This is a genomic window from Streptomyces desertarenae (assembly GCF_042681365.1).
GTDB classification, from domain to species: Bacteria; Actinomycetota; Actinomycetes; order Streptomycetales; family Streptomycetaceae; genus Streptomyces; species Streptomyces desertarenae.
Map to the genome: position 1 here is coordinate 115,343 of NZ_JBHUFU010000001.1, position 56,557 is coordinate 171,899.

A 56,557-nucleotide genomic window follows, 5' to 3' on the forward strand; every position below is an offset into this window, starting at 1 on the left:
GGCGCGCGACACCTCCCTGGCCGAGGCCGTCGGCCTGCTCGACCGGCTCGACGAGCACGCCCGCCAACTCGACTGCGAACTGCGGCTGCTGATGGAGCGCGAGCCGGACCGGAGCCGGATCGCCGCCCGGCTGCCGGAGGCGCGCGAGCGCGCCGACCGCATCCGCGCCTCGGCGGACTCGCTGCGCTTCGCCGCGCAGGACCGGGCGCAGCGGTACGGCGAGGAGGAGCTGACCGCCCTCGGCGAGCAGATCGAGATCGAGGCGGGCGCCCTGCGCCACTGGGCGTCGGCGCACGGTCCGGACGCGGCGCCCGGAACCGGCGGCGGCGCGGACGGGGTGCCCGGAGCGTCCGGCGCGCCGCGCGCCGCGGAAGCACCCGGGCCGTCCGGAACCTCCTCCGGGACCTCCGGGACCTCCGGTGGGCGGGCCCCCGAGATCGAGGGCGGCAGGGACCTCCGGCAGGGGTGGCCGCAGGGCCGCGGCACCGGCCTGGGCACCGGGCCGGGACCGGAGTTCGACAAGGGCCGCCCCCAGGGAGCCTCGTGAGCGGCCCGGCCGCCCACCTCGCCCGTTCCGTGAACCGGTCCCGTACCGAGAGCGGCCCCCCGGTGAACGGCGCCCGTGCGAACGGTCGTGCGCCGGCCCGGCGCGCCGTCCCCTGCCACGGGCGGCTCGCGTCGCTCCCGCGCCGAAGGGCCCGGTAATCTCCGCCCCATGTCCCGCCATGTCGCGATCGTCACTGATTCCACGGCCTACCTGCCGCGGACGGCGCTGGAGAGGTACCGCATCACCTCGGTGCCGCTGACCGTGGTGCTCGGTGGCCGGGCGCTGGAGGAGGGCACCGAGATCTCCGGCCGCTCCCTGGCCGAGGCGCTCAGGCGACGGCGGCCGGTGACCACCTCCAGGCCCGCTCCGCAGGTGTTCGCCGACACCTACCGGGCCGTGGCGGAGACGGGGGCGGAGGGCATCGTCTCCCTCCACCTGTCGGCGGAGATCTCCGGCACCTACGACGCGGCCGTGACCGCCGCGCGGGAGGCTCCCGTCCCGGTGCGCGTGGTGGACACCGGCATGGTGGCGATGGCGCTGGGTTTCTGCGCCCTGGCCGCGGCCAGGGCGGCGGAGGCGGGCGGCACGCTGGACGAGACGGTGGCCGCGGCCCGCAGGCGCGCCGAGGGGACGTCGGCGTTCTTCTACGTGGACACCCTGGACCACCTGCGGCGCGGCGGCCGCATCGGGGCCGCCCGGGCGCTGCTGGGCTCCGCGCTGGCGGTCAAGCCCCTGCTGGAACTGGAGGACGGCCGCATCGGCCTGCTGGAGAAGGTCCGCACCGCCTCCCGGGCCATCGCCCGGCTGGAGGAGATCGTGGCGGACCGGGCGGGCACGGCCGCCGTGGACGTCGCCGTGCACCACCTGGCGGCGGCGGACCGGGCCGACCAACTCGCCCAGCGCCTGCGTGAGCGGCTGCCGGGCCTGGCGGAGCTGCACGTCAGCGAAGTGGGGGCGGTGATCGGTGCCCATACGGGGCCGGGGCTGCTGGGCGTGGTGGTGTCACTCGAACAGGTGACGGAGTTGTCCACAACCGACGGGTAATCCACGGATTGGGGCGGCTTTCGGAGAGGACGGGCGTTCCCTCCTACCGTCGACCGGCATGAGCATCCGATCGCATGCCGGGCCGCGCCGGCCCTCCGCCTCCTCTTCCCCCGCCCCCGCCCCCGCCTCCCCTTCCCCTTCCTCCGTCTCCCCGCCTCCCGCCGGCCCGTCCCCGGCCTTCCGCCGGTCCGCTCCTCCGCCCGCCCGGGGCCGGAGGCGAGGGCCGGGCCGCCACCGGGGGCCGGACGGTCCCGGCCACCGCATGCGCGCGCGGTTCCGGGGGCGGGCGCTGCGGCGGGCCGCCGGCGCACGGTCGTCGGCCGAGCGCGCCAAGGCGCTGCTGGAGGGCCCGCCGTCCGGACTCCCCGGCCGCGAGCCGCGCGCTCCCGACGGCGTTCCCGGTGCCTCCGGGGCTGCGGGCGCTCCCCGTCCCGCCCCCTCCCGCTCCGCTCCGGCTCCCGTCCCCGGCGTGCCCCACGCGGGCCCGTCGTCCGCGTCCCCGGGCCCGCCGTCCGCGTCCGCCGGTCCTTCGCCGGGCCCGCCGCCCGCGTCCGCCGGTCCTTCGCCGGCCCCGCTGCCGCGCGCGGAGGCCGTGGCCGCCGCACGCGAGGCGGTGCGGCAGGCGCGGGCCCGCCGCGCGGCGGCGGAGGGGCGGCCGTGTCCACCGGCGCGCACCTCCCCGGAGGGAGCCGCACGGGAGTCCGGCCCCGAACGGGCCGCCCGGGGGACCGGGCCGGTACCCGAGCGGGCACACGGGGCCTTGGGGCCGCGCCTGTCCCGGCGCGAGCGGCTGGCGGAGGCGGTGGGGGAACGGCTGCCGCTGTGGGTGCGGACGCGGTGCGGCGCGAGACCGCGCGCCCTCGCCGCCCTCACCGTCGTCCTGGCGCTGACGATCGGCCTCGCCGCGCACCACTTCTGGAGCGGCCGCCCGCGGACGGTGCAGGCCCCGCCGGTGGAGTCCGCCTCCCGCCAGCGTCCCGCGCCGCTCCCGGCGCACCCCGCGCCGCCCACCGCCGCATCCGTCACCGGTGGGTCGCTGCTGGTGGACGTGGCGGGTGAGGTCCGCAGGCCGGGCGTCCACCGGCTGCCGTCCGGCGCGCGGGTGGCCGACGCCCTGGAGGCGGCGGGCGGAGCGCACCCGGGCACGGACCTCCAGGGCCTGAACCGGGCCCGTCCGGTGGTCGACGGGGAGCAGATCGTCGTCGGCGAGTCCCCCGCGGCGCCCGGCCCCGGCACGGTGCCCGGCCCCGGCACCGGCGGTGCGGCGCATCCCGGCGCACCGGTCAGCCTCAACTCCGCCACGGCCGACCAGCTCGACGCGCTGCCCGGCATCGGTCCCGTCATGGCCCGGCGCATCATCGACTACCGCACCGAGCGCGGCGGCTTCACCTCCGTCGACGAGCTCCGCGAGGTCAACGGCATCGGCGAGCGCCGCTTCGCGGACCTGCGTCCCCTGGTCGGACCGTGAACGCCCCGGCGGGCGCGCGGAGGCCCCCGGGAGCGCCCCGGGCCTCGCTCGCGGCCCGGGGCGCGGGTACGGCGCGGTCGGCGGTCCACGCCGCCTCCGGGCACCGGCTGGGGGCGGCCCACCCGCGTACGGAGGGCCCCGCCGACCTCAGGCTGGTTCCACCCGCCCTGGCCGCCTGGGGTGCCGCGGCACTGGCCCTGGGGCTTCCGGGGCACGCGGCGGTGGCCGGCGCCTCGGCCTGCGCCCTGCTGGCCGTGGTGCTCCTGCTGCCCGCCCGGCTGCGGGGCCGGGGCCGGGCCGGTGTGCGTACGGCGGCCGCGATGGCCCTGGCGTGCGCCGCGGCGGGCGGCGGGGTGGCCGCCGCGCACGCCGCCGACGTGCACCGCGGTCCGCTGCCCGACCTGGCCCGGCGGTACGCCCACGTCACCGCGGAGGTGACCGTCACCGGCGATCCGCGTCCGGTCCGGCCCCGCGTCCGGGGGTCCGACCTGCTGCCGGGCGCGGTCGCGCTGCGGGCCGAGACCGTGCGCGTCACCGCGTCCGACGGCACGGTCACCGAGACCCGCGCCCCGGTTCTCCTGCTGGTGCGCCAGGAACACCGGGGCGCCGCAGGGGCGGCGGCCGGGGGAGGGGAGCGGCCCCCGCCGGCCTGGCTCGGGCTGCTGCCCACCACCCGGCTGGAGGTCAGGGCCCGGCTGGCACCCGCGCGGGAGGACGGGGCGGGCGGCCGGGACGCCGCCGCCGTGCTGCGGGTGCGTGCCGGAGGGCCGCCCGTGGTGACCGGGGCGCCGACCGCCGTCCAGCGCACCGCCGGGGAGCTGCGGTCGGGGCTGCGCGAGGCGAGCGACGGGCTGCCGCCGGACGCGCGGGCGCTGCTGCCCGGTCTGGTGGTCGGCGACACCTCGCGGATCCCGGCCGACCTCGACGCGGCCTTCCGGACGACGGACATGCTCCACCTGCTGGCGGTGAGCGGTGCGAACCTGTCGATCCTGCTGGTGCTGCTCATCGGGCCGCCGGGCACCGCCTCCCGGGCCGAGCGGCGGGGGGCCGCACCGCTGCTGGGCCTGTCCCTGCGCACCACGGCGGTCGTCTGCGCCCTGCTCACCGTAGCCTTCGTGGTGGTCTGCCGCCCGGAGCCGAGCGTGCTGCGGGCCGCGGCCTGCGGGCTGATCACCATCGCGGCGATCGGCACCGGCAGACGCAGGTCGCTGCTGCCGGCGCTGGCCGCCGCCGTTCTGCTGCTCGTCCTCCTCGACCCGTGGCTGGCACGGGACTTCGGCTTCCTGCTCTCGGTCCTCGCCACCGGTTCGCTGCTGACCGTCGCGCCCCGCTGGAGCGGGGCCCTGCGCCGCCGGGGCGTGCCCGGCAGGATCGCCGAGGCCCTGGCCGCGGCGGCCGCGGCGCAGGCGGTGTGCGCGCCCGTGGTCGCCGTCCTGGCCGCGCACGTCAGCCTGGTGGCGGTCCCGTGCAACCTCCTGGCGGAGTTCCTGGTGGCGCCCGCCACCGTCCTCGGCTTCGGGGCCCTGGCGGCGGCACCGCTGTCCATGTCCCTGGCGGAGGCGCTGGCCCGGGCGGCGGGCTGGCCCACCGCAGGCATCGCCGCCGTCGCCCGCGCGGGCGCCTCCCTGCCCGGCGCCGGGCTCGCCTGGCCCGGAAGCTGGACGGGGGCGGTGCTGCTGGCCGCCCTCGTCGGAGCGGTGGCCCTGGCGGCGGGACGGCTGGTGCGGCACCCCTGGTTCTGCGCGGCCTGCGCCGCCGTGCTGCTCCTGGCGGTCCTGCGGCCCGCACCGCTGGTCCGCCCGCTCACCGGCTGGCCGCCGCCGGGCTGGCGGCTGGCGGTCTGCGACGTCGGGCAGGGCGACGCGCTGGCGCTGGCGGCGGGGGAGGGGGCGGCGGTCGTCGTCGACACCGGCCCCGATCCGGAGCCCGTCGACCGCTGCCTGCACGCGCTCGGCGTCACCACCGTCCCCCTGCTGGTGCTCACCCACTTCCACGCCGACCACGTGGCCGGGCTGCCCGGGGTGCTGCGCGGCAGGGCGGTCGGGGCGATCCAGACCACCGCCCTGGGCGAGCCGTCCGGCCGGGCGGCGGCCGTCCGGCGCGAGGCGGCCCGGGCGGGGGTCCCGGTGGTGCGGGCGGAGCCGGGGGAGCGCCGCCGGACGGGCGACCTGTCCTGGGAGGTGCTGTGGCCCCGGGAGCCCCCGCCGCCCGGCCCGCCCTCGCCGTCCGGGGAGGAGGCCAACGACTCCAGCGTCACCCTGCTCGTCCGCTCCGCCGGGCTGACGCTCTTCCTCCCGGGGGACCTGGAGCCCCCGGCCCAGCGGCGCCTGCTGCGGGCCCGCCCGGACCTGCCGCCCGTCGACGTCCTCAAGGTCGCCCACCACGGATCGGCCCACCAGGAGCCGGAGCTGCTGGAGCGGTTGCGCCCACGTGTCGCCCTCGTCTCCTGCGGGGAGGGCAACCCCTACGGCCATCCGGCCCCGAGGACGGTCTCGGAGCTGCGCGCCTCGGGGGCCGCCGTCCTGCGGACCGACATCCACGGCTCGCTGGCCGTCACGGCCGACGGCACGGTGGTGGCGTCGGGATGACCGGGCGGGACGGCCGGCGGTGAGCGGGTGGGGTCCGGCGGGCGCCGCGCGCCGGTCAGCGGGCGAGCGAGGCGGCGTCCCCCATGACGACGACCGGGTTCGACGCCGGGTCCAGCGCGCGCAGCAGCGCCTTCATGTGGGGCTCGGAGAGGGTGACGCAGCCCTTCGTCGGTCCGTCGTGGTCGACGTGGAACCAGATGCCTCCCCCCTTCGCGTCGCCCAGGGGACGGGTCCAGTCCAGCGGGGAGACGCCCGTCTCGCGGTTGTAGTCGATGGCCACCACGTAGTCGAAGGAGCCCGCCAGCGGTTCGCCCTCGAACCCGGTGCCGCCGATGGTGAAGCCGCCGGAGCGGTGGTACGGGAGTTCGGTGCCCGGGTCGGGGAGCAGGCCCCCCGCGTCGGAGAGGGTGAACACCCCGATCGGCGAGCGCAGGTCGCCGAGCCGGTGGTCGTCGGTCCAGCCGCGCAGGGCGTTGTGCGCGGGCCACCGCTCACCGGCCCGCCAGCCGTCGCCGGCCCGTTCGTGGAGCACCGCGGTGGAGTGGGGGGAGGTACGGCCCTCGCCGGTGACCACCACCACCTGGCGGGCGTCGTCCGGCACCCGGGCCCGCGTCCTCGGGCCGAGCCCCGGCAGCTGCCGGGAGGTGCCGGTCCCGGCGGCCGCGGAGGCCTCCGGGGCCCGCCCGCCGGCCAGGGTGTGGGTGGGGGCGGGCCGTTCGGCCGCGGTGTCACCGGAACCGCCGCAGCCGGACAGCGCGCCCAGCAGCGCGGCGGTCACCAGGAGGGCGAGCGGGCGGATGGGCCGGGTGGGCATGGGAGCACCTTTCGGAGCCGGATGGAGCGGGATGGAGCCGGAGGGAGCGGGGTGGGCGGGGCCGGGGAGCGCCGCCCGTTCCCGGAACCCGGGGACGGGCGCCGGGCGGGGCCGCCCCGGGGCGGGTGCACGACGCCGTACCCGCCGCCGGCACCCGTCCGCGCCCTCTCCCCCCACCCGGTCCAACACCGCGGAAGGGGGCCCGGGTTGCACCGTTCCGGGAAAAAGTCCGCACCGGGGCCGCACTTCACCGCTACCGGTGAAGTGTCGTACCGTCACATCCTCTGACACAGCGACTGGTTGCCGGGTGCCGCGCAGGGCAGGTGGCCGTGGGTGCGCAGGACGTTCTGCGCGGTGCCGCCGCCCAGGTAGTCCAGGAACTTGGAGGTCAGGGAGTCGGCGGGCGGCTGGGTGTAGGTGTACGCGTACTCCACCCCCCAGAAGGGGTACGTCCCGCGGCCGCCGGACGGACCGGCCGGCTCCCCCGTGCCGCTCCGCCGCGGAGCCGGACCGATCGCGTCGACGTCCGCCGCGATCCCGTCCAGCCGCAGCAGGGTGACGTTCTCGGCCTCGGTCGCCGCCTGGAGTTCGGCGTATCCGATCGCCCCCGGCACGGCGCCGACCATCTCCAGGACCTGCCGGGTGCTGCCGCGCTCGCAGCGCAGCACCGCGGCGTCGGCGTCGTTCCTCCTCCTGCAGTCGGAGGAGGAGGCAGCCGGCTCGTGGTCGTCGAGCAGCCGTTCGTGGAAGATGCCCCGGGTGCCGGAGCGGTAGTCGCGGCTGACGAGGCTGACCGGCAGGTCCGCGCCGCCGAGCCGGGACCAGTTGTCTATCTCGCCGGTGTACAGGCGCTTCAGGTCGGCCAGGGAGATGTCCTCCACGCCGGTCCGCTCGTTGACCACCACCGCGAACACGGTGGCGGCGACGGGGTGCTCGCGCAGTCCCGGGCGGTCGTCGGGGTCCCGGCCGTCCGACATCGCGATGGCGGCGGGGGCCCCCTCCTTCGACTTGCGGCCCAGGGCGTCGAGTTCGAGGAGTCCCTCGTTGCTGCCCTTGGCCTCCACCGTGATCTTCGCTCCCGGGCAGTCGGCCTCGTAGGCCGTGGAGACCTCCTCCATCACCGGGGCGAAGGCGGTCGAGCCGAGGACGGTGAGGTTGCCGGAGGCGCACTCCAGCGGGGGCGGCGGACCCTCCAGCCGGGTGCCGACGGTGATGCCGCCGATGAGGATGAGGAACGCCGCCAGCCCGAGGTAGAGGTTGCGGGGACCGCCGCGGCGCTGCCGGTTGGGCCTGATCCGGCCCTCGTTGAGGGTCCCCTCCAGGTGGACCTTGCCGCCCACCGGGCCGCCGGTGAGCAGGACCAGCAGTTTGAAGTGGTCCCCGGTGTTCAGCGGCAGGGGCGGGATGCGGACGCGGTTGTCCTCGTACCGCAGGCCGTTGTCGGTGGTCAGGCGCTCCATCAGTCCGCGCGGGCTGGGATCGGTGACCGCGACGCCCAGCACCCGGCGGCCCTCGAACACCGCGCACAGCGGCGCCTCGAAGCTGGCCTGGCCGATGTCCTTGACGCCGTCGTTCTCGATGCGCAGCAGCACCAGCGTCGCATCGGTCAGCTCCCGGTCGTCGCCGAACAGCCCGATCCTGACGCCGGCCTGGCCGGGCCGGGTGTCCGCGCCGATCGCGGTGTCCATCTGCACCCGGTAGCCGACGAGCCGCCGTCCGGGGCGGAGCCGGTCGTAGGCCACGACGGCGATCGTCACGACGATGCCGAGGGCACCGAGGACGGTCTCGGTGGACAACCACTCCACGGGGCATCCTCACTACTGGCGAGCCGGTCGGGACGTGGGGGTGTGGGGAATGTACGCTCGCCGGTCGCCGCGGAAACCACCCTGCCCCAAGGCTTCACCGAGGGTTCATCACCGAGTGAGCCACACCCCGTCGCACATCAGCTCCCGGCCCGCCGGTTCGTCCTCCTCGCGCCAGGCCGTCAGCCTCCCCGGCCGCGCAGCCGGGGGCAGACCCACGCGGGCCGCCCGTGCGGATCCCGGCCCGGCTTCGCGGCGAACGCCGCCTCCCGGGCGGGCAGCTCTCCGGAGGGGACGGCCCCGGCGCGGGCGTCGATCAGGACCACGTCCCGGGTGCGGTCCGGTGCCACCCGTGCCCGCGGCACCGCCCTCAGGTTGCGGACGGCGGGTCGGGAGCCCCGGGTGGACATCGGCGGCGCGCCCCCGTACCAGAGGAACGACAGCGGCACGAGGCACGGGGCGCCGCAGGGGCCCGCGGTGGACACCCGGGCGTCCGTGTCCTCCTCCAGCCGGGCCAGTACGTCGCGCCTGCGCTGCTCGGCGGTGCGCGGGGCGGGAGGGGTGCTCGTCATGCGGCGGAGGCCAACCGGGAGGCGTCCCCGGCGCACCGGGCCGCCGCCGGCCGGCGCCCGGTCCGTACGCCGTGGGACGTCCGGTCCGCAGGCCCCGGGCGGGCTGTTCCGCCCCCGGCCGCGCCCGCCGCCCGGCAAACCGTTTCCCCGTGTGAACGGCGGTGTGCCAGGGTCGGACGGTGGCCGCATCCCGACACGGCCTGCTGCGCCGGCAGTCCGACCTGACCCGGGCGCTGTTCGAGCACCACCCGGAGCGCCTGGAGCCCGAGGACCTCCTCCGGGAGCCCGTGCCCCGCTGCTGGACGGTGCGTCCGGCCGCCGGCGGCGGGTGGGTGCCGGACTGGGCGGAAACCGAGCCCGACCCCGTACCCGTCCCCACGATCGCCTGGCTGAGCCGGCACATCGGCTGGTGGTGGGGCACGGCCGCCGACCACGCGCGGGGGCGGGCGCCGCGGGCGCGGACCGGGGTCGCCTGGCCGGGCGGGGAGGCCGCCGACCGGTGGCTGCGCGAGCTGCGCGCGGACTGGCTGGAGGCGCTGGAGGGGCTCGGCGGGGACGGGCTGGACGCCGCCGCGCCGTTCCCGTGGCCGGACGGTTCGGGGCGCTCGGTCGCCGACATGGCGGCCTGGGGGAACGCCGAACCGATGAGGAACGCCGCCGAGATCGGGCAGCTCCGGCTGCTGCGGGCCGCCGGCCGGGCGTGAGGCGCCGTCCGGCCGGCGGTCTCAGTCCCGCTCCAGCCAGCCGTCGTACTCCCCGGCGAGCGCCTCCAGCGCGGCGGGGTCGTAGGCGCCCGCCGGATCCTCGACCACGACCAGCCACTGGGCGTCCTCGGCGTCGTCCTCGCCCGCCAGCGCCTCCCGGACCGGCCGCGGCTGCTCGGGCAGCCCGAGGCGGTCGGCCGTCTCCTCGGCCACCTCCTCGGCGGCGTCGCGGTCGGGAAGCACCAGGATGTGTCGGATGTGTCGTCCGTCGGTCACCGTCCCATTCTGCGGCAGGCCCCGGACCGGCCGCGGGGGCGGGGCGGGCTGTCGGCGGCTCGTGGGATGCTGGTCCGCGATGGCCGGAAAAACCAGGAAGTCCCCGTCCGACGATCCGCTCGCCCCCGTCACGCTCGCCGTGGGCCAGGAGGATCTGCTGCTCGACCGCGCCGTGCGCGAGGTGGTCGACGCGGCCAGGGCCGCCGACGCCGACACCGACGTGCGCGAGCTCGCCCCCGCCGACCTGCGGCCTGGCACGCTCGCCGAGTTGACCAGCCCCTCGCTGTTCGCCGAGCGGAAGGTCGTGGTCGTGCGGGACGCGCACGACCTGGCGGCGGACACGGTCAAGGACGTCAAGGCCTATCTGGCGTCCCCGGCCGAGGAGATCACCCTGGTGCTGGTGCACGCGGGCGGCGCCAAGGGCAAGGGGCTGCTGGACGCGGCCCGCAAGGCGGGCGCCCGCGAGGTGGCCTGCCCCAAGATGACCAAGCCCGCCGACCGGCAGGCGTTCGTGAGGGCCGAGTTCCGCGCCGCGGGGCGCTCGGCCACTCCCGAGGCGTGCCAGGCCCTGGTGGAGATCCTCGGCAGCGATCTGCGCGAGTTGGCCGGCGCGTGCGGCCAACTCGTCGCCGACGTCGAGGGCACCATCGACGAGGCCGTCGTCGCCCGCTACTACAGCGGCCGGGCCGAGGCGTCCAGCTTCACCATCGCCGACCGGGCGGTGGAGGGCCGGCTGCCCGAGGCCCTGGAGGCGCTGCGCTGGTCGCTGTCCACCGGGGTGGCCCCGGTGCTGGTCACCAGCGCCCTGGCCCAGGGGGTGCGGGGCATCGGCAAGCTGCTGTCGCCTCCGCGCGGGATGCGGCCGGGCGACCTGGCCCGTGAGCTGGGCATGCCGCCGTGGAAGATCGACCGGGTGCGCCAGCAGGCGCGGGGCTGGTCGGCCGACGGGGTGTCGGCCGCGCTGCGCGCCGTGGCGGAGGCCGACGCGGCGGTCAAGGGCGGCGGCGACGACCCGGAGTACGCCCTGGAGAAGGCCGTGATGACCGTGGCCCGGGCGGCCCGCTCCCGCTGAGGCGGGCGGCGCGCCCCCGGGGCGTTCCGGTGGCGGGACGCTCCCGGCCCGCCCGCGTACCGGAACGCGCCCCGCAACGCGGACCGCCCGCCGTGGGGGATCACGGCGGGCGGTCCGCTTCAGGCTCTCGGCCCGGTACTTCTCGGTGCGCCGCACCCGCGTGGCGAACGCAGGCCGCGTGCGGCGCGGTGGTGCCGGTACGGAGCGGTGAGAGGGTCCGCTGCGGTCCGACGCGGCACCGGGGCGGGCCGCCGTTCCGGCGGCCCTCGGGGGTCAGCCCTGGAGAGCGGAGACCTTCTGGGCCAGCGCCGACTTCTTGTTGGCGGCCTGGTTCTTGTGGATCACGCCCTTGCTGACGGCCTTGTCCAGCTTGCGGTTGGCGGCGCGCACGGCCTCGGTGGCCTTCTCGACGTCACCGGCGGCGATCGCCTCACGGGTGCGGCGGATCGCGGTCTTCAGCTCGGACTTGACCGCCTTGTTGCGCTGGCGGGCCTTCTCGTTGGTCTTGATCCGCTTGATCTGGGACTTGATGTTCGCCACGAAAGAGCCTTCTCGAATGGGTTGGAGTGTGATTCCGTGCCCGGTGTCCCCTCCTCGGTCCCCGCCGAGCGGCGGGCCGCCCGCAAGAGGGCATGAGGCACAGTCGGTCAGGTTACCAGCAGGCTTGACGGCCTCCCAAACCGGACCGGAACCGCCGCTCGTGGGACGATGGTGGGGACGTATCGAACCCGAGCCATGACCCGACAGGACCCTGCGTGCCCGCGACCCCTTCGAACGTGCCGGAGCCGAGCCGTACCGACCCGGCGCTGATCCGCAACTTCTGCATCATCGCGCACATCGACCACGGCAAGTCGACGCTCGCCGACCGGATGCTCCAGCTCACCGGAGTCGTCGAGCAGCGCCAGATGCGCGCCCAGTACCTCGACCGCATGGACATCGAGCGCGAGCGCGGCATCACGATCAAGTCCCAGGCGGTCCGCCTGCCGTGGGCGCCCACCCAGGGCGAGGACGAGGGCAGGACCCACATCCTGAACATGATCGACACCCCGGGGCACGTCGACTTCACCTACGAGGTCTCCCGCTCGCTGGCCGCGTGCGAGGGGTGCATCCTCCTGGTCGACGCCGCCCAGGGCATCGAGGCCCAGACGCTGGCCAACCTCTACCTGGCGATGGAGAACGACCTCACGATCATCCCCGTCCTCAACAAGATCGACCTTCCGGCCGCCCAGCCGGAGAAGTTCGCCGCCGAGCTGGCGCACCTCATCGGCTGCGACCCCTCGGAGGTGCTGAAGGTCTCCGCCAAGACCGGCGAGGGCGTCGAGGCGCTGCTGGACGAGGTCGTCCGGCAGGTCCCGGCCCCGGTCGGGGACGCGGACGCCCCCGCCCGCGCGATGATCTTCGACTCGGTCTACGACGCCTACCGCGGCGTGGTGACGTACGTGAAGGTCGTCGACGGCCGGCTCTCCAAGCGCGAGCGCATCAGGATGATGTCCACCGGTGCCGCGCACGAGCTGCTGGAGATCGGCACCAACAGCCCGGAGATGCTGCCCGCCGACGGCCTGTCCGTCGGCGAGGTGGGCTACCTGATCACCGGTGTGAAGGACGTCCGCCAGTCCAAGGTCGGCGACACCATCACCCAGTTCTCCAAGGGCGCCACCGAGCCGCTGGGCGGTTACAAGGACCCCAAGCCGATGGTGTTCTCGGGCCTGTACCCGCTGGACGGCTCGGACTACCCCGAGCTGCGCGACGCCCTGGACAAGCTCCAGCTCAACGACGCCGCGCTGGTCTACGAGCCGGAGACGTCCGCCGCCCTCGGCTTCGGCTTCCGGGTCGGTTTCCTGGGCCTGCTCCACCTGGAGGTGATCCGCGAGCGGCTGGAGCGCGAGTTCGGCCTCGACCTGATCGCCACCGCGCCCAACGTGGTCTACCGGGTGGACATGGAGGACGGCACCGAGCACGTCGTCACCAACCCCAGCGAGTACCCGACCGGCAAGGTGGCCCAGGTGCACGAGCCGGTGGTCCGCGCCACGGTGCTGACGCCCAACGACTTCGTCGGGGCCGTCATGGAGCTGTGCCAGACGCGGCGCGGCAACCTGCTGGGGATGGACTACCTCTCCGAGGACCGCGTCGAGCTGCGCTACACCCTTCCGCTGGCGGAGATCGTCTTCGACTTCTTCGACGCGCTGAAGTCCAAGACCCGCGGTTACGCCTCGCTCGACTACGAGCCCACCGGCGAGCAGACCGCCGACCTGGTCAAGGTCGACATCCTGCTGCACGGCGACAAGGTGGACGCCTTCTCCGCGATCGTCCACAAGGACAAGGCGTACGCCTACGGGGTCAGGATGGCCTCGAAGCTGCGCGAGCTCATCCCCCGGCAGCAGTTCGAGGTGCCCATCCAGGCCGCCATCGGCTCGCGCGTCATCGCCCGCGAGACCGTCCGCGCCATCCGCAAGGACGTGCTCGCCAAGTGCTACGGCGGTGACATCTCCCGGAAGCGGAAGCTGCTGGAGAAGCAGAAGGAGGGGAAGAAGCGCATGAAGATGGTGGGCCGCGTGGAGGTCCCGCAGGAGGCCTTCATCGCCGCGCTCTCCTCCGACTCCGACGGCGGCGGCGACGCCAAGGGCAAGAAGTAGCGGGAGGCGGGCCCGGCCGCCGGGCCGGCCTTTTCGAGGGCGCCCGTCCCCATCCGGGGGCGGGCGCCCTCACCCGTACGGGCCCGCCGCGGTGCGCCGTCCCCGCCGCGCCGCGCGGCCGGCCGGGCGGGAAGGAGCCGCGTGCGGTATGTATCGCGGAGGTCACGGCTTCGGGGAAGCGGTGCGCAAGCCCTTTCACGCCGAAGCCTTCCGGCCTACCCTGATCACCCGCTCGGTTGTTACCCGTGAGTCACCCAGTACGCACAGACCGGTACGCACAGGTACGCACGGACACTGCGGCGCCGGCCGCACCCGCCACCCACCACCCGTCAGGCACGGACACGCACAGAGACAGAAAGGGCCGGCACCCCTTTCCCCACCCCCCGCACTCCCGGTAGACCGAGCCATGGAGCCACCCCCTGCACCGTCGCGGGCCCCGGAGGATGTTGTGAGCGACCACCAGTCCATGATCGAGAACCGTCCGCCCTCGGTGGCGAACCTCTTCCTGGAGCGCATCGAGGCCACCCCGGACGGCGAGGCGTACCGCTACCCCGTGCCCTCCGCCTCCGGCGAGGGGCCCGACGAGTGGCGCTCCTACACCTGGGGAGAGGCCGCGCGGCGGGTCTTCTCGATCGCGGCGGGCCTGATGGACCTGGGAGTGAGGCCCGAGGAGCGGGTCGCCATCGCCTCCGGCACCCGGGTCGACTGGATCCTGTGCGACCTGGGCGTGCTGTGCGCCGGAGCGGCCACCACGACCGTGTACCCCAGCACCAACGCCGAGGAGACCGCCTACATACTCGCCGACTCCGGGAGCCGGGTGCTGATCGCCGAGGACGCCGGGCAGCTCGCCAAGGCGCGCGAGCGCCGGGCCGAGCTGCCGGAGCTCTCCCACGTCGTCGTCGTCGAGGCGGGGGACGCGGTGGCCGCCGAGGGCGACCCGGAGGGCTGGGTGCTCTCCCTGGACGAGCTGCGCGAGCGGGGCGAGGCGTACCTGGAGCGGCACCCCGAGGCCGTCAAGGAGACCGTCGGCGCCCTGCGCTCCGACCAGCTCGCCACCCTGATCTACACCTCCGGCACCACCGGCCGCCCCAAGGGCGTACGGCTGCCGCACGACGCCTGGTCGTACATGGCCAAGGCCATCGCCGCCTCCGGCCTGGTGACGGCCGACGACGTGCAGTACCTGTGGCTGCCGCTGGCGCACGTCTTCGGCAAGGTGCTCACCGCGGGCCAGATCGAGGTCGGCCACGTCACCGCCGTGGACGGCCGGGTCGACAAGATCATCGAGAACCTCCCGGCGGTGCGCCCCACCTACATGGCCGCCGTGCCCCGGATCTTCGAGAAGGTCTACAACGGGGTCGCCGCCAAGGCGCGGGCCGGCGGCGGCGCCAAGTACAGGATCTTCACGTGGGCCTCCGAGGTCGCGCGGGAGTACGCCAGGACCACCCAGGACACCTTCCGCCGCACCGGAACGGCCTCCGCGCCCGCCGGGCTGCGGATCAAGCACGCGGTCGCCGACAAGCTCGTCTACGCCAAGCTGCGCCAGGCCTTCGGCGGCAGGCTCCGCGCCTGCGTCTCCGGCTCGGCCGCCCTCGCCCCGGAGATCGGCTACTTCTTCTCCGGCGCCGGCATCCACATCCTGGAGGGCTACGGCCTCACCGAGTCCAGCGCCGCCAGCTTCGTCAACCCCGGCGAGGCCTACCGCACCGGCACCGTCGGCAAGCCGCTGCCCGGCACCGAGGTGCGCATCGCCGAGGACGGCGAGATCCTGCTGCGCGGCCCCGGCATCATGCAGGGCTACCACAACCTGCCCGAGAAGACCGCCGAGGTCCTGGAGGACGACGGCTGGTTCCACACCGGCGACATCGGCGAGCTGTCGGACGACGGCTACCTGCGGATCACCGACCGCAAGAAGGACCTGATCAAGACGTCCGGCGGCAAGTACATCGCCCCGGCGGAGGTCGAGGGGCGGTTCAAGGCGATCTGCCCGTACGTCTCCAACATCCTGGTGCACGGCGCCGACCGGAACTTCTGCACCGCGCTCATCGCGCTCGACGAGCCGTCCATCATGGGCTGGGCGGCCGAGCACGGCCTGGGCGGCCGGAGCTACACGGAGGTCGTCTCCTCCGACGAGGTGCACGAGCTGGTCGACGGGTACGTCCGGCGCCTCAACGCCGACCTCCAGCGCTGGCAGACGGTCAAGAAGTTCCGCATCCTGCCGCGCGACCTGGACGTCGAGCACGGCGACCTCACCCCGAGCCTGAAGCTGAAGCGGCCCGTGGTGGAGCGCGAGTTCGGCCACCTCATCGAGGAGATGTACGCCGGCACCCGCGAGGGCTGAGGAGGCACGGGGCGGCCCGGCGGAGCCGGCCGCCCCGCCCCCGGCCGGGCGGTCAGTCCACCAGGTCGCGGACCACCGCGTCCGCCAGCAGCCGGCCTCGCAGGGTGAGCGCCGCACGCCCCCGCCCGTACGCCTCCGGGCGCAGCAGCCCGTCGGCCAGCGCCCGCTCGGCCGCCCGCGCTCCCGCCGGGGCGAGGACGTCCAGGGGCACGCCGTCCTCCAGGCGCAGCTCCAGCAGGATCCGCTCCACCCGGCGGTCCTCGGCGCCCAGCACCTCGCGGCCCGCCCCCGGCGAGCGTCCCTCGGTGAGGGCCTGGGCGTACGCGCCGGGGTGCTTCACGTTCCACCAGCGCACCCCGCCGACGTGGCTGTGCGCGCCGGGGCCCGCGCCCCACCAGTCGGCGCCGGTCCAGTACAGCTCGTTGTGGCGGCAGCGGGCCGCCTTCGACGTCGCCCAGTTGGACACCTCGTACCAGCCGAAACCGGCCGCCGACAGCACCTCCTCGGCGATCAGGTAGCGGTCGGCGTGCACGTCGTCGTCCGTCATCGGCACCTCGCCGCGCCGGATGCGGGCGGCCAGCCGCGTGCCGTCCTCCACGATCAGCGCGTACGCCGAGACGTGGTCGGGCCCGGCACCGACCGCGGCCTCCAGCGAGGCGCGCCAGTCGTCGTCGCTCTCGCCCGGGGTGCCGTAGATCAGGTCCAGGTTGACGTGCTCGAACCCCGCGGCGCGGGCCTCGGCCACGCATGCCTCGGGGCGGCCGGGCGTGTGGGTGCGGTCCAGGACGGCCAGCACGTGCCGGCGGGCGCTCTGCATGCCGAAGGAGATCCGGTTGAAGCCCGCCTCCCGCAGCCGGGCCAGGTACGCCGGGTCGACGGAGTCGGGGTTGGCCTCGACGGTGACCTCCGCCCCGTCCGCCAGGCCGAACTCCTCGCGGATCGCGGCCAGCATCCGCCCCAGGTCGCCGGCGGGGAGCAGGGTCGGGGTGCCGCCGCCGACGAAGACCGTCTCCACCGTGCGGGGGTCGTCGCCCAGCACCTTGCGGGCCAGCCGCACCTCCTCGGCCAGGACGTCCGCGTACTCCTCCTGGGAGGCCCGCGCACCGCCCGGACCGCGCAGCTCGCTCGCGGTGTAGGTGTTGAAGTCGCAGTAGCCGCAGCGCGTGGCGCAGTACGGGACGTGCAGGTAGAAGCCGAGCGGGCGCCGCGCGGCGCCCGCCAGGGCGTGCGCGGGCAGTGTTCCGTCGGTGGGGACGGGCTCGCCGTCGGGCAGTGCGGAGGGCATGGGGTCCATTGTCCGGCATCCGGCCCCGTACCCGGACGGGCCGGACGCCGCACCGTGCCCGCGGGGGGCTCACGGACCGGCGGGGCCGCCCACCGTGACGTGGTCGATCAGCCGCTCCACCGGCCCGAGCAGCCCCGGCTCCAGATCGGTGTAGCTGCGCACGCTCCCCAGGATCCGCTTCCAGGCCGCGCCGGTGTTCTCCGGCCAGCCCAGGGCCCGGCACACGCCCGTCTTCCAGTCCTGGCCGCGCGGGACGCGGGGCCAGGCGTCGATGCCCAGGGCCGACGGCTTGACCGCCTGCCAGACGTCCACGTACGGGTGCCCGACGACCAGCACGTCCTCGCCGGACACCCGCTCGGCGATCCGCCACTCCTTGGAACCGGGCACCAGGTGGTCCACCAGCACCCCCAGCCGGGCCTCGGGGGTGGGGCCGAAGGCCTCCACGACGGCCGGCAGGTCGTCGACGCCCTCCAGGTACTCCACGACGACGCCCTCGATCCGCAGGTCGTCGCCCCAGACCTTCTCCACCAGCTCCGCGTCGTGGCGCCCCTCCACGTAGATGCGCCCGGCGCGCGCCACCCGGGGGCGGGAGCCGGGCACGGCGATCGAGCCGGACGCCGTGCGCCGGGGCGCGACCGGGGCGGGCGGCCGCGCCGACGCGGGCCGCACCAGGGTGACGGCCTTCCCCTCCAGCAGGAAGCCGCGCGGTTCCAGGGGGAAGACGCGGTGCCTGCCGAACCGGTCCTCCAGGGTGACGGTGAGGCCCTGGGCCGTCTTCTCGCAGCGCACCACCGCGCCGCAGAAGCCGGTCGTGACCTCCTCCACCACCAGGCCCGGCTCGGCGGGCACCTCGGGCGCGGGCCTGCTGCGCTTCCAGGGAGGGGTCAGGTCGGGGCCGTACTGTCTGCTGCGCATGCGCTCATTCTGTTACGCGCCCCCCGCGGCGAAACCCCGGCGGGCCGCGCCCGGGCCGGACCCGGACGGGCCGCGGGCCGGCGCCGCGGGCCGGCGCCGCGATCCGGCGCCCCGCGCGCCTGCCCGCGGCGCCCCTACACGACGCCGAACCGCCGCGCCAGCGACTCGCGCTGCTCCCGGACGAAGGAGGCGTCCACCACCGCTCCGTGGCCGGGCACGTACACCGCGTCCTCGCCCCCCAGGGCGAGCAGCCGGTCCAGGGCGGCCGGCCAGTGGGCGGGGTGGGCGTCCGGGCCCGCCTGCGGCGCGCCGGACTCCTCCACCAGGTCCCCGCAGAAGACGACGTCCCGCCCGCCCCGGACGCCGGGGACCACGACGGCCAGGTCGTACGCGGTGTGCGCGGGGCCGACGTTGGCCAGCAGCACCTCCCGCCCGCCCAGCGCGACGGTCAGCTCGCCGACCACCCGGTGGTGCGGGTGGACGAGCACGTCGACGGCCTCGGCAGCCTCCTCGCGGTCCATGCCGTGCCGCACGGCGTCGTCCCGCAGCTCGTCCTTCGACCGGGCCAGCCACTCGTCGGCCCCCACGGCGGCGTAGACCTCCACCCCGGCGAAGGCCGCCGAGCCCAGGACGTGGTCGAAGTGCGGGTGGGTCAGCGCGACGTGGGTGGCCGGGCGGCCGAGGAGCCGGCGCAGCCCCCGCCGCAGCCCCGCGCCCTCGCGCAGGCTCGCGCCGGTGTCGACCACCAGCACCCCCGCCTCGCCCGCGACGGCGCCGACCGTCTCGTCCCAGCCGGGCATGCGGCGGCGCACGACTCCGGGCGAGAGATCTTCCCAATCGGTCTCCATACGGCGACGCTAGCGCCATCGTGCGGGTGACGCCCGTCCGACGGCGGCCGCGGCCGGTTTGCCTCTCCGTCCGGGGCCGCCCTTGCCCTGGCCGTGGTCACCGGCCGTACACTGGCCCAGGGACGCTGGCACTCACCGGCTGAGAGTGCCAGGCAGGGAAGCGGAAGAGGAACGGCCGGACGGGAGGTGCGCCCACATGCTCAGCGAACGCAGACTGGAGGTCCTGCGCGCCATCGTCCAGGACTACGTCGGCACCCAGGAACCCGTGGGCTCCAAGGCCCTGACCGAACGGCACAACCTCAAGGTCTCCCCGGCCACCGTGCGCAACGACATGGCGGCGCTGGAGGAGGAGGGGTACATCGCCCAGCCGCACACCAGCGCCGGCCGCATCCCCACCGACAAGGGCTACCGGCTGTTCGTCGACAAGCTGGCGAGCGTCAAGCCCCTGTCGAAGCCGGAGCGCCGGGCGATCCAGAACTTCCTGGAGGGCGCCGTCGACCTCGACGACGTCGTCAGCCGCACCGTGCGGCTGCTGGCCCAGCTCACCCGCCAGGTGGCGGTCGTCCAGTACCCCTCGCTGACCCGCTCGACCGTGCGCCACGTCGAGCTGCTGCTCCTCGCCCCCGCGCGTCTGATGCTCGTGCTGATCACGGACACCGGGCGGGTCGAGCAGCGCGTCGTGGAGTGCCCGGCCCCCATCTCCGAGACGTCACTGGCGGACCTGCGCGCCCGCCTCAACAGCCGGGTGGTCGGGGAGCGCTTCTCCGAGGTGCCCAAGCTGGTGCAGGACCTGCCGGACTCCTTCGACCAGGAGGACCGCGGTACGGTCTCCACCGTGCTGGCGACCCTGCTGGAGACCCTGGTGGAGGAGACCGAGGAGCGGCTGATGATCGGCGGCACCGCCAATCTCACCCGCTTCGTGCACGACTTCCCGCTGACCATCCGGCCGGTGCTGGAGGCGCTGGAGGAGCAGGTCGTGCTGCTCAAACTGCTGGGGGAGACCCAGGAGCCCGGCATGACGGTGCGCATCGGACATGAGAATGCTCACGAGGGGCTGACGTCCACGTCGGTCGTCTCGGTCGGTTACGGTTCGGGCGACGAGGCGGTCGCCAAGCTCGGCGTGGTCGGACCGACCCGCATGGACTACCCCGGAACGATGGGAGCGGTACGCGCAGTGGCACGTTACGTCGGACAGATCCTCGCGGAGTCGTAAGTGGCGACGGACTACTACGCGGTCCTGGGCGTGCAGCGCGATGCCTCGCAGGACGAGATCAAGAAGGCATTCCGGCGGCTCGCACGCGAGCTGCACCCGGACGTGAACCCGGACCCGAAGACGCAGGAGCGGTTCAAGGAGATCAACACCGCCTACGAGGTGCTCTCCGACCCGCAGAAGAAGCAGATGTACGACCTCGGCGGCGACCCGATGGGCGGCGCCGGGGCGCGGGGCGCGGGCTTCGGCGCGGGCTTCGGGAACTTCTCCGACATCATGGACGCCTTCTTCGGCACCGCCTCGCAGCGCGGGCCGAGGTCCCGCACCCGGCGCGGTCAGGACGCCATGATCCGGCTCGACATCGAACTGGACGAGGCGGCCTTCGGCACCACGAAGGACATCCAGGTCGACACGGCGATCGTCTGCACCACGTGCAGCGGCGAGGGCGCGGCCCCCGGCACGTCGGCCCAGACGTGCGACATGTGCCGCGGCCGCGGCGAGGTGTCGCAGGTCACCCGCTCCTTCCTGGGCCAGGTCATGACCTCGCGCCCCTGCCCGCAGTGCCAGGGCTTCGGCACGGTCGTGCCGAACCCGTGCCCGGAGTGCGCCGGTGACGGCCGCGTCCGCTCGCGGCGCAGCCTGACGGTGAAGATCCCGGCCGGCGTGGACAACGGCACCCGCATCCAGCTCGCCGGGGAGGGCGAGGTGGGCCCGGGCGGCGGTCCGGCGGGCGACCTGTACGTGGAGATCCACGAGGTCCCGCACCCGGTCTTCCAGCGGCGCGGCGACGACCTGCACTGCACGGTCACCCTCCCCATGACGGCCGCGGCGCTGGGCACCAAGGTGCCGCTGGAGACGCTGGACGGCCTGGAGGAGGTCGACATCAGGCCCGGCACCCAGTCCGGCCAGTCGATCCCGCTCCACCAGCGCGGTGTGACGCACCTGCGCGGCGGCGGCCGCGGCGACCTGATCGTCCACGTCGAGGTCCAGACCCCGTCCAAGCTCGACGCCGAGCAGGAGGAGCTGCTGCGGCGCCTGGCCAAGCTGCGGGGCGAGGAGCGGCCGACGGGCCAGTTCCAGCCCGGTCAGCAGGGGCTCTTCTCGCGGCTGAAGGACGCCTTCAACGGGCGCTGACGTCCCGGCGGGCGCCGGGCCGGCGGTCCGGCGCCCCGGGCGTGCGCCCGCGCGGTACGCGCCGCGCGGCGCCGCGCCCCGGCGTGGCAGGATGCCGTCATGCCCACCGCTCTGACCGCGTCCGCCGCGTTCGCCTCCTGGCTGGAGCATCCCGTCGTCCAGGCCCCCATGGCCGGGGGCCCCTCGTGCCCCGAGCTGGCCGCCGCCGTCTGCGGGGCGGGCGGGCTCGGCTTCCTCGCCGCCGGGCTCACCACCCCCGAGGCGATGCGCGAGGAGATCGGGCGGCTGCGGGAGCTGACCGGCCGCCCCTTCGGCGTCAACCTCTTCGTGCCGCAGCCCGGCGGCGGCTTCGAGGCGCAGGCCGCCGTCGCGGCCTACCGCGAGCGGCTCGCGGGCGAGGCCGCCCGGTACGGGACCGAGCCCGGACAGGCCGGCCCGGACGGCCGCGACGCCTACGAGGCCAAGCTGGCGGCCCTGCTGGACGACCCCGTGCCGCTGGTCTCCTTCACCTTCGGCTGCCCGCCGCGGGAGGTCCTGGCGGAGCTGGCGCGGGCGGGCAGCCTCACCGCGGTCACCGTCACCTCCGCGGCCGAGGCGCGCGCCTCGGCGGAGGCGGGGGCCGACCTCCTGTGCGTCCAGGGCGTGGAGGCGGGCGGCCACCGAAGCACGCACCGCGACGACCCCGGCGAGGCGGGCCCGGGCGCCGGGACCGGCCTGCTGACGCTGCTGGCGCAGGTCCGGGACGCCGTGTCCCTGCCGCTCGTCGCCGCGGGCGGGCTGATGCGCGGCGAGCAGATCGCCGCCGTGCTGGCCGCCGGAGCGGTGGCCGCGCAGCTCGGCACGGCGTTCCTGGCGTGCCCCGAGTCCGGGGCGCACCCGCTGCACAAGCGGGCCCTGACCGATCCCGCCTTCACCCGCACCGAGCTGACCCGCGCCTTCACCGGCCGTCCGGCGCGCGGGCTGGTCAACCGCTTCATGGCCGAGCACGGGCCCCACGCCCCCGCCGCCTACCCGCAGGTGCAGCAGGTGACCGCGCCGCTGCGCCGGGCCGCGGCGGCGGCGGGCGACCCGCAGGCCCTGCCGCTGTGGGCGGGCCAGGGCCACCGGCTGGTCCGGCCGCTGCCCGCCGCCGAGCTGGTCGGGGTGCTGGCCGGCGAGCTGGCGGCGGCCCGCGCCGCCCTCGCCGCCGGGAGGCCCGCATGACCGCGCCCGTCTTCGCCGTCGATCCCGGTGCCCTCGTCGGCGCGGCTCCCGGGGCCGTGCTGGCCCTGGACGGCCCCGAGGGCCGGCACGCCGTCGCGGTGCGGCGGCTGCGCGTCGGGGAGGAGGTCGTCCTCACCGACGGGCAGGGCACCGGAGCCTTCGGCACCGTCGCCGCCGTCGAGGGGAGGGAGCGGCTGGAGGTCGCCGTCGCCGAGGTGCGCACCGAGCCGGAGCCGCGTCCGCGGATCACCGTCGTCCAGGCGCTGCCCAAGGGCGACCGGGGCGAGCTGGCGGTGGAGACGATGACCGAGACGGGCGTGGACGCGATCGTGCCCTGGCCGGCGGCGCGCTGCGTGACGCAGTGGCGGGGCGAGCGCGGGGCGAAGGCGCTGCGCAAGTGGCGCAGCACGGCGCGCGAGGCGGGCAAGCAGGCCCGCAGGCTGCGCTTCCCCGAGGTGGCCGAGCCCGCGACCACCCGGCAGCTCCTGCCGCTGCTGTCCTCGGCCGCCTTCGCCGCCGTCCTCCACGAGGAGGGGGCCGAGCCGCTGGCCACCGCCGAACTGCCCGCCGGGGGCGACCTGGTGCTCGTCGTCGGCCCCGAGGGCGGGGTGGCGCCGGAGGAGCTGGAGGCGTTCGCCGGGGCCGGGGCGCGGCCGTACCGGCTGGGGCCGAGCGTGCTGCGCACCTCCACGGCGGGCACGGCCGCGGCGGCACTGCTGCTGGGGCGCACCGGCCGCTGGTCCTGATCCCCGGCCGGGGCGCGGGCGGGGTACGATCTCCACCGCGCACCCACAGCGGCCGGGTTCGACCACCCCTCAGCGAAAGGCGCCACCGTGGCGGAAGAACCGCAGGAAGACTGCCTGTTCTGCAAGATCGTCGCTGGTGATGTCCCGGCGACCGTCGTGCACGAGACCGACACCACGCTCGCCTTCCGGGACATCAACCCCCAGGCCCCCACGCACGTCCTGGTGATCCCCAAGGAGCACCACCCCGACGCCGCCGCCATGGCCGCCGCCTCCCCGCAGCTCGCCGCCGACGTGCTGCGCGCCGCGGGCGAGGTCGCGGAGAAGGAGAACATCGCCCCGCCCGGGGGCGCGACCGTCGGCTACCGCATCGTGTTCAACACCGGTGCGGGCGCCGGGCAGACGGTGTGGCACGCGCACGCCCACGTCCTCGGCGGCCGCGGCCTGAACTGGCCCCCCGGGTAAGGGGCCTCCTCCCCGCATGTCCGTACGGGAACTGGTCGTGCTGGGCACCGCCAGTCAGGTGCCCACCCGGCACCGCAACCACAACGGCTACGTACTGCGCTGGGACGGCGAGGCCCTCCTCTTCGACCCCGGCGAGGGCACCCAGCGCCAGATGCTCCGCGCGGGCGTGGCCGCCCACGACCTCACCCGGCTGTGCGTCACCCACTTCCACGGCGACCACTCGCTGGGTCTGGCGGGGGTGATCCAGCGCATCAACCTCGACCGGGTGCCCCACCCAGTCACGGCGCACTACCCGGCGAGCGGGCAGCGCTTCTTCGACCGGCTGCGGTACGCCACCGCCTACCGGGAGACGGTCGAGCTGCGCGAGGAGCCGGTGGCGGGGGACGGCGGCACGCTGGCCGCCACCGCCGGCTACACCCTCCTGGCACGCCGGCTCTCGCACCCGGTGGAGTCCTACGGCTACCGCCTGGTCGAGCCCGACGGGCGGCGGATGCTGCCCGAGCGGCTCGCCGCGCACGGCATCACCGGCGCCGACGTCGGCCGCATCCGGCGGGAGGGCGAGCTGCGCGGCACCTCCCTGGAGGAGGTGAGCGAGCCCCGGCCCGGACAGCGCTTCGCCTTCGTGATGGACACCCGGCTGTGCGACGCCGTCCACGAACTCGCCGAGGGCTGCGACCTGCTGGTCGCCGAGTCCACCTTCCTGGAGGCCGAGCGAGCCCTGGCCGAGGAGTACGGTCACCTCACCGCGGGCCAGGCCGCGTCCGTCGCGGCGGAGGCGGGCGTGCGGCACCTGGTGCTCACGCACTTCTCGCAGCGCTACGACGATCCGGCCGAGTTCGCCCGCCAGGCGCGGGAGGCCGGGTACCGGGGGGAGCTGACGGTGGCCGAGGACCTGGCGCGGGTGCCGGTGCCCCGGCGGCGCTGAGCGCCGCTCGCGCGAGGACCCCGGTCCGCTCCACCGGCCCGCGCCCTCCCGGCCGGGCACCGCCTGCGCCCGGTCCGCTCCTCCCGCCCGCACCGCCCCGTCGGCCTCCGCCCCGCGGCCCTTCCGGAAACCGGCGGGCACCCTTGACGGTCCCGATCCGCATACCTAGTCTCCGTTTCTGCACATGGACAGCGTTCATGTACGAGAACGGGCTGGTGGTGTCGGCCGCTCCGACCGCGGGCACCGGCGGCCCCGGCCCCCAGCCGACAGGAGTCGCCGGATGAAGGACCTGACCGTCACCGAGGTGCGCCTGACCCCGATCCTCGTCGCCGATCCGCCGCTGCTCAACACCCAGGGCGTCCACCAGCCGTACACTCCGCGACTGATCGTCGAGGTGGTCACGGCGGACGGCGTCACCGGCCTCGGCGAGACCTACGGCGACACCAAGTACCTGGAGGCGGCGCGCTCCCTCGCCGGACGGCTCCCCGGACGCTCGATCACCGATCTGAACGGCCTCCTCACCCTCGCCGAGGACGTCCCCCTGGACGGCCACACCGTCGACGGCTCCGTGGACGTGGGCGGGCTGCGCGGCGTCCAGACCGCCGACAAACTGCGGCTCTCCGTCGTCTCCGGCTTCGAGGTGGCCTGCCTGGACGCCCTGGGCAAGGCGCTCGGCCTGCCCGTGCACGCCCTGCTCGGCGGGAAGCTGCGCGACCGCGTGGAGTACAGCGCCTACCTCTTCTACCGCTGGGCCGGGCACCCGGAGGGGGTGGCGGGGGAGAGCGACGACTGGGGCGCCGCCCTGGACCCCGAGGGGATCGTCGCCCAGGCCCGCCGCTTCGTCCGCGACCACGGTTTCGGCTCCTTCAAGCTCAAGGGCGGGGTCTTCCCGCCCGAGGAGGAGATCGCCGCCGTCCGCGCGCTCGCCGACGCCTTCCCCGGCCGGCCGCTGCGCCTGGACCCCAACGGCGCCTGGTCGGTGGAGACCTCGCTGAAGGTCGCCGCCGAACTGCGCGACGTGCTGGAGTACCTGGAGGACCCGACCACCGGGACCTCCGCCATGGCCGAGGTCGCCGCACGGGCCGGCGGGCTGCCGCTGGCCACCAACATGTGCGTGACGACCTTCCCGGAGATCGCCGGGGCCTTCACCGCCGGCGCCGTCCAGGTCGTGCTCAGCGACCACCACTACTGGGGCGGGCTGCGCAACACCCGCCACCTGGCCGAGATCTGCCGCACCTTCGGCGTCGGGGTCTCCATGCACTCCAACACCCACCTGGGCATCAGCCTCGCCGCCATGACCCACGTCGCCGCCACCGTGCCCGGCCTGCACCACGCCTGCGACACCCACTACCCCTGGCAGACCGAGGACGTGCTCACCGAGCGCCCGGCCTTCTCGGGCGGCTGCGTCACCGTTCCCGACGGCCCCGGCCTGGGCGTCACCCTCGACCGCGACCGGCTCGACGCCCTCCACCGGCGCTGGCTGGCGGACGACGGCTCCCTGCGGGACCGGGACGACGCCGCCGCCATGCGCCGGGCCGACCCCGGCTGGACCACCCCCCCGGTGCCGCGCTGGTGACGGGCGGACGGACGGGCGGCGCACCGCGCCCGGCACCGGCGGTCCGGGGACGGCGCGTCCCGCGGCCGCCGGTGCCCCCGGTCCGGTTGGGGCACACTGGCCGCATGCTCGACCCGCTCGCCGCGCTCCGCACCCCCGACGACCCGCCCCACGACGTCTACCTGACCGGGAGCGTCTTCCTGGACATCGTCTTCACCGGCCTGGACTCCGCGCCCGTGCGCGGCACGGAATCCTGGGCCAGGGGCATGGGGTCCAGTCCCGGCGGAGTCGCCAACATGGCCACCGCCCTGGCCCGGCTCGGCCTGCGCACCTGCCTGGCGGCCGCCTTCGGGGACGACATGTACGGCGAGTACTGCTGGGAGTCCCTGGAGCGCGGCGAGGGCATCGACCTGTCCCTGTCGCGCACCGTCCCCGGCTGGCACTCGCCCGTCACCGTCTCGATGGCCTACGAGGGCGAGCGGACGATGGTCTCCCACGGGCACGAGGCCCCGCCTCCCCGGGAGCCCGCCCCCGGCACCCCGCCCCCCGCCCGCGCCTGTGTCGCCTCCCTCCAGCAGGGTGCCGACCAGGAGTGGCTGGAGCGCGCCGCCCGCGCCGGCAGCCGGATCTTCGCCGACGTCGGCTGGGACGACACCGGCCGCTGGGACCCGGCCGACCTCGCCGGCCTGGAGCACTGCGAGGCGTTCCTGCCCAACGCCGGGGAGGCGATGCGCTACACCCGCACCGACTGCCCCCGCACCGCCGCCCACCGCCTGGCCGAGAAGGTCCCGACGGCCGTGGTCACCCTGGGCTCCGAGGGCGCCTACGCGGTGGACGGCTCCACCGGCGAGACCGCCGAGGTGCCCGCCATCGAGGTGGAGGCGCTGGACCCCACCGGCGCCGGGGACGTGTTCGTGGCCGGTTTCGTCACCGGCACCCTGGCGGGCTGGCCGCTGGCCGACCGGCTCGCCTTCGCGGGCCTGACCGCCGCCCTGTCGGTGCAGGAGTTCGGCGGTTCGCTCTCGGCGCCCGGCTGGGCCGAGGTCGCCGCCTGGTGGCAGCACGTGCGCGCCTTCGACGACCAGGACCCGGCCGCCCTGCGCCGCTACGCCTTCCTCGACGCCCTGCTGCCCGGCTGCGGCCGCCCCTGGCCGCTGCGCCGGGCGGTGCCCACCATCGGCTTCCGCAGGCCGTGAGGCCGCCCCGCCGCCCCGGGCCCCCTTCCGGCAGCCCCCGCCCCGGGGGCTGCCGGAAGGGGGCCCGGGGCGGTGCCGACAAATCCCTACTGGCCCGGTGCCGCCACGGCGTACCCTGGAGGCACCAGGCGCACGGCAGCGACAGAGAGGGATGCGCAGGCCACAGAGCCGGCCCATGACTCACACACACACAGACCAGGCACGGTCCACCCAGGCGAGTGCCCGCTTCACCGTCCCGGCCAAGCACCCGATGGTGACGGTGCTCGGTTCCGGCGACTCCCTCCTCCGGGTGATCGAGAAGGCGTTCCCCGCCACGGACATCCACGTCCGGGGCAACGAGATCAGCGCGACGGGCGACGCGGGGGACGTCGCGCTCGTCCAGCGCCTGTTCGACGAGATGATGCTGGTGCTGCGCACCGGCCAGCCCCTGACGGAGGACGCCGTGGAGCGGTCGATCGCCATGCTCAAGGACGCCGTGGGCGACGACGGCGGGAACGCCGAGACGCCCGCCCAGGTCCTCACCCAGAACATCCTGTCCAACCGCGGCCGCACGATCCGCCCCAAGACGCTCAACCAGAAGCGCTACGTGGACGCGATCGACGAGCACACCATCGTGTTCGGCATCGGCCCCGCGGGCACCGGCAAGACCTACCTGGCGATGGCCAAGGCCGTGCAGGCCCTGCAGTCCAAGCAGGTCACCCGCATCATCCTGACCCGGCCCGCCGTGGAGGCGGGGGAGCGCCTGGGCTTCCTGCCCGGCACCCTCTACGAGAAGATCGACCCCTACCTGCGGCCGCTGTACGACGCGCTGCACGACATGCTCGACCCCGACTCGATCCCGCGCCTGATGGCCGCCGGGACGATCGAGGTCGCGCCGCTGGCGTACATGCGCGGCCGGACGCTCAACGACGCCTTCATCATCCTGGACGAGGCGCAGAACACGAACCCCGAGCAGATGAAGATGTTCCTCACCCGGCTCGGGTTCGACTCCAAGATAGTGATCACCGGTGACGTCACGCAGGTCGACCTGCCCGGCGGCACCAGAAGCGGTCTGCGCCAGGTGCAGGAGATCCTGGAGGGCGTCGAGGACGTCCACTTCTCGCGGCTCACCAGCACCGACGTCGTCCGGCACAAGCTGGTCGGCCGCATCGTCGACGCCTACGACCGCTACGACGACCGCAACGGCACGACCAACGGCAGTGACCGGAAGTAACGGAAAGCAACCGACACCCCTATGTCGATCGACGTCAACAACGAGTCCGGCCGGGAGATCGACGAACGCGCGATCCTCGACATCGCCCGCTACGCCCTGGCCAGGATGCGCATCCACCCGCTCTCGGAGCTGTCGGTGATCGCCGTCGACGCCGACGCGATGGAGCAGCTCCACCGGCAGTGGATGGACCTGCCCGGCCCGACCGACGTCATGTCCTTCCCGATGGACGAGCTGCGCCCGCCCGCCAAGGACGACGAGGAGCCCCCGCAGGGGCTCCTCGGCGACATCGTCCTGTGCCCCGAGGTCGCCGAGCGGCAGGGCGAGCAGGCCCCGACGAAGCACTCCATGGACGAGGAGCTCCAGCTGCTCACCGTCCACGGCGTGCTCCACCTCCTGGGCTACGACCACGAGACGCCCGCCGAGCGGACCGAGATGTTCGGCCTCCAGGCGGCGATCGTCGACGGCTGGCGCGCCGAGCGCGGTCTGACGGGGCCCTCGCCGGCCCCGACGACGACATGAGCGCCCCCCTGGTCGCCGCGGCGGTCCTGCTGGTGGGACTCGCCTGGCTCGCCGCCTGCGCCGAGGCGGGCCTGGCCAGCACCACCAGCTACCGGGCCGAGGAGGCCGTCCGCTCCGGGCGGCGCGGCGGCGCCCGGCTGGCCGCCGTCGCCGCCGACCCCACCCGCTACCTCAACCTGGCCCTGCTGCTGCGCGTCGCCGCCGAGATGGCGGCCGGGGTCCTGGTCACCTACGGCTTCCTCCACACCTTCGACCGGACCTGGCAGGCGCTGTCGGCCGCCATCGCCGCGATGGTGCTGGTCTCCTACGTCGCGGTGGGCGTCTCGCCGCGCACCATCGGCCGCCAGCACCCGCTGAACACCGCCACGGCCGCCGCCTACGTGCTGCTGCCGCTGGCCCGCGTCCTGGGCCCGCTGCCGCAGCTGCTGATCCTCCTGGGCAACGCGCTCACCCCGGGCCGGGGCTTCCGCAAGGGGCCGTTCGCCACCGAGGCCGAGCTGAGGGCCATGGTGGACCTGGCCGGACGGGAGTCGCTGATCGAGGACGAGGAGCGCCGGATGGTGCACTCGGTCTTCGAGCTGGGCGACACCCTGGTGCGCGAGGTGATGGTGCCCCGCACCGAACTGGTCTCCATCGAGCGCTTCAAGACCGTGCGCCAGGCGCTCACCCTCGCCCTGCGCTCGGGCTTCTCCCGCATCCCGGTGACCGGCGAGAACGAGGACGACGTCGTCGGCATCGTCTACCTCAAGGACCTCGCGCGTCGGGTGCACGTCAACCGCGACGCCGAGAACGACTCGGTCTCCGCGGTCATGCGGCCCGCGGCCTTCGTCCCCGACACCAAGAACGCCGGCGATCTGCTGCGGGAGATGCAGAAGGACCGCAACCACGTCGCCGTCGTCGTCGACGAGTACGGCGGCACGGCCGGGATCGTCACCATCGAGGACATCCTGGAGGAGATCGTCGGGGAGATCACCGACGAGTACGACCGCGAGCTGCCGCCCGTCGAGGAGCTGGGCGACGGCCGCTACCGGGTCACGGCCCGGCTCGACCTGGGCGACCTGGGCGAGCTGTACGGCCTGGACCTGGAGGACGAGGACGTGGAGACGGTCGGCGGCCTGCTGGCCAAACTGCTGGGCCGGGTGCCCATCGCGGGCGCCACGGCCCTGGTGGACCTGGCCGAGGGCCGCGGCGCCCGCGACCGCGACCACCACAGGGAGCACCACCGCCCTGCCGAACCGGCCCACTCCGGGCCGCAGGGCCTGCGGCTGACGGCCGAGTCCACGGCGGGCCGCCGCAACCGCATCGTCACCGTCCTGGTCGAGCCGGTCCGCGCCACCGCCCCCGCGCCCGCGGACGAGCCGGTCGGGGGCGGCGGCTGATCTCCGGTCCGCGCCACCGCCCCCGCGGCGACGGCATATGCTCACCCCCATGAGCGAAGCCGCCGACCTGGACCCCGAAGACCGCAAGATCGTCACTCTCGCCCGCAGCGCACGGGCCCGCAACGCCGTGCCCGAGGGGGCGGCCGTGCGGGACGAGACCGGACGCACCTACGTCGCCGGGACCGTCGCGCTCAGGTCGCTCAGGCTGAGCGCCCTGCAGACCGCCGTGGCGATGGCCGTGGCCTCCGGCGCCACGTCCCTGGAGGCCGCGGCCGTGGTCTCCGAGGCGCCCGCCGTCCCCTCCGCCGACCTGGCCGCCGTCCACGACCTGGGCGGGCCCGCCACCCCGGTGCTGCTCGCCGGCCCGGACGGCACGGTGCGCTCCACCGTCACCGCGGGCTGAGCGTCCGCCGGTACGGGGCACACCGCCGATCGGGGAGAATGGCCTCCATGAGCGACCGTTCCCCCTCTTCCCGACCCCGGACGCAGACGGAGCCCGCGCCGCACCGCGCGGGCTTCGCCTGCTTCGTCGGCCGCCCCAACGCGGGCAAGTCGACGCTCACCAACGCCCTGGTGGGAACGAAGGTCGCGATCACCTCCAACCGCCCGCAGACCACCCGGCACACCGTCCGGGGCATCGTCCACCGCCCCGACGCGCAGCTGGTCCTGGTGGACACCCCCGGGCTGCACAAGCCGCGCACCCTGCTGGGCGAGCGGCTCAACGACGTGGTGCGCACCACCTGGGCCGAGGTCGACGTGATCGGCTTCTGCCTGCCCGCGGACCAGAAGATCGGCCCCGGCGACCGGTTCATCGCCAAGGAGCTGGCCGGCCTCAAGCGGACCCCGAAGGTGGCGGTCGTCACCAAGACCGACCTGGTGGACCCCCAGGCGCTGGCCGGGCAGCTCGTCGCCGTCGACCGGCTGGGCAGGGAGCTGGGCGTCGAGTGGGCCGAGATCGTCCCGGTCTCGGCCACCGCCGGCGACCAGGTGGACCTCCTGGCCGACCTGCTGGTCCCGCTGCTGCCCGAGGGGCCGCAGCTCTACCCGGACGGCGACCTCACCGACGAGCCCGAGCAGGTCATGGTCGCCGAGCTGATCCGCGAGGCCGCCCTGGAGGGCGTGCGCGACGAACTGCCGCACTCCATCGCGGTGGTGGTGGAGGAGATGGCCCCGCGCGAGGGCCGCCCGCCCGGCCGGCCGCTGCTGGACATCCACGCCAACGTCTTCATCGAGCGGCCCAGCCAGAAGGGGATCGTCATCGGCCCCAAGGGCAGCCGGCTGAAGGAGGTCGGCACCAAGTCCCGACAGCAGATCGAGGCGCTGCTGGGCACGCCCGTCTACCTCGACCTGCACGTCAAGGTCGCCAAGGACTGGCAGCGCGACCCCAAGCAGCTCCGCCGGCTCGGCTTCTAGGCCGCCCCGGCGGCGGCGGGCGGCCGGGTCCTGCCGCGTCCGGCCGCCCACCGGTGCCCTTCCATGTGTGTTCTCGCATACTGATACACACCGCCACGCACCGTCCGCCTCCGTTACGCTGGACCGCATCATGCGTTTTGGGCTGCTCCTCCTTAGCTGCCGCGGCGAGGGCCTGTAGTCATACGGCCGACCCCCTCCCCGCGGAGTTCGGCGATGCCGTCGTCGGCCCCTTCGGAAAGTCCCCGAAGCCGTCATCCCGCAAGGAGTCCGAGCCCATGAGCAGTTCCTCCTCCCGCGTCGGGCGCCCCACGCCCGTCACCGCGCGGACCGTCGCCCAGAAGCCGTCCGGCATGCCGGTCCACCGCTACCGCGGCTACGAGGCCGTCGACCTGCCCGACCGCACCTGGCCGGAGAAGCGGATCACGAAGGCGCCCCGCTGGCTGTCGACCGACCTGCGCGACGGCAACCAGGCCCTGATCGACCCGATGTCGCCGGCCCGCAAGCGGGAGATGTTCGACCTGCTGGTCCGCATGGGCTACAAGGAGATCGAGGTCGGCTTCCCCTCCTCGGGCCAGACCGACTTCGACTTCGTGCGCTCCATCATCGAGGAGGGCGCGATCCCCGAGGACGTGACGATCTCCGTCCTGACCCAGGCGCGCGAGGACCTGATCGAGCGGACGGTGGAGTCGCTGCGCGGCGCCCACCGCGCCACCGTCCACCTGTACAACGCCACCGCCCCCGTCTTCCGCCGCGTGGTCTTCCGCGGCAGCAGGGACGACGTGAAGCAGATCGCCGTGGACGGCACCCGCCTGGTGATGGAGTACGCGGAGAAGCTGCTGGGCGAGGAGACGACCTTCGGCTACCAGTACAGCCCGGAGATCTTCACCGACACCGAGCTGGACTTCGCCCTGGAGGTCTGCGAGGCGGTCATGGACGTCTGGCAGCCCGAGGACGGCCGCGAGATCATCCTCAACCTGCCCGCCACCGTCGAGCGCTCCACCCCCTCCACCCACGCCGACCGCTTCGAGTGGATGTCGCGGAACCTGTCGCGGCGCGAGTTCGTCTGCCTGTCCACCCACCCCCACAACGACCGGGGCACCGCGGTGGCCGCCGCCGAGCTGGCGGTCATGGCCGGCGCCGACCGCGTCGAGGGCTGCCTGTTCGGGCAGGGTGAGCGCACCGGCAACGTGGACCTGGTCACCCTGGGCATGAACCTGTTCTCCCAGGGCGTCGACCCGCAGATCGACTTCAGCCGGATCGACGAGATCCGCCGCACCGCCGAGTATTGCAACCAGATGGAGGTCCACCCGCGCCACCCGTACGCGGGCGACCTGGTCTACACCGCCTTCTCCGGCTCCCACCAGGACGCCATCAAGAAGGGCTTCGAGGCGCTGGAGGCCGACGCGGCCGCGGCCGGCAAGGCGGTCGAGGAGATCGAGTGGGCGGTGCCGTACCTGCCCATCGACCCCAAGGACGTGGGCCGCTCCTACGAGGCGGTCATCCGCGTCAACTCCCAGTCCGGCAAGGGCGGTGTCGCCTACGTCCTGAAGAACGACCACAAGCTGGACCTGCCGCGCCGGATGCAGATCGAGTTCTCCAAGATCATCCAGGCGAAGACCGACGCCGAGGGCGGCGAGGTCACCCCCGCCCAGATCTGGGAGGCCTTCCGCGACGAGTACCTGCCCAACCCCGACAACCCCTGGGGCCGCATCCAGGTACGCGCCGGACAGACCACCACCGACACCGACGGGGTGGACACCCTCACCGTCGAGGCCGCCGTGGACGGCACCGAGACCGTGCTCACCGGCACCGGCAACGGCCCGATCTCCGCGTTCTTCGAGGCCCTGGCCGGCATCGGCATCGACGCCCGCCTGCTGGACTACCAGGAGCACACCATGAGCGAGGGCGCCTCCGCGCAGGCCGCCTCGTACATCGAGTGCGCCATCGACGGCAAGGTGCTGTGGGGCATCGGCATCGACCCCAACACCACCCGCGCCTCCCTGAAGGCCATCGTCTCCGCCGTCAACCGAGCCTACCGCTGACGGCTTCCGGCACCACCGCGGCGGCCCCGCCGGACACCCGTCCGGCGGGGCCGCCGCCGCTGCGCCGGGGTCCGGGCTCACCGCAGGTCCAGCTCCGCCCAGACGGTCCTGCCGGGAGCCGGCCCCGGCTCCCGCCCGCAGACGCCCCAGCGGTCCGCGAGGGCGGCCACCAGGAGGAGCACGCGACCGGACTCGTCGGTGGGCGCGGGGGCCCGGGGCCCGAAGGGCGGGCGGCTTGAGGGAAGTTCGAATGCCATGCCCGCCAAGGAACAGCGCCACCGCCCGGCGCGGGAAGGGCCACCGCGGTCCGACCGGGACGTGTACGCGTGTGTACGAGACCCTGTACGCGCCGCGTGCCGCAACGGCGTCACACCCGGGCGAGTTGACCGTGCGGAGCCTGCGAACGGGATGGTGCCGCATGGGTGCGCAGAACGACTACGGGGCGACGACGCTCAGGTACTTCGGCAGCCGGCTGAAGCTGTTCCGCAGGAAGGCGGGCCTGTCCCGCGCGGAACTCGGGGAGCGGATCGGCTACTCGGAGGCGACGGTCGCCTCCGTCGAGCAGGGGCGGCGGATGCCGCAGCAGGAGTTCGTCGACCGGGTGGACGAGGTCCTGGACGCGGGCGGGGTGCTGCGGGCCGGCCTGCCGTACCTGCTCCACTCCCGGTACCCGACGTGGTTCCGGGACTTCGCCCTGCTGGAGGCGGACGCGGTGAGCCTCTACTCGTACGAGAACCACGTCGTCCCCGGACTGCTTCAGACCGAGGACTGCGCACGTGCTGTCGTGGCGGGAGGTTGCCCGTCTCCGGATGAGGAGGAGAGCGAGAGCCGGGTCTCGGGACGGCTCGGCCGGCAGGTGGTCCTGTGCCGCAAACCGATGCCCGTGTCCGGGTTCGTGATCGGGGAGGTGGTGATCCGCCGCCCCACCGGCGGCCCCGAGGTGATGAGGGGACAGCTGAGGCATCTGATGGAGTGCGCGCGTATGCGCAACGTTTCCCTCCAGATCATGCCGACCCGACGCTGCACACATGCCGGTCTGGAGGGCCCGATGGTACTGCTGGAGACCCGTGACCGACGTAGCCTGGCGTACGTCGAGGGCCAGCGCGGCAGCTTCCCGATCCCGGACCGGGACGAGGTCGGTGTGCTCACGCAGCGATACGGTGCCCTCAGGGCTCAGGCTCTTCCCCCCGAGGAGCCGTTGAGCCTCATGGACCAGGTGGTTGGAGAGCTATGAGCAGCGAGCAGCCCATGAGCGCGCCCGACGAGCCGACGTGGGTCAAGAGCAGCTACAGCGGCGGGGACGGCGGCAACTGCGTCGAGGTCGCGGCCGGGCCCGGCGCCGTCCGCGTCCGCGACTCCAAGGACCGGGAGGGCGGCGCGCTCGCCTTCCCGCCCGCGGCCTGGAGCGCGTTCGTCGGCCTCGCGGCGGAGGCGGCGGTCACGGAGTGACCCCGGTGGGGCCGCCCGGCCGCCCGGGGCGCCCCGGCGGCTCCGCCCGTCCCAGCAGCGTGCGCAGGATCTCCTCGGCGTGCGTCCACAGCAGCGCGCCCCCGATGCCGGGGACGACGTGGCGGACGGCGCCGGGGATGCGCTCGGCCAGGCCCGCGCCGCGGTCGGGGGAGTGGGAGGAGTCCTCCGCGCCGTACCACAGGTCCACCGGCACCGCGATTGCCGACAGGTCCAGCCCCCACCGGCTCCAGCGGCCCATCGCCAGGGCGGTGTCGCGGGCGTAGCCCTCCGGACCCTGGGCGAAGCCCTCCTCCAGCGCCCGCCGCCAGGCGGTGCCGAACGCGGGGCTCCGGTAGACCGCCAGGTCGCACTCCGGGCTGCCCGCCGTGATCATCTCGTGCAGGGCCCCGGGCGTGAGGCGGGCGAAGATCCGCTCGGCGGCGGCCGGGTCGGCCACGGCGGTGTCCACCAGATGGCGCAGCTCCTTCGGGAGCACGGCGGCGAACCGCGGATCGGCCACCTCGTCCGCCCCGGAGACCACGGCGAGCGCCGCCACCACACCCCGCTCGGCGCAGGCCAGGGCGAACGGCGCCCCCTGGGAGTTGCCCACCATGGCGGGCCGTCCCAGGCCCCGGCGGGCGGCGAGGACGCGGACGTCCTCGGCGAAGCCGGCGAAGGTGCGTCCCGGCGCCGGGGTGGAGGCCCCCAGGCCCGGCCGGTCCAGGGAGACCAACCGCACCCCGAGGCGGCCGGCCGCCCCGGCGCCGAACCCCAGGCTCCGGCCGGTGCCCGCGCCGGGGGAGAACAGCACGGGCGTGCCGTCCTCGGGCCCCCACTCGGCCCACCCCAGCAGCCTCCCGTCGGGCAGCGGCTCGGCGCCCGTGCGCTCCGGCCCGGCCACGTCCGCGTCCACGTCCACGTCCGCGTTCACGTTCACGGGGGCCATCCTGCGGGGGCGGCGGGCCGGTGCGCCAAGGGTTTCCGGACGGCCGCCGGCGCGCTGTGCCGCACATGTTTCCGCCGGCGGGCGGGGGCTCCGCGGCCCCCTCCCACCAGCGCAAACCCGCCCGGACCGGGGTGCGGGGAGCAACCGGCCCGGCGACGGGGGCCGACCGGGGTACTGACGAAGCCTCACGGATGTGGTTAACATCACGCCCACGCGGCAAAGGCGCAGAAGCGTGACGGAGGTACGGCGTGGTGCACTCCCGTGGCCGGGGCGGACGGATGCTGCGCATGGCGGGCGTCCGCACGGCATGGCACACGATCGACGACGGCGAGTTCTTCTGCCCGTCCTGCGGCGGTGACCGCAACTACAGACGCCGCACCGGCCGCCGCCGCCTCGTCGTGCTGGGCGTGCCCGTGCTGCCGCGCGGCGACGTCGGGCCCGTTCTGGAGTGCGCCTCCTGCCAGGGCCGCTTCGGCACCGAGGCCCTCGACCACCCCACCACCACCCGGCTGGGCGCCATGCTCCGCGACGCCGTGCACGCCGTGGCGCTGGCGGTGCTCGCGGCGGGTGGCTCGGAGTCCCGGGCGGCCCGCGAGGCGGCCGTGGAGGGGATCAGGGCCGCGGGCTTCACCGGCTGCTCCGAGGAGCAGCTGATCGCCCTGCTCGCGGCGGTGGGCGGCGACGGTGCCGCGATGGAGGCCGAGCTGCACGAGACACTGGCCCCGCTCGCCCCGCACCTGGCCGTGCCCGGCCGCGAGGGCCTGCTGCTCCAGGGCGCCCGCACCGCTCTGGCCGACGGCCCCTACACCCCCGCCGAGCGCCGCGTCCTGCTCTCGGCGGGGCGGGTCCTCCGGCTGTGCCGGGAGGACGCCGAGCGCCTGCTGGACACCGCCCGCACCACCCTGTCGTGACGGCGGCGCCCGCCGCCACGGGCGCTTCCGTCACGGGGCGCTGCTCCCGCGGGGGCAGCGCCCCCTCGCGCCGGTCCCGGTGCCGCCCGGCCGGGCGGCACCGGGACCGGGCGCTCCCGCGGCGGGAACCGGTGGGGGACAATGAGGCAATGAGCCTCTTCCGCGACGACGGCGTGGTGCTGCGCACCCAGAAGCTGGGCGAGGCGGACCGCATCATCACGCTGCTCACGCGCGGGCACGGGCGGGTGCGGGCCGTGGCCCGGGGGGTGCGGCGCACCAAGTCCAAGTTCGGCGCGCGGCTGGAGCCGTTCTCCCACGTCGACATCCAGTTCTTCGCGCGCGGCAGCGACCTGGTCGGCCGCGGACTGCCGCTGTGCACCCAGACCGAGACCATCGCCCCCTACGGCCGGAACATCGTCACCGACTACGCCCGCTACACCGCCGGCACGGCCATGCTGGAGACGGCCGAGCGCTTCACCGACCACGAGGGCGAGCCGAACGTCCAGCAGTACCTGCTGCTGATCGGCGGGCTGCGCACCCTGGCGGCCGGTGAGCACGCCCCCGCGCTGGTGCTGGACGCCTTCCTGCTGCGCTCCCTGGCCGTCGGCGGCTACGCCCCCAGCTTCGACGCCTGCGCCCAGTGCGGGATGCCCGGTCCCAACCGGTTCTTCTCCGTCGCCGCGGGCGGCGCGGTGTGCGCCGACTGCCGCAGGCCGGGCAGCGTCGTGCCGTCCCCCGAGGCCATGCGGCTGCTGGGAGCGCTGCTGACGGGCGACTGGTCCACCGCCGACGCGGCCGAGACCCGGCACGTGCGCGAGGGCAGCGCCCTGGTCTCGGCGTACCTGCACTGGCACCTGGAGCGGGGCCTGCGCTCCCTGCGGTTCGTGGAGAAGGGCTGACCGGCTACGCTCGCCGTTGTCCCCCGACCACGTGAACAGACGGCGCGGCCCGCGGGCGCGCCCGAGTGGAGATGAGAGCCCCATGGCACGGCGCGGAATGCTGTCCCGGCAGCGTCGCGAGTACCTCGCCCCCGAACCGCACCCCTCCGGCGCGCGCCCGCCGCGCATCCCCGCCGACCTGGTGCCGAACCACGTGGCGGTCGTCATGGACGGCAACGGCCGGTGGGCCAAGCAGCGCGGGCTGCCGCGCACCGAGGGGCACAAGGTCGGCGAGGGCGTCGTGATGGACGTGCTCAAGGGCTGCCTGGAGATGGGGATCAAGAACCTGTCCCTGTACGCCTTCTCCACCGAGAACTGGAAGCGCTCCCCCGAGGAGGTCCGCTTCCTGATGAACTTCAACCGCGACGTCATCCGCCGCCGCCGCGACGAGATGGACGCCCTGGGCATCCGCATCCGCTGGGTGGGCCGGATGCCCAAGCTGTGGAGGTCGGTCGTCCAGGAGCTCCAGGTCGCGCAGGAGCAGACCGTCGACAACGACGCCATGACGCTGTACTTCTGCGTCAACTACGGCGGCCGCGCCGAGATCGCCGACGCGGCGGCGGCCATCGCGGCGGACGTGCGGGCCGGGCGGCTGGACCCGTCGAAGGTGAACGAGAAGACCGTCGCCAAGTACCTGTACTACCCGGACATGCCGGACGTGGACCTCTTCGTGCGGCCGTCGGGCGAGCAGCGCACGTCCAACTACCTGATCTGGCAGAGCGCCTACGCCGAGATGGTCTTCCAGGACGTCCTGTGGCCGGACTTCGACCGCCGGAACCTGTGGGACGCGTGCCTGGAGTACGCCCGCCGCGACCGCCGCTTCGGCGGTGCGGAGCCGGCCGCGCCCACCCCTCCCGCCGGCACCGGGCCGGAGTCCGCGGCGGGCGTCCCGGGAGCCTGAGCGCCCCTGCCCGCCCCCCCCCGCGGGGACCGGCGGGGAACCGGCGCAAGCCCGCGGCCCGCGGCCCCTCCGGAGGGGCCGCGGGCCGCGTCGTGCGGTGCTCCGCCGGGGTCAGCTCCCCGCGCGGGCGGCGGCGCACTCGCCGCAGGTGCCGAAGATCTCGACGGTGTGGGCCACGTCGACGAAACCGTGCTCGGCGGCGATGGAGTCCGCCCACTTCTCCACCGCGGGCCCCTCCACCTCCACGGCCTTGCCGCAACTGCGGCAGACCAGGTGGTGGTGGTGGTCGTCGCTGCTGCACCGGCGGTAGACGGCCTCGCCCTCGTCGGTGCGCAGCACGTCCACCTCACCCGCGTCGGCCAGCGACTGGAGGGTGCGGTAGACGGTGGTCAGACCGACGGAGTCGCCGCGGTGCTTGAGCATGTCGTGCAGCTCCTGGGCGCTGCGGAACTCGTCGACCTCGCTGAGCGCCGCCGCCACAGCGGCGCGCTGCCGGGTCGACCGGCCGCGTACGGGGGGACCTGCGGTCGCCACCATTGCCTCCTAGAGTCGGCGCTACCTCGCGTAGCTGATCGGCCATTGTGCCAGGTGTGGCGGGCGCGGACGGGGAGTGCCCCTTACCACTGTGTCACCTCTCACACCCGGCCACCCTCCGGCCCCCGGCCCCCGGCCGCCGGTCACCGCACGACCGCAGCGCCGTCCGCCGGTCCCCGGGACGCCTTCCGCCCGGCCCCGGCCCCGGTGCCCGTGCCGCCGGCCGCCGACGGCCCCGCCCCGCGCCGTGCCCGGAACCGGGCCGTCAGCAGCGCCACCGCCGAGAGCAGGACGAACAGGCCGATCGCCAGCAGCACGATCGTGGCACCGGGCGGCACCTCCGCGTAGTACGAGGCCGTGGTGCCGGAGAGCGCCACCGCCACGCCGATGGCGACCGAGAACGCCAGCGTGGTCGCGAAGCCGCGCGTGAGCTGCTGGGCCGCGACGACCGGCAGCACCATCAGGGCGCTCACCAGCAGCAGCCCCACCACCCGCATCGCCACGGTGACGGTGACGGCGGCGGTGACGGCCAGCAGCAGGTTGAGCAGCCGCACCGGCAGTCCGGAGACCCGGGCGAACTCCTCGTCCTGGCAGACGGCGAAGAGCTGCCTGCGCAGCCCGAAGGAGACCAGCAGGACGAGGGCCGACAGCACCGTGATGGCCGTGACGTCCTCGGGCGAGACGGTGGTGATGGAGCCGAACAGGTAGGTCAGCAGATCGGCGTTGGAGCCGCCCGGCGTCAAGTTGATGATCATGACGCCCGCGGCCATGCCGCCGTAGAACAGCAGCGCCAGGGCGATGTCGCCGCGCGCCATGCCGTACCAGCGGATCAGCTCCATGGCGACCGCGCCGAGGGCGGAGACCACCACGGCCGTCCACACCGGGTTGGTGCTCAGCAGGAAACCCAGCGCCACGCCGGTCATCGCCACGTGCCCGATGCCGTCGCCCATGATCGCCTGGCGGCGCTGGACGAGGTAGACGCCGATGGCGGGAGCGGCGACGCCGACCAGCAGCGCGGCCAGCAGCGCGCGCTGCATGAAGGGGTAGTCCAGGAGTTCGATCATGTCAGCAGTCCGGTCCGGGTCGGTTCGGCGGCGGGGTCGCCGTGCGGGTGGCACGCCTGGTCGTGGAGGTGGGCGGTGCCCTCCACGCGCTCGACCCGGCCGTCGTGGAGGACGACCGTGCGGTCGATCAGCGGGGCCAGCGGGCCCAGCTCGTGGAGCACCAGCAGGACGGACACCCCCCGGGCGACCTGCGCGCGCAGCGCGTCGGCCAGGACGCTCTGGCTGAGCAGGTCCACCCCGGCCAGCGGCTCGTCCATGACCAGCAGCTCGGGGTCGCCGGCCAGGGCGCGGGCGATCAGCACCCGCTGGTGCTGCCCGCCGGAGAGGGCGCTCACGGAGTCGCCGGCGCGGTCGGCCAGGCCGACCAGTTCCAGGGCGCGGTGGACGGCGGCCCGGTCGCCGCGCCCCAGCGGGCGCAGCCGCCGGCGGGCCAGCCGCCCGGCCGAGACCACCTCGCGCACGGTGGCGGGCACGCCGGCGGCGGCCGTGGAGCGCTGCGGCACGTAGCCCACGCGCCACCACTGGCGGAAGCGGCGCAGCGGGGTGCCGAACAGCTCCGTCTCGCCCCCGGACGCCGCCACCTGCCCGACGGCCGTGCGCACGGTGGTGGACTTCCCCGAGCCGTTCGCGCCGAGCAGGGCGACGACCTCGCCGCGCCCCACCGTCAGGTCGATGCCGCGCAGGACCCGGCGCGCCCCCAGCGAGGCGGTCACGCCGCGCAGGGACAGCACCGGTGGCGCCGTGGTGTGCTCGTCTGCCATGGGTGGCCTCCTCGCCGGTTCCGTCCGGTCGGTCGTCCGCTCCGTCCCGTCTGCCTCCCCCGCCCGGCTCACCCGGCGCCGAGGGCCTTCCGCAGGGCCTGGAGGTTGGCCCGCATGATCTCGAGGTAGTCGTCGCCGCGGGAGGCGTCGGTGACCCCCTCGACCGGGTCGAGGACGTCGGTGCGCAGCCCGAGGTCGTCGGCGAGGGTGCGGGCGGTGCGGTCGCTGGCGGCGGACTCGAAGAAGACCGTGCCGACCCCGTCGTGCTCGACGATCTCGTGCAGTTCCTTCATCCTCGCACCGCTGGGCCCGGCCTCGGGGTCCAGGCCGGCGATGGACTCCTCGCGGAGGCCGTAGCGCTCGGCGAGGTAGCCGAAGGCGGCGTGGGTGGTGACGAAGGTGTCGGTGTCGCGGTTCTTCAGGCCCTCGCGGAACTCGGTGTCCAGGGCCTTGAGCTTCCCGGCCAGCTCCGCGGCGTTCGACCGGTAGTCGGAGGCGTGGTCGGGGTCGGCCTCGGCCAGGGCCTTGCCGACGCCCTCGGCCATCTCGGCGTACTTCACCGGGTCGAGCCAGACGTGCGGGTCGAGTGTGCCCTCGCCGTGGTCGTGGCCCTCGTGCCCGTGCTCCTCCTCGCCGTGCCCGTGGTCGTGCTCCTCCGCGCCGTGCCCGTGCGCGCCCTGCTCCTCCTCGCCGTGCTCGTGCGCGCCGTGCTCCCGCAGCTCGGTGTAGGCGGAGGTCTCGGCCACGTGCTCCGGCCCCGACTGCTCGACGGCCTCGTCGACGGCCGGCTGGAAGCCCTTGAGGTAGACGACGAGGTCGGCCTCGCCGATCGAGGCGGTCTGCTGCGGCCCCAGCTCCAGGTCGTGGGGTTCGACGCCCGGCTTGACCAGGGAGGTGACCGAGACGTGCTCCCCGCCGATCTCCTCGGCGAGGAACTGCATCGGGTAGAACGAGGCGACGACGTCCACCCCGTCGCTCGCGTCCCCGCCCGCCTGCCCGGTGCCGCACGCCGCGAGGCCGAGTGCGCCCAGGGCGGTCACCGAGGCCAGCGCGGTGCGGGAGGCCGCGCGGCGGGCGGGGCGGAGGGCGCCGGGCCGGGGCGAAAGGGATATGTGAGGGCGGCGTCGAGCGTTCATGACAGTCATTTTCGGCCTAGTTGGAAATGATTGTCAAATGACAAGCGGGGACGGAACGGGCGCGGGACGGGGGCGCGACCGTCCAGCCTCCCGAACTCCGGGCCGATTTGATCCGGCCCCCGAGGTCGCCGGTAACCTGAGGTATTCCGTCGTCTGTAACGAAGAGAGCACCGTGGCCGCCGACAAGATCGACACCATCGTCAGCCTCAGCAAGCGCCGTGGCTTCGTCTACCCCTGCAGCGAAATCTACGGCGGCCAGCGGGCCGCCTGGGACTACGGTCCGCTGGGCGTCGAGCTGAAGGAGAACATCAAGCGCCAGTGGTGGCGCTCCATGGTCACCTCGCGCGACGACGTGGTCGGAATCGACTCGTCGGTGATCCTCGCCTCCGAGGTGTGGGTCGCCTCCGGCCACGTCGCCACCTTCACCGACCCGCTGACCGAGTGCACCTCGTGCCACAAGCGGTTCCGGGCCGACCACCTGGAGGAGGCGTACGAGGCCAAGCACGGCCGCCTGCCCGCGGCCGGCCTGTCGGACGTCAACTGCCCCCACTGCGGCGTCAAGGGGCAGTTCACCGAGCCCAAGCAGTTCTCCGGCCTGCTCTCCACGCACCTCGGCCCCACGCAGGACTCCGGCTCCGTCGCCTACCTGCGGCCCGAGACGGCCCAGGGCATCTTCACCAACTTCGCCCAGGTCCAGCAGACTTCACGCCGCAAGCCGCCGTTCGGCATCGCGCAGATGGGCAAGTCCTTCCGGAACGAGATCACTCCGGGCAACTTCATCTTCCGCACCCGCGAGTTCGAGCAGATGGAGATGGAGTTCTTCGTCAAGCCGGGCGAGGACGAGAAGTGGCACGAGTACTGGATGGAGCAGCGCTGGAACTGGTACACCGGCCTGGGCCTGCGCGAGGAGAACATGCGGTGGTACGACCACCCCAAGGAGAAGCTCTCCCACTACTCCAAGCGCACCGCCGACATCGAGTACCGCTTCCAGTTCGGCGGCGGCGAGTGGGGTGAGCTGGAGGGCGTGGCCAACCGCACCGACTACGACCTGACCGCCCACTCCAAGGCGTCCGGCCAGGACCTGTCGTACTTCGACCAGGAGGCCGGCGAGCGCTGGACGCCGTACGTCATCGAGCCGGCGGCCGGCGTCGGCCGGACGATGCTGGCCTTCATGCTGGACGCCTACAACGAGGACGAGGCGCCCAACGCCAAGGGCAAGATGGAGAAGCGCGTCGTGATGCGCCTCGACCCGCGCCTGGCGCCGGTCAAGGTCGCCGTCCTGCCGCTGTCGCGCAACCCGCAGCTCTCCCCGAAGGCCAAGGGCCTCGCGGACGCGCTGCGCCGGAACTGGAACATCGAGTTCGACGACGCCGGCGCCATCGGCCGCCGCTACCGCCGCCAGGACGAGATCGGCACGCCGTTCTGCGTCACCGTCGACTTCGACACCCTCGAGGACAACGCCGTGACGGTGCGCGAGCGCGACACGATGAAGCAGGAGCGCGTCTCGCTCGACCAGATCGAGTCCTACCTGGCCGCCCGCCTGGTCGGCTGCTGAGCCGGCGCGGTCGCCCGCGGCCGCGGAACGCGCAGGGCCCCGGTACCCGTCCCCCGACGGGCGCCGGGGCCCCGCGCCGTCGGGGGCCGGGGCGGCGGGTTCCACCGTCCGTCACCCCGCCGCCGGAGTGAGGAAGGGAGCCGGCCCGCCGGCCGGTGCGCTCCCGCCGGGACTTTCCGGATTCCGGCAGCCTGCCGGCTTCCGAGCCTGCCGCCATCACCCCTGGTGCGGCGGCGCGGCAAGCCGCCAGGATCGGCCGGGCACGCACGGACGGGGGTCCGGACTACTCCAGGGGGGACGGATGTCGGCGACGGCCACGGTGACGACGGGAACGGTGAGCGGCTACGGCGCGGACGGGCGCCTCCACGAGGTGCGGATCGCCCGCACCCTCGGCCTGCGGCCCGGCGCGGAGGTCACGCGCCACATCACCTGCGGCAGCTGCGGCCACCGGCACACGGCACGGGGGCTGGCCCGGTCCGAGGCGGCCTCGAAGGCCGCACACCACCTCGCCGAGCACGGCGCGCGCCGGGGGACGCGGGCGGGGGCGATCCCGGCGGCCTGGATCCTGGGGCTGCTCGGGACGGCGGGCTTCCTCGCCGTCCACGCGGCCGTCCTCCTCGGACGCTGAGGCGCGCCGGGGCCGGCCCCGGCGCGCCCCGAACGCCGCGGCGGCGGGGGCGGCCCGGGACGGGGACCGGATGGGGGACAATGGAGGGTCCCGCCCCCACTCCAGTGAACACGAGGATGCCCACGCCCATGACTCAGCAGCTCGCCATCGGCCCGCACACGGTCCGGCCGCCGGTGGTCCTCGCGCCGATGGCCGGGATCACCAACGCGCCGTTCCGCACGCTGTGCCGCGAGTTCAGCGGCGGCCGGGGCCTGTTCGTCAGCGAGATGATCACCACCCGGGCGCTGGTGGAACGAGACGCCAAGACCATGCGCCTCGTCCGCTTCGACGCGAGCGAGAAGCCGCGCTCCATCCAGCTCTACGGCGTGGACCCGGCCACCGTCGGCAAGGCCGTCCGCATGATCGCCGACGAGGACCTGGCCGACCACATCGACCTCAACTTCGGCTGCCCGGTGCCGAAGGTGACGCGCAAGGGCGGCGGCTCCGCGCTGCCCTACAAGCGCCCCCTGCTGCGGGCGATCCTGCGCGAGGCCGTGGCGGGCGCGGGCGGGCTGCCGGTGACGATGAAGATGCGCAAGGGCATCGACGACGACCACCTCACCTACCTGGACGCCGGGCGCATCGCCGTGGAGGAGGGCGTCACCGCCATCGCCCTGCACGGCCGCACCGCCGCCCAGCACTACGGCGGCACCGCCGACTGGGAGGCCATCGCCGCCCTGAAGGAGGCCGTCCCCGAGATCCCGGTGCTGGGCAACGGCGACATCTGGTCGGCCGACGACGCCGTGCGGATGATGCGCGAGACCGGCTGCGACGGCGTCGTGGTCGGCCGCGGCTGCCTGGGCCGCCCGTGGCTCTTCGCCGACCTGGTCAACGCCTGCGAGGGGTCCGGCGAGCGGGTCCGGCCCTCGCTGCGGGAGGTCGCGGAGGTGATGGTGCGGCACGCCCGGCTGCTGGGGGAGTGGCTGGAGGACGAGGCGCGCGGCGTCATCGACTTCCGCAAGCACGTCGCCTGGTACACCAAGGGCTTCTCGGTCGGCTCCGAGATGCGCCGGAGGCTGGCGGTGGCCTCCTCCCTGGCCGAACTGGAGGACCTGCTGGGCGAGCTGGACCTGGACCAGCCCTGGCCGCAGGGCGCCGACGGGCCGCGCGGACGGACCTCCGGGCGCAACCGCGTCGTCCTGCCCGACGGCTGGCTGGACGACCCGAACGACTGCACGGGCATCGCGGCCGACGCCGAGCTGGACACCTCCGGAGGCTGACCCGCTCCCGGCCGGGACCGCCGGTCCCGGCCGGCGGCCCCGCGCGTCAGCGGAGCGCGGCGCCCCGCACCAGCGCCTCCGGCCGGACCCGCGCGCGGGCCCCGGCGCGCACCGCGGTGCGGTCGCCGGGCCGGGCGCGCACACCGCCCGACAGCAGGTCCAGGGCGAGCGCCGCCGTCCAGCTGAACTCCCGGGCGCCGTGCCCCGCCCCGGTGTGCGGGTCGACGTACTCGGCGAAGCCCGACGAGGCGGCGTGGGCCAGCACGGCGGCGCGCAGGGAGTCGGCCCGCGCCTCGTGGCCGTACTGCCGCAGCCCGCGCTCCAGCAGCCAGTTGACGTTGAACCAGGCCGGCCCGCGCCAGTAGCGGCGCGGGTCGAAGGCCCGCCCCAGCAGGTCGTAGCTGGGCACCAGCCGCACGGGGCCGCCCAGCCCGAAGTGCGCGCCGCCCAGCGTCTCCAGCAGCGCGCGGACGACCTCGGGGGGCAGGCCCGGCACCACCAGCGGCACCAGTCCGGCCACGCTGCGCTCGCGGATCGGCTCGCCCCGCCCGCCGTGCCCCCCGGCGCGCACGTCGCGGCAGAGGAACATCCCGGAGCGGGTGTCCCACAGCCGGGCGACCAGGGCGCCGGTCAGCCGTGCGGCCCGCGCGCGGTGGGCGTCCGGATCGGGGGCGGGGACGGTCCTGCCGGGCGCGGGGTCGGCGGCGACCTCGGCGGCGATCTCCGCCAGCGCGTGCTCGGAGGCGATCAGCAGGGCGTTGACGCCGGGGTCCTCCACCGCGAAGGGGTGCGGGGCGTCGCCGTCCCGGTAGCCGTGGTCGCGGTAGTCGGAGGCGAGCCGCACGTAGCGGGCGTAGTCCAGGTCGGTGGGGCGGTCGGCGGCGGCGCCGTGGTCGAGGTCGGCGCGGTGGAAGGAGGCGGGGTCGGCCGGCTCGACGCGGGAGAGGGGGACGTCCCAGGCGGGACTGTTGTCCATGCCCGGCTCCCACGGGTGGACGACCGAGACCAGGCCGTGCCCGCCCAGGTCGCGGTGGTCGGTGAGGTAGCGGTGCCAGGCGACCAGCTTGGGGTACACGCGCCGCAGGAAGCCCCGCCGCCGCGAGGCCGCCGGGTCGGCGCGGTGCACCAGCCAGGCGGCCAGCGCGTGGACGGGCGGCTGGACGATGCCGGAGGTCTGCGTCCGGGCGGGCGCCCCGGTGCCGGCCCCGGCGGCCGGGGAGCGCCAGAAGTCCGGGCCGGGGAAGTAGGCGCCCGGCGGGACGGAGGGGTTGAAGACGATGTGCGGGACGCGCCCGTCACCCCACTGGGCGGCCAGCAGCGTCTCCAGCTCGCGCTGGGCGCGCGCCGCCGACAGGTGGCGCAGGCCGATCGCGACGAACGCCGAGTCCCAGCTCCACTGGTGGGGGTAGAGGGCGCGCGACGGCACGGTCGAGGCGCCCGTCCAGTTGCGCAGCAGCACCCGCCGCGCGGCACGCCGCAGCTGTGCGGCGGTGACCGGGGTGTGGGCGGTGCGGGACCTCTGGGCGGGGATGTACGGCTGTGCGGGCGGCAGGGCGCTCATCGGGCCGCCCGGCCGGGAAGGAGAGGGCCGCCGGAGGCGGTGCGGGCGGGGACGCCCGGGTGAGGTGCGCGGAGCCGGGGGTACGCGGTCGGCGGCAGCCGCCTGGCCGGCCGTTCCTCCGACGGGTCGGTACTGGAGGGGACTTCGGTGGGTTGGGCGACGGGTTCCACGAGAACTCCGGTGTCTGTACGACTCCTAGGTTACGCCTCTGTAAGCCTAGGGTTTTGTCTTACGGAAAGGCAGAAGTGGTGCTGTGAGACCTGACACACGAAGGGCGCACGGCAGGGGCCCGTCGAGGCGCGGGGGAGGCGCGCAACGGCCCCCGCGCACCCGCGGCCTCCGCCGTGCGGCCGCCTCCGCCCTGGCCGCCGTCCTGTGCGCGGGACTCCTGGCGGGCTGCGCGAAAGTGACGGAGAACACACCCGACGGCAGGATCACGGTGTGGTCGCTGGAGAACCTCCCCGACCGGATGGCCGCCACCGAGGAGGTCGTCGGCCGGTTCGAGGAACGGTCCGGCATCGAGGTCGAACTGGTCGGCGTCGCCGAGAACCAGCTCCCCCAGATGGTGATGTCGGCCGCCGCGGCGGGTGAGCTGCCCGACGTCATCGGCGCGGTCCCGCTGGGCCCGCTCTGGCAGATGTACTCCAACGACCTGCTCGACACCCGCACCGCGGGCGACATCGTGGCCGGCCTGGACGCCGGCACCTTCACCCCCTCCGCCCTCGCCCTGGCGTCCGACGGCGGACGGCGCCTGGGCGTCCCCTCCGACGCCTGGCTGCAACTGCTCGTCTACCGCGCCGACCGGCTGGAGGAGGCCGGCCTGCCCGCCCCCGACACCTACCGGAAGCTGCTGCGGGCCGCGCGGGAGCTGGACGGCGGCGGGCGCGTCGGCGCCTCCGTGGCCACCGACCCGGGCGACGCCGCCACCCAGCAGGGCTTCGAGAGCCTGGCCCTGGCGGGCGGCTGCGACATGGTCGGCGCGGACGGCGAGGTGGCACTGGACTCGCCGGCCTGCCGCCGCGCCTTCGAGGTGTACGACACCCTCGCCCGCGAACACGGCGCACCCGGCACCCAGACCGTCGACTCCACCCGCGCCGGCTACTTCTCCGGCTCCTCCTCGCTGCTGCTGTGGTCCTCCTTCATCCTGGACGAGCTGGCCGGACTGCGCGACGACGCCCGCCCCGGCTGCCCCGAGTGCGCGGACGACCGCGGCTTCCTGGCCCGCGCCAGCGGCGTCGTCACCTCCCTGGAGGGGACGGAGGGCACGGGGCCCACCCAGTTCGGCGAGGTGACCTCCTGGGCCGTCACCAGGAGCGCCGAGACCGGGGCGGCCCGCGCCTTCGTGGAGTACATGATGGGCGACGGCTACCGGGACTGGTTCGGCATGGCCCCCGAGGGAAAGATCCCGGTCCGCACCGGCACCCCCGGCGACCCGGAGGGGCACCTGCGCGCCTGGCGCTCCAGCGAGATCGGCGTGGACCGGCGCGAACCGATGGACGAGGTGTACCCGTCCGCGCTCCTGGACCGGCTCGTCCTGGGCGTCACGCGGATGAGCCGGTGGGGCATCGGACGGGGCCAGGGCACCCTCGTCGGCGCGATGGGCGGCGAACTCCCCGTGCCGAAGGCCGTCAGCGCCATGGCCGGCGGGCAGCTCACCCCGCAGGAGGCCGCGGGCGAGGCCGACGAGGAGGTCTCCGCGCTGCGCGCGTCGCTGCGGTAGCCCGGCCGCCCGCATCCGGCCCCTCCCCCACCCACCGTCACGATCCGCGAGGTGCGCGCCCCATGACACCCCGAAACCCGAAGGAACCCCGGACGGCCGCCCGGCGGGAGAACCGCGCCGGCCTGGCCTTCGTCACCCCCACCCTCCTGGTCGTCCTGGCCGTGGTCGTCCTCCCCATCGCCTGGACCGTGCTGCTGGCCTTCCAGGACGCCCGGCTCGTCGACATCCAGGGCATGGGCCTGCTCGGCGACTGGACCCTGGAGAACTTCGACAGCGTCTTCGGCTCCCCGGGCTTCTGGACCAGCCTGCTGACCACCCTCGTCTACGCCGCCGGGGGCACCGCCGGGTCGGTCCTGCTCGGCCTGGCCGCCGCCCTCGCACTGCGCCGGCCGTTCCGCGGGCGCGGCCCGCTGCGCGCCGCGATGCTCCTGCCCTACGTCGCGCCCGTGGTCGCCGTGGCCTTCGTCTGGCAGGTGGCCCTCAGCCCGCAGTACGGCATCGTGGGCGAGTGGGGGCGGCGCTTCCTGGGCTGGGACCGGCCCATCGCCTTCCTGACCACCCGCGGCCACGACGTCTCCCTGCTGGGGCTGGAGTTCGAGGTGCCGCTCGCCCTGCTGACCGTCGTCGCCTTCGAGACCTGGCGGTACTTCCCGTTCGCCTTCCTCTTCCTGCTGGCCCGGCTCCAGGCCGTCCCCGGCACCCTGGAGGAGGCCGCCACCGTGGACGGCGCCACCGTCTCCCAGCGCTTCCGGTACGTCCTGCTGCCGCAGCTGATGCCGGTGATCGCGCTGCTGAGCGTGCTGCGCTTCATCATGACCTTCAACAAGTTCGACGACGTCTACCTGCTCACCGGCGGGGGAGCGGGCACCGAGGTGGTCGCGGTGCGGGTCTACGACTTCCTCACCGCCCGCTACGACGTGGGGGCCGCCGCGGCCCAGGCGCTCGTCCTGGCGGTGGTCCTGACGGGCCTGCTGGGCCTGTACTTCGCGTTCTTCGCCAACCGCGCGAGGGAGGAGGCGTGATGAGCCGGGCGCGCGCCGAGGAGAAGGTCTTCGCGGCCCTGCGGTGGGGGGTGATCGCCTTCCTGGCGCTGGCCACCGTCCTCCCCTTCGGCTACATGGTGCTGCTGTCGGTGAAGCCGATCGAGGCGCTGCTGCTGGACCCGGGCAGGCTCTGGGTCTCCGCGGACGAGCTGACCACCGCCACCTACGCGGAGGTGCTGCGCTCCACCGACGAGGGCGGCCAGGGCTTCGTGCGGATGCTCGCCAACTCCGCCGCGGTGTCGCTGGGGACGGTGGCGCTCACCCTGCTGGCGGCCGTCCCCGGCGCCTACGCCGTCAGCAGGCTGCGCTTCTTCGGGGACCGGAAGGTGGGGGTGCTCTTCCTGGCCGTCTACCTCTTCCCCGCCACCCTGCTGGCCGTTCCGCTGTTCGTGATGTTCGCCAGGATGGGGCTCCAGGGGAGCCTGGTGGGCCTGGCGGTGGTGTACATCGCCCAGACGGTGCCGGTGTCGGTCTACATGATGCGGAACTACTTCGACACCGTCCCCCGCAGTGTCGAGGAGGCGGCGGCGCTGGACGGGTGCACGCGGCTGCAGACGGTCCGCAAGGTGGTGCTGCCGCTCGCGGTGCCCTCGCTGATGGCCACGGGGCTGTACATCTTCATGATCGCCTGGAACGAGTTCCTCTTCGCGCTGCTCTTCCTGGTCGCGGAGCCGGACCGGTGGACGGTCTCCCTGGGGCTCCAGCAGCTCGCGGGCGGCGTCGAGGTCTCCAAGACCGTGCTGATGGCCGGGTCGGTGGTGCTGACCGTGCCGGTGGTCCTGCTGTTCTTCGCCGCCGAACGGCTCCTGACCGAGGGCCTGACCAGCGGGGCGGACAAGGCCTGAGGGCCGGCGCGGACGAGTGCGGGTGCGGCCCGGCGGGCACCCGCCGCGTGCCCGCCGGCCGCTGGGGGAGGGGCCGGAAGGGCACCTTCCGCAAGGGGCGGCGAAGATGAGCACATGACCGGCAACCAATCGAGCGCGGGACACCTGCTGCGGCTGATCCGCAGTGGACGGGCCACCACCCGCGGCGAACTCCAGCGCGCCACCGGACTGTCGCGCTCCACCGTCGGCAACCGGCTCGACCAGCTCTTCCGGGCGGGCTGGCTGCGCGACGGCGCCACCGTCCCCGTGGGAGGCCCGTCCGGCGGACGGCCCTCCAACCGGCTGGAGTTCGACGGCACGCACGCCGTGGTCCTCGCCGTGGACCTGGAGACCCGGCACGGCCGGGCCGCCGTGCTGAACCTCAACGGCGCGGTACTGGCCGAGCAGTCGGGCGTCCTGACCATCGAGGACGGCCCGGACCGGGTGGTCGACCGGGTGGCGCGCTGGTTCCCCGCCCTGCTGGAGCGGGCCGGAGCCGCCCCCGGGGACGTCTGCGGCATCGGCATGTCGGTGCCCGGGCCGGTGGACCGGCGGACCGGGCAGGTGGTGCAGCCGCCGATCATGCCCGGCTGGGACGGCTACCCGATCCCCGAGCGGATGCGGCGCGCCTACCGGGAGCACGTCGGCGCGGACGGGAGCGGGCGGGACGGCGGTCCGGTCGTGCTGGTGGAGAACGACGCCAACCTCATGGCCTACGCCGAGCAGCGCACCTCCCACCCCGACTGCTCCGCGTTCCTGCTGGTGAAGGTCTCCACGGGCATCGGCGCCGGCCTGGTGGTGGACGGCGAGATGTACCGCGGCATCGACGGCGGCGCCGGCGACATCGGGCACATCAGGCTGCACGACCGCCCCGACGCCCTGTGCATGTGCGGCTCCTACGGCTGCCTCGCCGCGGTGGCCAGCGGCCGGGCGCTGGCGGGCAGGCTCAGTGCCGCCGGGGTGCCGGCCGCCTCCGGCGCGGGGGTGCGCGAACTGCTGGCCGCGGGCCACCCCGACGCCGTCCGGCTGGCCCGGGAGGCGGGGCGCAGGGTGGGGGAGGTGCTGGTCACCGTCGTCACCGTGCTCAATCCGGGGGTGCTGATGATCGCGGGCGATCTGGCCGGGACCCCGTTCGTCACCGGGGTGCGCGAGCTGCTCTACCAGCGCGCCATGCCGCGCAGCACCGCCCACCTGACGGTGGCGACCTCGCGGCTGGGGGAGCGCGCCGGGCTGGTGGGCGCCGGGGCGATGGTCGTGGAGCACCTGTACGAGCCGGAGCGGGCCGATGCCCGACTCGCCGCGATGGGCCTGTGAGGCGCGGAACCGGCGGGGACACCGCGGGCCGCGCCCCCTTCCGCTCATCAGAGCGGAGGAGGGCGCGAATGTGTCCAATGGTTGAGACACCGCGCCCACCAGGGGCGTGATCCTCGCCACTTTGATAGCGGAGGCGCTCATATGAGCGATCTTCACGGGTCTGCACTTCTCCAAGGGGTGGCACCGGGTGCCACCCCTTCTCCGTTCATGTCACTGGGTGTCATATCACCGTGTGTCACCGTGGAGCGCTCCACCGGCCACGCAGCGGAGTGGACGGTTCATCTCCTGAAAACCGTCCCACGCGCCGCTTGGTCAGCTCTTTACTTTCGATCCTTCGGCAGATGGGTGGTTACACCCGCATGGCCTAATGGTGGCCGTACTCGAACGCCTTCGATCTGGGTACGCTCCCCGCCGTCAGGGCAGCCTTCCCCCGGCCTCCGCCGAGGGATCCAGCGAGGAGCGCGATTCTCGTGGCGGAAAACGCAGGACCTCACGCACGGCAGAAGTTCGTCTACGACTTCACCGAGGGCAACAAGGACCTCAAGGACCTTCTCGGCGGCAAGGGAGCCAACCTCGCCGAGATGACCAACCTCGGGCTCCCGGTCCCTCCCGGGTTCACCATCACCACCGAGGCGTGCAAGGTCTACCTCGACTCCGGCGAGGAGCCGCCGGCGCTCCGCGACGAGGTGAGTGCGCACCTCGACGCCCTGGAGCGGAAGATGGGCAAGAGGCTCGGCCAGGCGGACGACCCCCTCCTCGTGTCCGTCCGGTCCGGCGCCAAGTTCTCCATGCCCGGGATGATGGACACCGTCCTCAACATCGGCCTGTCCGACGCCTCGGTGGCCGGACTCGCCGCCCAGGCCGGGGATGAACGTTTCGCCTGGGACTCCTACCGACGCCTCATCCAGATGTTCGGCAAGACCGTCCTCGGCGTCGACGGCGACCTCTTCGAGGAGGCCCTGGAGGAGGCCAAGCGCGCCCGGGGCGCCGCCACGGACGTCGACCTGGACGCCGACGACCTCAAGGCGCTCGTCGAGACCTTCAAGGGCATCGTCTCCCGCGAGACCGGCCGCGACTTCCCCCAGGACCCGCGCGAGCAGATGGACCTGGCCATCCGCGCGGTCTTCGACTCCTGGAACGGCGACCGCGCCAGGCTCTACCGCCGCCAGGAGCGCATCCCCCACGACCTGGGCACCGCCGTCAACGTCTGCTCGATGGTCTTCGGCAACCTCGGCCCCGACTCCGGCACCGGTGTCGCCTTCACCCGCGACCCCGCCAGCGGCCAGCAGGGCGTCTACGGCGACTACCTGGCCAACGCCCAGGGCGAGGACGTCGTCGCCGGCATCCGCAACACCGTGCCGCTCGCCGAGCTGGAGACGATCGACAAGGCGTCGTACGACCAGCTCATGGAGATCATGGAGACCCTGGAGAACCACTACAGGGACCTGTGCGACATCGAGTTCACCATCGAGCGCGGCAAGCTGTGGATGCTCCAGACCCGCGTCGGCAAGCGCACCGCCGCCGCGGCCTTCCGCATCGCCACCCAGCTCGTCGACCAGGGCCTGATCGACGAGGCCGAGGCGCTGCGCCGCGTCAACGGCGCCCAGCTCGCCCAGCTGATGTTCCCGCGCTTCGACGAGAACCGGATCGGCGACAGCGGCGTCCGGCGGATCGGCTGGGGCATCGCCGCCTCGCCCGGCGCGGCCGTCGGCAAGGCCGTCTTCGACTCCTACACCGCCATCAAGTGGTCGCGCTCGGGCGAGAAGGTCATCCTCGTCCGCCGCGAGACCAACCCCGACGACCTCGACGGCATGATCGCCGCCGAGGGCATCCTCACCTCCCGCGGCGGCAAGACCTCGCACGCCGCGGTCGTCGCCCGCGGCATGGGCAAGACCTGCGTCTGCGGCGCCGAGGAACTGGAGGTGGACACCAAGAAGCGCTGCCTGAGCGCGCCGGGCGGAGTGGTCATCGAGGAGGGCGACGTCATCTCCATCGACGGCTCCACCGGCAAGGTCTACCTCGGCGAGGTGCCCGTCGTGCCCTCCCCGGTCGTGGAGTACTTCGAGGGCCGCATGCACGCCGGCGCCGACGACGCCGACGAACTGGTCAAGGCCGTCCACCGGATCATGGCCTACGCCGACCGGGTCCGCCGGCTGCGGGTGCGCGCCAACGCCGACAACGCCGAGGACGCCGCGCGCGCCCGCCGCTTCGGCGCCCAGGGCATCGGCCTGTGCCGCACCGAGCACATGTTCCTCGGCGAGCGGCGCGAACTGGTCGAGCGGCTGATCCTGGCCGACACCGACACCGAGCGCGAACAGGCGCTGGCCGCGCTGATGCCGCTCCAGAAGGGCGACTTCGTCGAACTCTTCGAGGCGATGGACGGCCTGCCGGTGACCGTCCGCCTGCTGGACCCGCCGCTGCACGAGTTCCTGCCCGACATCACCGAGCTGTCGGTGCGCGTGGCGCTCGCCGAGGCCCGCAAGGAGCCGCACGAGAACGAGCTGCGCCTGCTCCAGGCCGTCCACCGCCTCCACGAGCAGAACCCGATGCTGGGGCTGCGCGGCGTGCGCCTGGGCCTGGTCGTCCCCGGGCTGTTCACCATGCAGGTGCGGGCCATCGCCGAGGCGGCGGCCGACCGCATCGACGCCAAGGGCGACCCGCGCGCCGAGATCATGATCCCGCTGGTGGGCACCGTCCAGGAACTGGAGATCGTCCGCGAGGAGGCCGAGAGGGTCATCGCCGAGGTCGAGCGGGCCCGCGGCGTGGACCTGGAGCTCATCCTCGGCACGATGATCGAGCTGCCGCGTGCCGCCCTCACCGCCGGGCAGATCGCCGAGTGCGCCGACTTCTTCTCCTTCGGCACCAACGACCTCACCCAGACCGTGTGGGGCTTCAGCCGGGACGACGTGGAGGCCAGCTTCTTCACCGCCTACCTGGAGAAGGGCATCTTCGGGGTCTCCCCCTTCGAGACCATCGACAAGGACGGCGTCGGCTCGCTGGTGCGAAGCGCCGTGGCGGCCGGCCGGGCCACCCGCCCGGACCTCAAGCTCGGCGTCTGCGGCGAGCACGGCGGCGACCCGGAGTCGGTCCACTTCTTCCACTCCGCCGGCCTGGACTACGTCTCCTGCTCCCCGTTCCGCATTCCGGTCGCCCGCCTGGAGGCCGGCCGCGCGGCGGCGATGGAGACGGGGGAGGGCAGCGACAGCCGCTGAACCGGACCATCCGAAGCCGGACCGCCCCCGCCGACCGACCCTCACCGGCGGGGCCGGCTCCGGCACCCGGGGAGGGGCGGCGCCTGTGCGGAGGCGCTGCCCCTCCCGCCCGTCCGGAGCCCTTCCCGTACGCGGACCGCCTTCGCGCGGTGCCGACGACACCGCACCCCCTCGACTGTGCCGGCCCCGTGCGTCGACGGCGGGACCGGGCGAGGCGACGGATCCGGCGGGAGGGCGGGGCGTCAGGAGAGGACGACGGCGACGGTTCCGGCTACGGCGACAATCCCCGGCGCGATGTGTCCATCGATGCTCAAGGAACACGCATCGTCCCCTGGAACCCACGGCCGGTGTTCCGGCTGCCTGCTGCTCCGGGACATCCCATCGCGCAGGGAGGAGCCGGAACGCTCCTCACCAGGATCGGGGGAAACACGAAGAACCCGCCCGGTGGCGACGACATCAAGAAGGCGATGCCCCAGTGCACTGGCACGGTCACGACCACCACGGAGGAGGAGGCGGCCGGGTCGCGGGCGTTCCTGCGGAGGCTCCCGGTCCTGAAGGAGCCTCCCGCTCCGGGCTCTCCGACCGGCCGGCGCCGGACACGGACGCCGGGCCGGAGCGGCGCAAAGTGGAGATAAGGCGTCAACTCTTGAACGAATTACGGCCGTTGAAGATCACTTCTGTCGAACATCTTGACGGACGTTTAGCTGAAATTTACGTTGCCGGAATCTGAGAGCGCTCTCATCCCCCTCAACCCCCCTCCGAGGAGCCGTTCATGAGATTCCGCAGACGTCCCGCCGCGCTGCTGGCGGCGGTGGTGGCCACAGCGGCCGCCGCCACCGGCCTCGGCGTCGTGGGCGCG

At 74.5% G+C, this 56,557-nt stretch carries 51 protein-coding genes (2 of these 51 cut by a window edge); 36 read left to right on the forward strand and 15 right to left on the reverse strand.

Annotation, left to right across the window (positions count from 1 at the left end; translation table 11 throughout):
* The 4 genes from ACFSJS_RS00460 to ACFSJS_RS00475 all read left to right on the forward strand — a co-directional run.
* On the forward strand, positions 1–547 hold the 3' portion of the coding sequence (locus tag ACFSJS_RS00460; RefSeq protein WP_380895392.1) for a hypothetical protein. It extends 254 nt beyond the left edge of the window; only the last 547 of its 801 coding nucleotides appear in the window; the start codon falls outside the window, past its left edge; the stop codon is at positions 545–547.
* Between the two features lie 168 nt (positions 548–715).
* The gene (locus ACFSJS_RS00465; protein ID WP_380895394.1) at positions 716–1,591 is read left to right on the forward strand and encodes a DegV family protein; all 876 of its coding nucleotides are present in this window, start codon (positions 716–718) and stop codon (positions 1,589–1,591) included.
* A gap of 760 nt (positions 1,592–2,351) precedes the next feature.
* Positions 2,352–3,059: a ComEA family DNA-binding protein gene (locus ACFSJS_RS00470; protein ID WP_380895396.1), complete on the forward strand. Its 708-nt coding sequence runs from the start codon at positions 2,352–2,354 to the stop codon at positions 3,057–3,059.
* Positions 3,056–5,647, forward strand: a complete 2,592-nt coding sequence (locus tag ACFSJS_RS00475; protein WP_380895398.1) for a ComEC/Rec2 family competence protein — start codon at positions 3,056–3,058, stop codon at positions 5,645–5,647. The genes ACFSJS_RS00470 and ACFSJS_RS00475 overlap by 4 nt, the downstream gene beginning before the upstream one ends.
* Positions 5,648–5,702: 55 nt before the next feature.
* Here ACFSJS_RS00475 and ACFSJS_RS00480 read toward each other — a convergent pair whose 3' ends face one another.
* The 3 genes from ACFSJS_RS00480 to ACFSJS_RS00490 form a co-directional block, all read right to left on the reverse strand.
* Entirely contained in the window at positions 5,703–6,461 is a 759-nt protein-coding gene (locus tag ACFSJS_RS00480; RefSeq protein WP_380895400.1) for a L,D-transpeptidase family protein, read from the reverse strand.
* Positions 6,462–6,736: 275 nt separating this feature from the next.
* Complete coding sequence (locus ACFSJS_RS00485) at positions 6,737–8,266, reverse strand: substrate-binding domain-containing protein (RefSeq protein ID WP_380895402.1); 1,530 nt, start codon at positions 8,264–8,266, stop codon at positions 6,737–6,739.
* Between the two features lie 179 nt (positions 8,267–8,445).
* Positions 8,446–8,835: a pyridoxamine 5'-phosphate oxidase gene (locus ACFSJS_RS00490; RefSeq protein WP_380895404.1), complete on the reverse strand. Its 390-nt coding sequence runs from the start codon at positions 8,833–8,835 to the stop codon at positions 8,446–8,448.
* Positions 8,836–9,014: 179 nt separating this feature from the next.
* Between ACFSJS_RS00490 and ACFSJS_RS00495 the strand changes: the two genes are divergently transcribed.
* A complete protein-coding gene (locus ACFSJS_RS00495) occupies positions 9,015–9,539 on the forward strand; it encodes a DinB family protein (RefSeq protein ID WP_380895406.1) in 525 nt (174 codons plus the stop codon).
* A 21-nt stretch (positions 9,540–9,560) separates the two neighbouring features.
* On the opposite strand, the gene ACFSJS_RS00500 is transcribed toward ACFSJS_RS00495, so the two are convergent.
* A complete protein-coding gene (locus ACFSJS_RS00500) occupies positions 9,561–9,815 on the reverse strand; it encodes a hypothetical protein (RefSeq protein ID WP_380895408.1) in 255 nt (84 codons plus the stop codon).
* Positions 9,816–9,894: 79 nt separating this feature from the next.
* Between ACFSJS_RS00500 and holA the strand changes: the two genes are divergently transcribed.
* Entirely contained in the window at positions 9,895–10,887 is a 993-nt protein-coding gene (holA, locus tag ACFSJS_RS00505; RefSeq protein ID WP_380895411.1) for a DNA polymerase III subunit delta, read from the forward strand.
* 273 nt (positions 10,888–11,160) lie between these two features.
* On the opposite strand, the gene rpsT is transcribed toward holA, so the two are convergent.
* Positions 11,161–11,427, reverse strand: coding sequence for a 30S ribosomal protein S20 (rpsT, locus tag ACFSJS_RS00510; protein ID WP_380895414.1), 267 nt, complete (start codon positions 11,425–11,427; stop codon positions 11,161–11,163).
* A gap of 215 nt (positions 11,428–11,642) precedes the next feature.
* Here rpsT and lepA point away from each other — a divergent pair, with 215 nt between their 5' ends.
* Together lepA and ACFSJS_RS00520 are read left to right on the forward strand one after the other, a co-directional pair.
* Complete coding sequence (lepA, locus tag ACFSJS_RS00515; RefSeq protein ID WP_380895417.1) at positions 11,643–13,520, forward strand: translation elongation factor 4; 1,878 nt, start codon at positions 11,643–11,645, stop codon at positions 13,518–13,520.
* Positions 13,521–13,968: 448 nt separating this feature from the next.
* A complete protein-coding gene (locus tag ACFSJS_RS00520; protein ID WP_380895420.1) occupies positions 13,969–15,858 on the forward strand; it encodes an AMP-dependent synthetase/ligase in 1,890 nt (629 codons plus the stop codon).
* A gap of 52 nt (positions 15,859–15,910) precedes the next feature.
* On the opposite strand, the gene hemW is transcribed toward ACFSJS_RS00520, so the two are convergent.
* From hemW to ACFSJS_RS00535, 3 genes are all read right to left on the reverse strand, one after another.
* Entirely contained in the window at positions 15,911–17,152 is a 1,242-nt protein-coding gene (hemW, locus tag ACFSJS_RS00525; protein WP_380895423.1) for a radical SAM family heme chaperone HemW, read from the reverse strand.
* Positions 17,153–17,212: 60 nt separating this feature from the next.
* Complete coding sequence (locus ACFSJS_RS00530; protein ID WP_380895426.1) at positions 17,213–18,058, reverse strand: DUF3097 domain-containing protein; 846 nt, start codon at positions 18,056–18,058, stop codon at positions 17,213–17,215.
* 134 nt (positions 18,059–18,192) lie between these two features.
* Entirely contained in the window at positions 18,193–18,906 is a 714-nt protein-coding gene (locus ACFSJS_RS00535; protein ID WP_380895428.1) for an MBL fold metallo-hydrolase, read from the reverse strand.
* A 196-nt stretch (positions 18,907–19,102) separates the two neighbouring features.
* Between ACFSJS_RS00535 and hrcA the strand changes: the two genes are divergently transcribed.
* The 14 genes from hrcA (at position 19,103) to leuA (ending at position 33,903) form a co-directional block, all read left to right on the forward strand.
* Positions 19,103–20,119: a heat-inducible transcriptional repressor HrcA gene (gene hrcA / locus ACFSJS_RS00540; protein ID WP_380895431.1), complete on the forward strand. Its 1,017-nt coding sequence runs from the start codon at positions 19,103–19,105 to the stop codon at positions 20,117–20,119.
* Positions 20,120–21,250 carry a molecular chaperone DnaJ gene (gene dnaJ / locus ACFSJS_RS00545; protein WP_380895433.1) on the forward strand — a complete coding sequence of 377 codons (1,131 nt, stop codon included), beginning with the start codon at positions 20,120–20,122 and terminating at the stop codon, positions 21,248–21,250. It abuts the gene before it with no gap.
* A 99-nt stretch (positions 21,251–21,349) separates the two neighbouring features.
* Positions 21,350–22,453 carry a nitronate monooxygenase gene (locus tag ACFSJS_RS00550; RefSeq protein ID WP_380895435.1) on the forward strand — a complete coding sequence of 368 codons (1,104 nt, stop codon included), beginning with the start codon at positions 21,350–21,352 and terminating at the stop codon, positions 22,451–22,453.
* Complete coding sequence (locus tag ACFSJS_RS00555; protein WP_380895438.1) at positions 22,450–23,199, forward strand: 16S rRNA (uracil(1498)-N(3))-methyltransferase; 750 nt, start codon at positions 22,450–22,452, stop codon at positions 23,197–23,199. Before ACFSJS_RS00550 ends, ACFSJS_RS00555 begins: the two co-directional genes overlap by 4 nt.
* Before the next feature lie 87 nt (positions 23,200–23,286).
* Positions 23,287–23,661, forward strand: coding sequence for a histidine triad nucleotide-binding protein (locus ACFSJS_RS00560; protein ID WP_380895440.1), 375 nt, complete (start codon positions 23,287–23,289; stop codon positions 23,659–23,661).
* 16 nt (positions 23,662–23,677) lie between these two features.
* Positions 23,678–24,586, forward strand: a complete 909-nt coding sequence (locus ACFSJS_RS00565) for a ribonuclease Z (protein ID WP_380895442.1) — start codon at positions 23,678–23,680, stop codon at positions 24,584–24,586.
* Positions 24,587–24,866: 280 nt separating this feature from the next.
* Positions 24,867–26,162, forward strand: coding sequence for a glucarate dehydratase family protein (locus ACFSJS_RS00570; RefSeq protein WP_380895444.1), 1,296 nt, complete (start codon positions 24,867–24,869; stop codon positions 26,160–26,162).
* A gap of 104 nt (positions 26,163–26,266) precedes the next feature.
* Positions 26,267–27,337 (forward strand): carbohydrate kinase family protein, encoded by a 1,071-nt coding sequence (locus ACFSJS_RS00575; RefSeq protein ID WP_380895446.1) that lies wholly within the window; start codon positions 26,267–26,269, stop codon positions 27,335–27,337.
* Between the two features lie 175 nt (positions 27,338–27,512).
* A complete protein-coding gene (locus ACFSJS_RS00580) occupies positions 27,513–28,550 on the forward strand; it encodes a PhoH family protein (protein WP_380895447.1) in 1,038 nt (345 codons plus the stop codon).
* Positions 28,551–28,571: 21 nt separating this feature from the next.
* The gene (gene ybeY / locus ACFSJS_RS00585; protein ID WP_380895449.1) at positions 28,572–29,069 is read left to right on the forward strand and encodes an rRNA maturation RNase YbeY; all 498 of its coding nucleotides are present in this window, start codon (positions 28,572–28,574) and stop codon (positions 29,067–29,069) included.
* Positions 29,066–30,448, forward strand: a complete 1,383-nt coding sequence (locus ACFSJS_RS00590; RefSeq protein WP_380895452.1) for a hemolysin family protein — start codon at positions 29,066–29,068, stop codon at positions 30,446–30,448. Before ybeY ends, ACFSJS_RS00590 begins: the two co-directional genes overlap by 4 nt.
* A gap of 37 nt (positions 30,449–30,485) precedes the next feature.
* Positions 30,486–30,851 carry a cytidine deaminase gene (locus ACFSJS_RS00595; protein WP_380895453.1) on the forward strand — a complete coding sequence of 122 codons (366 nt, stop codon included), beginning with the start codon at positions 30,486–30,488 and terminating at the stop codon, positions 30,849–30,851.
* Positions 30,852–30,889: 38 nt separating this feature from the next.
* The gene (era, locus tag ACFSJS_RS00600) at positions 30,890–31,861 is read left to right on the forward strand and encodes a GTPase Era (protein WP_380895455.1); all 972 of its coding nucleotides are present in this window, start codon (positions 30,890–30,892) and stop codon (positions 31,859–31,861) included.
* Positions 31,862–32,136: 275 nt separating this feature from the next.
* Positions 32,137–33,903: a 2-isopropylmalate synthase gene (leuA, locus tag ACFSJS_RS00605; RefSeq protein ID WP_380895457.1), complete on the forward strand. Its 1,767-nt coding sequence runs from the start codon at positions 32,137–32,139 to the stop codon at positions 33,901–33,903.
* A gap of 77 nt (positions 33,904–33,980) precedes the next feature.
* Here leuA and ACFSJS_RS00610 read toward each other — a convergent pair whose 3' ends face one another.
* The gene (locus tag ACFSJS_RS00610; RefSeq protein WP_380895459.1) at positions 33,981–34,160 is read right to left on the reverse strand and encodes an ATP-binding protein; all 180 of its coding nucleotides are present in this window, start codon (positions 34,158–34,160) and stop codon (positions 33,981–33,983) included.
* 161 nt (positions 34,161–34,321) lie between these two features.
* Between ACFSJS_RS00610 and ACFSJS_RS00615 the strand changes: the two genes are divergently transcribed.
* Positions 34,322–35,137: a helix-turn-helix domain-containing protein gene (locus ACFSJS_RS00615; protein WP_380895461.1), complete on the forward strand. Its 816-nt coding sequence runs from the start codon at positions 34,322–34,324 to the stop codon at positions 35,135–35,137.
* Positions 35,134–35,352 carry a DUF397 domain-containing protein gene (locus ACFSJS_RS00620; protein WP_380895462.1) on the forward strand — a complete coding sequence of 73 codons (219 nt, stop codon included), beginning with the start codon at positions 35,134–35,136 and terminating at the stop codon, positions 35,350–35,352. Before ACFSJS_RS00615 ends, ACFSJS_RS00620 begins: the two co-directional genes overlap by 4 nt.
* Here the strand turns inward: ACFSJS_RS00620 and ACFSJS_RS00625 are convergent.
* Positions 35,342–36,220 carry an alpha/beta fold hydrolase gene (locus tag ACFSJS_RS00625; RefSeq protein WP_380896733.1) on the reverse strand — a complete coding sequence of 293 codons (879 nt, stop codon included), beginning with the start codon at positions 36,218–36,220 and terminating at the stop codon, positions 35,342–35,344. The two genes, ACFSJS_RS00620 and ACFSJS_RS00625, sit on opposite strands and share 11 nt — an antisense overlap.
* A gap of 356 nt (positions 36,221–36,576) precedes the next feature.
* Here ACFSJS_RS00625 and ACFSJS_RS00630 point away from each other — a divergent pair, with 356 nt between their 5' ends.
* The 3 genes from ACFSJS_RS00630 (at position 36,577) to ACFSJS_RS00640 (ending at position 39,048) form a co-directional block, all read left to right on the forward strand.
* The gene (locus tag ACFSJS_RS00630) at positions 36,577–37,209 is read left to right on the forward strand and encodes a TerB family tellurite resistance protein (protein ID WP_380896735.1); all 633 of its coding nucleotides are present in this window, start codon (positions 36,577–36,579) and stop codon (positions 37,207–37,209) included.
* Positions 37,210–37,358: 149 nt separating this feature from the next.
* Positions 37,359–38,108, forward strand: coding sequence for a DNA repair protein RecO (gene recO, locus ACFSJS_RS00635; protein ID WP_380895464.1), 750 nt, complete (start codon positions 37,359–37,361; stop codon positions 38,106–38,108).
* A gap of 82 nt (positions 38,109–38,190) precedes the next feature.
* Positions 38,191–39,048, forward strand: coding sequence for an isoprenyl transferase (locus ACFSJS_RS00640; RefSeq protein ID WP_380895466.1), 858 nt, complete (start codon positions 38,191–38,193; stop codon positions 39,046–39,048).
* A gap of 111 nt (positions 39,049–39,159) precedes the next feature.
* Here the strand turns inward: ACFSJS_RS00640 and ACFSJS_RS00645 are convergent, their stop codons facing one another.
* The 4 genes from ACFSJS_RS00645 to ACFSJS_RS00660 form a co-directional block, all read right to left on the reverse strand.
* Complete coding sequence (locus ACFSJS_RS00645; protein WP_380896737.1) at positions 39,160–39,582, reverse strand: Fur family transcriptional regulator; 423 nt, start codon at positions 39,580–39,582, stop codon at positions 39,160–39,162.
* Between the two features lie 143 nt (positions 39,583–39,725).
* The gene (locus tag ACFSJS_RS00650; protein WP_380895469.1) at positions 39,726–40,646 is read right to left on the reverse strand and encodes a metal ABC transporter permease; all 921 of its coding nucleotides are present in this window, start codon (positions 40,644–40,646) and stop codon (positions 39,726–39,728) included.
* Positions 40,643–41,407 (reverse strand): metal ABC transporter ATP-binding protein, encoded by a 765-nt coding sequence (locus ACFSJS_RS00655; protein WP_380895471.1) that lies wholly within the window; start codon positions 41,405–41,407, stop codon positions 40,643–40,645. Before ACFSJS_RS00655 ends, ACFSJS_RS00650 begins: the two co-directional genes overlap by 4 nt.
* Positions 41,408–41,475: 68 nt before the next feature.
* A complete protein-coding gene (locus ACFSJS_RS00660) occupies positions 41,476–42,543 on the reverse strand; it encodes a metal ABC transporter substrate-binding protein (RefSeq protein WP_380895474.1) in 1,068 nt (355 codons plus the stop codon).
* Between the two features lie 172 nt (positions 42,544–42,715).
* On the opposite strand from ACFSJS_RS00660, the gene ACFSJS_RS00665 reads away from it, so the two are divergent.
* From ACFSJS_RS00665 to dusB, 3 genes are all read left to right on the forward strand, one after another.
* Complete coding sequence (locus tag ACFSJS_RS00665; protein ID WP_380895477.1) at positions 42,716–44,098, forward strand: glycine--tRNA ligase; 1,383 nt, start codon at positions 42,716–42,718, stop codon at positions 44,096–44,098.
* A 301-nt stretch (positions 44,099–44,399) separates the two neighbouring features.
* Positions 44,400–44,726: a hypothetical protein gene (locus ACFSJS_RS00670; RefSeq protein WP_380895480.1), complete on the forward strand. Its 327-nt coding sequence runs from the start codon at positions 44,400–44,402 to the stop codon at positions 44,724–44,726.
* A 116-nt stretch (positions 44,727–44,842) separates the two neighbouring features.
* Positions 44,843–45,985 (forward strand): tRNA dihydrouridine synthase DusB, encoded by a 1,143-nt coding sequence (dusB, locus tag ACFSJS_RS00675; protein WP_380895482.1) that lies wholly within the window; start codon positions 44,843–44,845, stop codon positions 45,983–45,985.
* A gap of 46 nt (positions 45,986–46,031) precedes the next feature.
* On the opposite strand, the gene ACFSJS_RS00680 is transcribed toward dusB, so the two are convergent.
* Positions 46,032–47,546, reverse strand: a complete 1,515-nt coding sequence (locus tag ACFSJS_RS00680) for an MGH1-like glycoside hydrolase domain-containing protein (RefSeq protein ID WP_380895484.1) — start codon at positions 47,544–47,546, stop codon at positions 46,032–46,034.
* 361 nt (positions 47,547–47,907) lie between these two features.
* On the opposite strand from ACFSJS_RS00680, the gene ACFSJS_RS00685 reads away from it, so the two are divergent.
* The 6 genes from ACFSJS_RS00685 to ACFSJS_RS00710 all read left to right on the forward strand — a co-directional run.
* On the forward strand, positions 47,908–49,266 hold the full coding sequence (locus tag ACFSJS_RS00685) for an ABC transporter substrate-binding protein (RefSeq protein ID WP_380896740.1): 1,359 nt from the start codon (positions 47,908–47,910) through the stop codon (positions 49,264–49,266).
* A gap of 62 nt (positions 49,267–49,328) precedes the next feature.
* Positions 49,329–50,288, forward strand: coding sequence for a carbohydrate ABC transporter permease (locus tag ACFSJS_RS00690; RefSeq protein ID WP_380895486.1), 960 nt, complete (start codon positions 49,329–49,331; stop codon positions 50,286–50,288).
* A complete protein-coding gene (locus ACFSJS_RS00695; protein WP_380895490.1) occupies positions 50,288–51,154 on the forward strand; it encodes a carbohydrate ABC transporter permease in 867 nt (288 codons plus the stop codon). The genes ACFSJS_RS00690 and ACFSJS_RS00695 overlap by 1 nt, the downstream gene beginning before the upstream one ends.
* A gap of 114 nt (positions 51,155–51,268) precedes the next feature.
* Positions 51,269–52,486 (forward strand): ROK family transcriptional regulator, encoded by a 1,218-nt coding sequence (locus ACFSJS_RS00700; protein ID WP_380895492.1) that lies wholly within the window; start codon positions 51,269–51,271, stop codon positions 52,484–52,486.
* Positions 52,487–52,956: 470 nt separating this feature from the next.
* Positions 52,957–55,698 carry a pyruvate, phosphate dikinase gene (gene ppdK, locus ACFSJS_RS00705; RefSeq protein ID WP_380895494.1) on the forward strand — a complete coding sequence of 914 codons (2,742 nt, stop codon included), beginning with the start codon at positions 52,957–52,959 and terminating at the stop codon, positions 55,696–55,698.
* 772 nt (positions 55,699–56,470) lie between these two features.
* Positions 56,471–56,557, forward strand: partial view of a glycosyl hydrolase gene (locus ACFSJS_RS00710; protein ID WP_380895497.1) — the start only. It continues 2,700 nt past the right edge of the window; 87 of the gene's 2,787 nt are visible here — the first part of the coding sequence; its start codon is at positions 56,471–56,473; its stop codon lies beyond the right edge, outside the window.

Excerpts from the sequence above, each read along its gene's own strand:
- hrcA (WP_380895431.1), top strand. The coding sequence starts at position 19,103 with ATGCTCAGCGAACGCAGACTGGAGGTCCTGCGCGCCATCGTCCAGGAC.
- ybeY (WP_380895449.1), top strand. The coding sequence starts at position 28,572 with ATGTCGATCGACGTCAACAACGAGTCCGGCCGGGAGATCGACGAACGC.
- ACFSJS_RS00550 (WP_380895435.1), top strand. The coding sequence starts at position 21,350 with ATGCCCACCGCTCTGACCGCGTCCGCCGCGTTCGCCTCCTGGCTGGAG.
- ACFSJS_RS00640 (WP_380895466.1), top strand. The coding sequence starts at position 38,191 with ATGGCACGGCGCGGAATGCTGTCCCGGCAGCGTCGCGAGTACCTCGCC.
- ACFSJS_RS00555 (WP_380895438.1), top strand. The coding sequence starts at position 22,450 with ATGACCGCGCCCGTCTTCGCCGTCGATCCCGGTGCCCTCGTCGGCGCG.
- ACFSJS_RS00660 (WP_380895474.1), bottom strand. The coding sequence starts at position 42,543 with ATGAACGCTCGACGCCGCCCTCACATATCCCTTTCGCCCCGGCCCGGC.
- ACFSJS_RS00690 (WP_380895486.1), top strand. The coding sequence starts at position 49,329 with ATGACACCCCGAAACCCGAAGGAACCCCGGACGGCCGCCCGGCGGGAG.
- ACFSJS_RS00535 (WP_380895428.1), bottom strand. The coding sequence starts at position 18,906 with ATGGAGACCGATTGGGAAGATCTCTCGCCCGGAGTCGTGCGCCGCCGC.
- ACFSJS_RS00580 (WP_380895447.1), top strand. The coding sequence starts at position 27,513 with ATGACTCACACACACACAGACCAGGCACGGTCCACCCAGGCGAGTGCC.
- recO (WP_380895464.1), top strand. The coding sequence starts at position 37,359 with ATGAGCCTCTTCCGCGACGACGGCGTGGTGCTGCGCACCCAGAAGCTG.
- ACFSJS_RS00695 (WP_380895490.1), top strand. The coding sequence starts at position 50,288 with ATGAGCCGGGCGCGCGCCGAGGAGAAGGTCTTCGCGGCCCTGCGGTGG.
- ACFSJS_RS00530 (WP_380895426.1), bottom strand. The coding sequence starts at position 18,058 with ATGCGCAGCAGACAGTACGGCCCCGACCTGACCCCTCCCTGGAAGCGC.
- ACFSJS_RS00480 (WP_380895400.1), bottom strand. The coding sequence starts at position 6,461 with ATGCCCACCCGGCCCATCCGCCCGCTCGCCCTCCTGGTGACCGCCGCG.
- ACFSJS_RS00670 (WP_380895480.1), top strand. The coding sequence starts at position 44,400 with ATGTCGGCGACGGCCACGGTGACGACGGGAACGGTGAGCGGCTACGGC.
- ACFSJS_RS00655 (WP_380895471.1), bottom strand. The coding sequence starts at position 41,407 with ATGGCAGACGAGCACACCACGGCGCCACCGGTGCTGTCCCTGCGCGGC.
- ACFSJS_RS00620 (WP_380895462.1), top strand. The coding sequence starts at position 35,134 with ATGAGCAGCGAGCAGCCCATGAGCGCGCCCGACGAGCCGACGTGGGTC.
- ACFSJS_RS00630 (WP_380896735.1), top strand. The coding sequence starts at position 36,577 with ATGCTGCGCATGGCGGGCGTCCGCACGGCATGGCACACGATCGACGAC.
- ACFSJS_RS00595 (WP_380895453.1), top strand. The coding sequence starts at position 30,486 with ATGCTCACCCCCATGAGCGAAGCCGCCGACCTGGACCCCGAAGACCGC.
- leuA (WP_380895457.1), top strand. The coding sequence starts at position 32,137 with ATGAGCAGTTCCTCCTCCCGCGTCGGGCGCCCCACGCCCGTCACCGCG.
- ACFSJS_RS00680 (WP_380895484.1), bottom strand. The coding sequence starts at position 47,546 with ATGAGCGCCCTGCCGCCCGCACAGCCGTACATCCCCGCCCAGAGGTCC.
- ACFSJS_RS00615 (WP_380895461.1), top strand. The coding sequence starts at position 34,322 with ATGGGTGCGCAGAACGACTACGGGGCGACGACGCTCAGGTACTTCGGC.
- ACFSJS_RS00590 (WP_380895452.1), top strand. The coding sequence starts at position 29,066 with ATGAGCGCCCCCCTGGTCGCCGCGGCGGTCCTGCTGGTGGGACTCGCC.
- ACFSJS_RS00650 (WP_380895469.1), bottom strand. The coding sequence starts at position 40,646 with ATGATCGAACTCCTGGACTACCCCTTCATGCAGCGCGCGCTGCTGGCC.
- ACFSJS_RS00465 (WP_380895394.1), top strand. The coding sequence starts at position 716 with ATGTCCCGCCATGTCGCGATCGTCACTGATTCCACGGCCTACCTGCCG.
- ACFSJS_RS00610 (WP_380895459.1), bottom strand. The coding sequence starts at position 34,160 with ATGGCATTCGAACTTCCCTCAAGCCGCCCGCCCTTCGGGCCCCGGGCC.
- dusB (WP_380895482.1), top strand. The coding sequence starts at position 44,843 with ATGCCCACGCCCATGACTCAGCAGCTCGCCATCGGCCCGCACACGGTC.
- ACFSJS_RS00700 (WP_380895492.1), top strand. The coding sequence starts at position 51,269 with ATGACCGGCAACCAATCGAGCGCGGGACACCTGCTGCGGCTGATCCGC.
- ACFSJS_RS00570 (WP_380895444.1), top strand. The coding sequence starts at position 24,867 with ATGAAGGACCTGACCGTCACCGAGGTGCGCCTGACCCCGATCCTCGTC.
- holA (WP_380895411.1), top strand. The coding sequence starts at position 9,895 with ATGGCCGGAAAAACCAGGAAGTCCCCGTCCGACGATCCGCTCGCCCCC.
- ACFSJS_RS00575 (WP_380895446.1), top strand. The coding sequence starts at position 26,267 with ATGCTCGACCCGCTCGCCGCGCTCCGCACCCCCGACGACCCGCCCCAC.
- hemW (WP_380895423.1), bottom strand. The coding sequence starts at position 17,152 with ATGGACCCCATGCCCTCCGCACTGCCCGACGGCGAGCCCGTCCCCACC.
- ACFSJS_RS00490 (WP_380895404.1), bottom strand. The coding sequence starts at position 8,835 with ATGACGAGCACCCCTCCCGCCCCGCGCACCGCCGAGCAGCGCAGGCGC.
- ACFSJS_RS00565 (WP_380895442.1), top strand. The coding sequence starts at position 23,678 with ATGTCCGTACGGGAACTGGTCGTGCTGGGCACCGCCAGTCAGGTGCCC.
- era (WP_380895455.1), top strand. The coding sequence starts at position 30,890 with ATGGCCTCCATGAGCGACCGTTCCCCCTCTTCCCGACCCCGGACGCAG.